This is a genomic window from Psychrobacter sp. T6-4 (assembly GCF_052258425.1).
Taxonomy (GTDB): domain Bacteria; phylum Pseudomonadota; class Gammaproteobacteria; order Pseudomonadales; family Moraxellaceae; genus Psychrobacter.
In genome coordinates, this window is the sequence record NZ_JBQQEZ010000003.1 from 1 (window position 1) to 57,671 (window position 57,671).

The 57,671-nt window shown below is 45.4% G+C and carries 45 protein-coding genes (1 of these 45 running past the window's edge); 22 read left to right on the forward strand and 23 right to left on the reverse strand.

Annotation, left to right across the window (positions count from 1 at the left end):
* Window positions 1-131: 131 nt before the first annotated feature.
* The 6 genes from ACTXGE_RS02825 to ACTXGE_RS02850 all read right to left on the reverse strand — a co-directional run bounded on the left by ACTXGE_RS02825 (window position 132) and on the right by ACTXGE_RS02850 (window position 8,457).
* Window positions 132-1,505: an NAD-dependent succinate-semialdehyde dehydrogenase gene (locus ACTXGE_RS02825; protein WP_443541933.1), complete on the reverse strand. Its 1,374-nt coding sequence runs from the start codon at window positions 1,503-1,505 to the stop codon at window positions 132-134.
* A gap of 258 nt (window positions 1,506-1,763) precedes the next feature.
* Window positions 1,764-2,903 carry an agmatine deiminase gene (gene aguA, locus ACTXGE_RS02830; RefSeq protein WP_443541931.1) on the reverse strand — a complete coding sequence of 380 codons (1,140 nt, stop codon included), beginning with the start codon at window positions 2,901-2,903 and terminating at the stop codon, window positions 1,764-1,766.
* Between the two features lie 58 nt (window positions 2,904-2,961).
* Window positions 2,962-3,831, reverse strand: coding sequence for an N-carbamoylputrescine amidase (gene aguB / locus ACTXGE_RS02835; RefSeq protein ID WP_443541929.1), 870 nt, complete (start codon window positions 3,829-3,831; stop codon window positions 2,962-2,964).
* A gap of 240 nt (window positions 3,832-4,071) precedes the next feature.
* Window positions 4,072-5,565, reverse strand: coding sequence for a Na+/H+ antiporter NhaC family protein (locus tag ACTXGE_RS02840; RefSeq protein WP_317198508.1), 1,494 nt, complete (start codon window positions 5,563-5,565; stop codon window positions 4,072-4,074).
* Window positions 5,566-5,729: 164 nt separating this feature from the next.
* On the reverse strand, window positions 5,730-7,112 hold the full coding sequence (locus ACTXGE_RS02845) for an NAD(P)/FAD-dependent oxidoreductase (protein WP_443541927.1): 1,383 nt from the start codon (window positions 7,110-7,112) through the stop codon (window positions 5,730-5,732).
* A gap of 1 nt (window position 7,113) precedes the next feature.
* Complete coding sequence (locus ACTXGE_RS02850) at window positions 7,114-8,457, reverse strand: glutamine synthetase family protein (protein ID WP_443541925.1); 1,344 nt, start codon at window positions 8,455-8,457, stop codon at window positions 7,114-7,116.
* Window positions 8,458-8,866: 409 nt separating this feature from the next.
* Between ACTXGE_RS02850 and ACTXGE_RS02855 the strand changes: the two genes are divergently transcribed.
* Both ACTXGE_RS02855 and ACTXGE_RS02860 read left to right on the forward strand, forming a co-directional pair.
* Complete coding sequence (locus ACTXGE_RS02855) at window positions 8,867-9,610, forward strand: gamma-glutamyl-gamma-aminobutyrate hydrolase family protein (protein ID WP_317198505.1); 744 nt, start codon at window positions 8,867-8,869, stop codon at window positions 9,608-9,610.
* The gene (locus tag ACTXGE_RS02860) at window positions 9,582-10,364 is read left to right on the forward strand and encodes a cupin domain-containing protein (protein ID WP_317198504.1); all 783 of its coding nucleotides are present in this window, start codon (window positions 9,582-9,584) and stop codon (window positions 10,362-10,364) included. Before ACTXGE_RS02855 ends, ACTXGE_RS02860 begins: the two co-directional genes overlap by 29 nt.
* Here the strand turns inward: ACTXGE_RS02860 and ACTXGE_RS02865 are convergent.
* The 3 genes from ACTXGE_RS02865 to ACTXGE_RS02875 all read right to left on the reverse strand — a co-directional run bounded on the left by ACTXGE_RS02865 (window position 10,358) and on the right by ACTXGE_RS02875 (window position 14,111).
* Entirely contained in the window at window positions 10,358-11,743 is a 1,386-nt protein-coding gene (locus tag ACTXGE_RS02865; RefSeq protein ID WP_443560266.1) for a glycosyltransferase, read from the reverse strand. The genes ACTXGE_RS02860 and ACTXGE_RS02865 overlap by 7 nt on opposite strands.
* 177 nt (window positions 11,744-11,920) lie before the next feature.
* Window positions 11,921-12,793 (reverse strand): TIGR03915 family putative DNA repair protein, encoded by an 873-nt coding sequence (locus ACTXGE_RS02870; RefSeq protein ID WP_443541921.1) that lies wholly within the window; start codon window positions 12,791-12,793, stop codon window positions 11,921-11,923.
* 49 nt (window positions 12,794-12,842) lie between these two features.
* A complete protein-coding gene (locus ACTXGE_RS02875) occupies window positions 12,843-14,111 on the reverse strand; it encodes a putative DNA modification/repair radical SAM protein (protein ID WP_443541919.1) in 1,269 nt (422 codons plus the stop codon).
* A 251-nt stretch (window positions 14,112-14,362) separates the two neighbouring features.
* On the opposite strand from ACTXGE_RS02875, the gene ACTXGE_RS02880 reads away from it, so the two are divergent.
* Complete coding sequence (locus ACTXGE_RS02880) at window positions 14,363-14,914, forward strand: hypothetical protein (RefSeq protein WP_317198501.1); 552 nt, start codon at window positions 14,363-14,365, stop codon at window positions 14,912-14,914.
* Window positions 14,915-15,099: 185 nt separating this feature from the next.
* Here the strand turns inward: ACTXGE_RS02880 and ACTXGE_RS02885 are convergent, their stop codons facing one another.
* The 5 genes from ACTXGE_RS02885 to ACTXGE_RS02905 form a co-directional block, all read right to left on the reverse strand.
* A complete protein-coding gene (locus ACTXGE_RS02885; RefSeq protein WP_317198500.1) occupies window positions 15,100-15,237 on the reverse strand; it encodes a hypothetical protein in 138 nt (45 codons plus the stop codon).
* 233 nt (window positions 15,238-15,470) lie between these two features.
* A complete protein-coding gene (gene greA, locus ACTXGE_RS02890; RefSeq protein WP_443541917.1) occupies window positions 15,471-15,947 on the reverse strand; it encodes a transcription elongation factor GreA in 477 nt (158 codons plus the stop codon).
* Window positions 15,948-16,243: 296 nt separating this feature from the next.
* Entirely contained in the window at window positions 16,244-19,498 is a 3,255-nt protein-coding gene (gene carB / locus ACTXGE_RS02895; RefSeq protein ID WP_443541915.1) for a carbamoyl-phosphate synthase large subunit, read from the reverse strand.
* Window positions 19,499-19,545: 47 nt separating this feature from the next.
* Entirely contained in the window at window positions 19,546-20,793 is a 1,248-nt protein-coding gene (carA, locus tag ACTXGE_RS02900; RefSeq protein WP_443541950.1) for a glutamine-hydrolyzing carbamoyl-phosphate synthase small subunit, read from the reverse strand.
* Between the two features lie 311 nt (window positions 20,794-21,104).
* Window positions 21,105-21,656: a phosphatase PAP2 family protein gene (locus tag ACTXGE_RS02905; RefSeq protein WP_443560268.1), complete on the reverse strand. Its 552-nt coding sequence runs from the start codon at window positions 21,654-21,656 to the stop codon at window positions 21,105-21,107.
* A 509-nt stretch (window positions 21,657-22,165) separates the two neighbouring features.
* Here ACTXGE_RS02905 and ACTXGE_RS02910 point away from each other — a divergent pair.
* Window positions 22,166-22,702: a gamma carbonic anhydrase family protein gene (locus ACTXGE_RS02910; RefSeq protein ID WP_435949222.1), complete on the forward strand. Its 537-nt coding sequence runs from the start codon at window positions 22,166-22,168 to the stop codon at window positions 22,700-22,702.
* Between the two features lie 51 nt (window positions 22,703-22,753).
* On the opposite strand, the gene ACTXGE_RS02915 is transcribed toward ACTXGE_RS02910, so the two are convergent.
* Entirely contained in the window at window positions 22,754-23,209 is a 456-nt protein-coding gene (locus ACTXGE_RS02915) for a hypothetical protein (RefSeq protein WP_443541911.1), read from the reverse strand.
* Between the two features lie 153 nt (window positions 23,210-23,362).
* On the opposite strand from ACTXGE_RS02915, the gene ACTXGE_RS02920 reads away from it, so the two are divergent.
* From ACTXGE_RS02920 to ACTXGE_RS02970, 11 genes are all read left to right on the forward strand, one after another.
* Window positions 23,363-24,061, forward strand: a complete 699-nt coding sequence (locus ACTXGE_RS02920) for an HAD family hydrolase (protein WP_443541910.1) — start codon at window positions 23,363-23,365, stop codon at window positions 24,059-24,061.
* Between the two features lie 207 nt (window positions 24,062-24,268).
* A protein-coding gene (gene prfB, locus ACTXGE_RS02925; protein WP_443541908.1) for a peptide chain release factor 2 occupies window positions 24,269-25,364 on the forward strand; the annotation gives its coding sequence in 2 pieces (ribosomal slippage) (window positions 24,269-24,340 and window positions 24,342-25,364; 1,095 coding nt in all).
* 43 nt (window positions 25,365-25,407) lie between these two features.
* A complete protein-coding gene (gene ppnP, locus ACTXGE_RS02930; protein ID WP_435949218.1) occupies window positions 25,408-25,692 on the forward strand; it encodes a pyrimidine/purine nucleoside phosphorylase in 285 nt (94 codons plus the stop codon).
* Between the two features lie 182 nt (window positions 25,693-25,874).
* On the forward strand, window positions 25,875-27,038 hold the full coding sequence (locus tag ACTXGE_RS02935) for a DNA topoisomerase IB (protein WP_443541905.1): 1,164 nt from the start codon (window positions 25,875-25,877) through the stop codon (window positions 27,036-27,038).
* Window positions 27,039-27,186: 148 nt separating this feature from the next.
* Entirely contained in the window at window positions 27,187-28,866 is a 1,680-nt protein-coding gene (locus ACTXGE_RS02940; RefSeq protein WP_443541903.1) for an AMP-binding protein, read from the forward strand.
* A gap of 58 nt (window positions 28,867-28,924) precedes the next feature.
* Window positions 28,925-29,710, forward strand: coding sequence for an SDR family NAD(P)-dependent oxidoreductase (locus ACTXGE_RS02945; RefSeq protein WP_443541902.1), 786 nt, complete (start codon window positions 28,925-28,927; stop codon window positions 29,708-29,710).
* A 126-nt stretch (window positions 29,711-29,836) separates the two neighbouring features.
* Window positions 29,837-30,442, forward strand: a complete 606-nt coding sequence (locus tag ACTXGE_RS02950; protein WP_443541900.1) for a L,D-transpeptidase family protein — start codon at window positions 29,837-29,839, stop codon at window positions 30,440-30,442.
* A gap of 324 nt (window positions 30,443-30,766) precedes the next feature.
* Window positions 30,767-33,364: an ATP-dependent chaperone ClpB gene (clpB, locus tag ACTXGE_RS02955; RefSeq protein WP_443541898.1), complete on the forward strand. Its 2,598-nt coding sequence runs from the start codon at window positions 30,767-30,769 to the stop codon at window positions 33,362-33,364.
* A gap of 151 nt (window positions 33,365-33,515) precedes the next feature.
* Complete coding sequence (locus tag ACTXGE_RS02960; protein WP_443541896.1) at window positions 33,516-34,730, forward strand: PQQ-dependent sugar dehydrogenase; 1,215 nt, start codon at window positions 33,516-33,518, stop codon at window positions 34,728-34,730.
* A gap of 195 nt (window positions 34,731-34,925) precedes the next feature.
* Window positions 34,926-36,575 carry a BCCT family transporter gene (locus ACTXGE_RS02965; protein ID WP_443541894.1) on the forward strand — a complete coding sequence of 550 codons (1,650 nt, stop codon included), beginning with the start codon at window positions 34,926-34,928 and terminating at the stop codon, window positions 36,573-36,575.
* A gap of 209 nt (window positions 36,576-36,784) precedes the next feature.
* A complete protein-coding gene (locus ACTXGE_RS02970; RefSeq protein ID WP_443541892.1) occupies window positions 36,785-38,437 on the forward strand; it encodes a BCCT family transporter in 1,653 nt (550 codons plus the stop codon).
* A 180-nt stretch (window positions 38,438-38,617) separates the two neighbouring features.
* Here the strand turns inward: ACTXGE_RS02970 and ACTXGE_RS02975 are convergent, their stop codons facing one another.
* From ACTXGE_RS02975 to dnaQ, 7 genes are all read right to left on the reverse strand, one after another.
* Window positions 38,618-38,998, reverse strand: coding sequence for a DUF3144 domain-containing protein (locus ACTXGE_RS02975; protein ID WP_317198483.1), 381 nt, complete (start codon window positions 38,996-38,998; stop codon window positions 38,618-38,620).
* Between the two features lie 39 nt (window positions 38,999-39,037).
* A complete protein-coding gene (gene metK / locus ACTXGE_RS02980; RefSeq protein WP_317198482.1) occupies window positions 39,038-40,204 on the reverse strand; it encodes a methionine adenosyltransferase in 1,167 nt (388 codons plus the stop codon).
* A 206-nt stretch (window positions 40,205-40,410) separates the two neighbouring features.
* Complete coding sequence (gene nth, locus ACTXGE_RS02985; protein WP_443541890.1) at window positions 40,411-41,106, reverse strand: endonuclease III; 696 nt, start codon at window positions 41,104-41,106, stop codon at window positions 40,411-40,413.
* Between the two features lie 66 nt (window positions 41,107-41,172).
* The gene (locus ACTXGE_RS02990; RefSeq protein WP_443541888.1) at window positions 41,173-42,000 is read right to left on the reverse strand and encodes an RnfABCDGE type electron transport complex subunit B; all 828 of its coding nucleotides are present in this window, start codon (window positions 41,998-42,000) and stop codon (window positions 41,173-41,175) included.
* 93 nt (window positions 42,001-42,093) lie between these two features.
* The gene (gene nudC / locus ACTXGE_RS02995; RefSeq protein ID WP_443541886.1) at window positions 42,094-43,038 is read right to left on the reverse strand and encodes an NAD(+) diphosphatase; all 945 of its coding nucleotides are present in this window, start codon (window positions 43,036-43,038) and stop codon (window positions 42,094-42,096) included.
* 135 nt (window positions 43,039-43,173) lie between these two features.
* Window positions 43,174-44,865: a hypothetical protein gene (locus ACTXGE_RS03000; RefSeq protein ID WP_443541884.1), complete on the reverse strand. Its 1,692-nt coding sequence runs from the start codon at window positions 44,863-44,865 to the stop codon at window positions 43,174-43,176.
* A 164-nt stretch (window positions 44,866-45,029) separates the two neighbouring features.
* The gene (gene dnaQ, locus ACTXGE_RS03005) at window positions 45,030-46,517 is read right to left on the reverse strand and encodes a DNA polymerase III subunit epsilon (RefSeq protein WP_443541883.1); all 1,488 of its coding nucleotides are present in this window, start codon (window positions 46,515-46,517) and stop codon (window positions 45,030-45,032) included.
* 264 nt (window positions 46,518-46,781) lie between these two features.
* Here dnaQ and ACTXGE_RS03010 point away from each other — a divergent pair, with 264 nt between their 5' ends.
* Both ACTXGE_RS03010 and ACTXGE_RS03015 read left to right on the forward strand, forming a co-directional pair.
* Window positions 46,782-47,333 carry a hypothetical protein gene (locus ACTXGE_RS03010; protein ID WP_443541882.1) on the forward strand — a complete coding sequence of 184 codons (552 nt, stop codon included), beginning with the start codon at window positions 46,782-46,784 and terminating at the stop codon, window positions 47,331-47,333.
* A gap of 59 nt (window positions 47,334-47,392) precedes the next feature.
* Window positions 47,393-47,692 carry a hypothetical protein gene (locus ACTXGE_RS03015; protein ID WP_317198475.1) on the forward strand — a complete coding sequence of 100 codons (300 nt, stop codon included), beginning with the start codon at window positions 47,393-47,395 and terminating at the stop codon, window positions 47,690-47,692.
* 113 nt (window positions 47,693-47,805) lie between these two features.
* Here the strand turns inward: ACTXGE_RS03015 and ACTXGE_RS03020 are convergent, their stop codons facing one another.
* Window positions 47,806-48,267, reverse strand: coding sequence for a YkvA family protein (locus tag ACTXGE_RS03020; protein ID WP_317198474.1), 462 nt, complete (start codon window positions 48,265-48,267; stop codon window positions 47,806-47,808).
* Between the two features lie 564 nt (window positions 48,268-48,831).
* On the opposite strand from ACTXGE_RS03020, the gene ACTXGE_RS03025 reads away from it, so the two are divergent.
* From ACTXGE_RS03025 to ACTXGE_RS03045, 5 genes are all read left to right on the forward strand, one after another.
* Window positions 48,832-50,034, forward strand: coding sequence for an LD-carboxypeptidase (locus ACTXGE_RS03025; RefSeq protein WP_443541880.1), 1,203 nt, complete (start codon window positions 48,832-48,834; stop codon window positions 50,032-50,034).
* A gap of 157 nt (window positions 50,035-50,191) precedes the next feature.
* The gene (locus tag ACTXGE_RS03030; RefSeq protein ID WP_443541879.1) at window positions 50,192-51,781 is read left to right on the forward strand and encodes a class I SAM-dependent DNA methyltransferase; all 1,590 of its coding nucleotides are present in this window, start codon (window positions 50,192-50,194) and stop codon (window positions 51,779-51,781) included.
* A complete protein-coding gene (locus ACTXGE_RS03035; RefSeq protein WP_443541877.1) occupies window positions 51,771-53,072 on the forward strand; it encodes a restriction endonuclease subunit S in 1,302 nt (433 codons plus the stop codon). The genes ACTXGE_RS03030 and ACTXGE_RS03035 overlap by 11 nt, the downstream gene beginning before the upstream one ends.
* Before the next feature lie 769 nt (window positions 53,073-53,841).
* Complete coding sequence (locus tag ACTXGE_RS03040) at window positions 53,842-54,396, forward strand: REP-associated tyrosine transposase (protein WP_443541876.1); 555 nt, start codon at window positions 53,842-53,844, stop codon at window positions 54,394-54,396.
* Between the two features lie 292 nt (window positions 54,397-54,688).
* On the forward strand, window positions 54,689-57,671 hold the 5' portion of the coding sequence (locus tag ACTXGE_RS03045) for a type I restriction endonuclease subunit R (RefSeq protein WP_443541874.1). It continues 215 nt past the right edge of the window; the window shows 2,983 of its 3,198 coding nt (coding positions 1-2,983); its start codon is at window positions 54,689-54,691; its stop codon lies off the right edge, out of view.

Below are 57,671 nucleotides of genomic sequence, written 5' to 3' on the forward strand. Positions count from 1 at the left end.
AGGACTAAGCCCTGTACAGTACAGAACTCAGTCCTTGTTATAAACTTAAACCGTCCAAGTTTCGGGGGGCAGTTCACGATAACGTTAGGCTTTTGTTTGTTTAAAGATTAGTTTTTTGAAGCAGCTAGAGATTAAGACTTATCACGAATAAGCTTATAGTTTAAGAATTCAGTGATACCTAATGTGCCAAGCTCACGACCAAATCCTGAGCGTTTAACACCGCCAAATGGCGTGTTGGCCTCAGATCCAGACGGAGCGTTAATAGTGACCATACCGACTTCTAACTTGTCAGCGATATCAGCGGCGAGATCGGCATCTTGCGTTTGAATAGAAGCGCCTAAACCAAAGGGTACGTCGTTAGCAATCTCGATAGCATGAGCGATATCGCGCGCTTTATAAACGACAGCAACCGGGCCAAATAGCTCTTCGCTATAGACGTTCATAGAGCTGTCGACATCAGCGAGGACGGCAGGCGCAAACCAAGCACCTGCTTTGTCATTACTCATGCCGCCTTCAACCAGTACCGTAGCCCCGCCTTCGATTGCACTATCGAGCTGCTTTTGTAGATTTTCAGCAGCGCTCTGTGAGGACATAGGACCGATAAAGGTATCTTCTTGCATAGGATCAGCGGCTGAAATACCGCGAACCGCATCAGTAAAGCCTTGTACAAATGGCTCATAGACGTCTTCTACTACGATTAGACGTTTAGCCGCGTTACAGGCTTGTCCTGTATTACCGAAGCGACCAACAATAGCGTTTTGCACCGCTTGAGCGATATCAGCATCTGCGGTCACGATAAAGGCATCAGAACCACCAAGCTCTAGCACGACTTTTTTAAGCGCGCCGCCAGCTATTTTGGCTACTGCTGCACCTGCGCGCTCAGAGCCTGTCAATGACACGCCTTGTACACGCTTGTCTTCAATAATAGTTGCCGCTTGATCGTTAGTGGCATACACATTATTATAAACGCCTTCTGGAAGACCGGCATCTTTTAGGATATCAACGATGACTTCTGCGGTATTGGGACACTGTGGCGCGTGCTTTAAGATAATGGTATTGCCAGCGACGACGTTTGGTGCGACAAAGCGAGCGACCTGATAGTGCGGATAGTTCCATGGCATGATACCGAGCAGTGCGCCAACGGGGAGTTTTTTGACTGAGGCTGAACCTTCATCCACATCGATGGTATTAGGCGCTAATAGCTCTTGGGCGTTGTCCGCATAGTAGCGATAGATCTGCGCAACTAGGCTAAGCTCACCTTTGGCTTGTGCGACAGGCTTGCCCATTTCAGTGGCAATGATACGTGCCAACTCATCTTGACGCTCGTCATAGAGGTCAGCTACTTTATTGAGTATATCTGTGCGCTCGCTAAGCGAGGTTTTTTGCCACTCTTGATAAGCACTGTCTGCTTGTTCAATAGCATTTTGGATATCTTGGTCGGTGGCAGTAGTGTAGGTATTTTCAACTTCGCCTGTAGCGGGATTGGTAACTTGATATTCGCTCATATATGTTCCTTGGGTTAAATTCCATTTTAGTTATTTTATAAAAATCATAATGATAACTAGAGGGTAAGCAAGAATTGCCTACGTACTCATGACGATAATATAGCATATGATACGGATGCCTATACGCAAATAATCGATTAAACAAAACCTATTGACAAAAATATGTTGATTAAATCAATGACTTACTTAGACGGATACGATTGGCTACTGTATTTCTTACGCCCATCTGTCTTGTATCACTTTTGATTATATAAAAGACTAGGACTGACCGGCTGGCTGCTGTTGAGTGATACAGTGGATATTGCCGCCGCCATAGACAATCTCACGAGTTTGCACGCCTATGATCTGATGATGAGGAAAGATATTCTCAAGCTGGGCAAGCGCTAGGCTATCGTTACTATCCTCGTATTGCGGTACGATTACCGCGTTATTACAGATTAAAAAGTTAGCATACGAGGCAATACATAAATCACCAGATTGGCGCGCTTTGGCATCATCAGACGGCGCGATGTTATAGTTTTTGGGCAAGGTGACCGCCTCCTTGGTACAGCACAGCTTATGCACCTTTAAACGTCTGCCCTTTGCATCTGTCATATGTGATAACTGCTGATAGGCTTTTTGTGTGGCGGCAAAGAATGGGTGAGTCGGGTCGTCGGTGAACAGACACACCACTTCGCCAGGACGGGCAAAGCAAGCGATATCATCGATATGTCCCGTGGTCTCATCAGGATCAATGCCGTCGTCTAGCCACAGCACTTTTTGCGCATTTAGATAAGTCTTAAGGGTGTCCTCAATTTGTGACTCATTTAAGTGCGGATTACGCCCAGGGCTCAGCAAGCACATGCGAGTCGTCAACACGGTACCTTCGCCATCAACATGAAACGCGCCGCCCTCCATCACAAAGTTGTCTGTGCGGTAGCGCTTGATATCTAAATAATCACATAGGCGCGCAGCAAGCTTATCGTCATTGTCCCAAGGCGCGTACAGACCATCAACGTTGCCGCCCCACGCATTAAATACCCAATCACAAGCGCGCAGCTCGCGGTTATGGTTAATCAAAAACGTCGGAACAATGTCACGCGCCCACGCATCATCACTTAGCATGGCGATGACTTCGATATTCTCAGGCAAGCTATCACGGCACTCTTGATAATCTATAGGATTGACGAGCACGGCAACCGCGCAAAATGGCTCAATTGCCAATGCTACTGCTCTATAAGCGGCTTTGGCAGGGACCGCATTATCACGCCAATTATCCGCCCGGTGCGGCCAGACCATCCAAACCTTGTCTATAGGCTCAAACTCAGCTGGCATGTAAAAGCCGTCTGCGACTGGAGTAGAATTCAAGATTAAACTTTTAGATAAGGGCTCTTGTCTTTGTTTATTGGATGTCGACATATAAACCACCTTTGTAAATAGGCTATTGGGTTAATAAGCTTTTGGAGGTAATCGCGGATTAGCCGTGAGTCAGTAAAGTGCCATACATGGAGGGACGGCGGTCGCGAAACACGCCCCATTGCTGACGATCACGGGCAAGCTTATCCAGATCAAAACTGGCACTTATGATCTCAGGTTTATCCGCTGACGCTTCTTTAATAATCTCGCCGCGCCCATCAGTAATAAACGAGCTACCGTAGAATGACATGATGCTATCAGTGCCTTTTTGCGTTATCGTCTCTGAACCGATACGGTTAGAGGCAATTACGGGCATGAGATTGGCGGCCGCATGACCTTGCATACAGCGCTGCCAGTGTCCCTTTGACTCTATACCAAGCGTGGGCTCATCGCCAATTGCTGTGGGGTAGAGTTGTAATTCGGCACCCATTAGCGCCATACTACGCGCGCATTCTGGAAACCATTGATCCCAGCAAATACCCACGCCTATCTTGGCATATTTAGTCTCCCACACCTTAAATCCTGTATCCCCTGGGGTAAAGTAGAACTTCTCAGCATAAGGAATGCCATCTGGGATATGGGTTTTACGATAAGTGCCAAGTACCTCTCCATCAGCATCAATGATGGTCACACTATTAAAAAAGGTATTGCCTGAGCGCTCATAAAAGCTAATGGGCAAGACTACTTTTAGCTCTTTCGCTAGTGTCTTAAAGTGCGTGATAGCGGCGTTATTCTCGACGGTGCTTGCCAGTTTAAAATAATCAAAGTCGTGAACTTGGCAAAAATAAGGCGTCTCAAACAACTCTTGCAGCAAAATGATGTTGGCACCCGCTTTTGCAGCCTTAGTGACCAAGTTGCTTGCTGTATCGATGTTCTTTTGCTTATCCCAACCACAAGCCATTTGGGTCGTTGCAACGGTAACCGTACGCATAAGAAGATTCCTTTTAGTGATAATAAATAGAATATAGGCCAAAACGATTCAGCGAAGTTGAAATAGCTTTTTATGGTGTGCTTTGCCTATACCGACTGCGAAAACATCATTCCAATCTTGCGCTACAACACGACGTGTCCGTTTTACTTAATTGGTAATCAATAATGGGCAATTACCGATTCGCAATTGCCCATTGTGTTGTAACAATACTGTATCGTTAATAGTTGCGCTTATTACCGCTTACGCCATCAAAAACCCCAAACCTAAGAAGGTCACAACGGACAGTCCAGCACCGAGCAGAGCATAGGGAAACTGCGTAAAGGCATGTTGCATCGGTGAGCACCCAGCGCCTTGAGCGGCAAGTAATGAGGAGTCACTAAAGAAACAAGCATGGCTACCAAAAGAGGATGCGGACAGTAAAGCACCAATCATAAGTGGTGTGCTTACGCCAAGCGCCAAAGAGATCGGGAATACAATCGGCATGGCAAGGACATATAGACCCCAGCTCGAAGAGGTTGCAAACGTCAAGAACGCCATAACCGCAAAGATAACCGCAGGGAAAATAATAATAGTCATATAAGGCGTGATCGCATCGATGACGTACGTGGTCATACCAAGCTCATCGTTAATCTCTTTTAAAAAGAAACCACCGATAACGGTTGATAGCGGATACAGCATGACTTTAAAGCCTTTAAATATCGCCTCAACTTGAGTCTCGAACGCTAAAATACCTTGTACCCAGTACACTACGACAGTCACAAAACAGGTTAATAAGGCACCGCGCAGCAAATCAATCTCAAAATAAATAGTAGAGACGATAAGCAAAATCATTGGAAAGGCAAAGTTTGCAATATTGGCTTTAAATGACAGTTTGCGTTTGGCTTTAACGTTAGAGACCAGCTGCTCCTCGACAAAAGCTTCAGGGACAGGGTTGCCCGATTTTGCTCGTGCTTCAGCTTTTTTCATCGGGCCCCAATCGCCCAAAATACCATAAGCGACCAAGAATACGATGAGTAGAGCAAACCAAGCATAGGCCATATACGGAATAGCAGTAATATAAAGACCAATACCTTCGCCGTCGCCTGCAACGCCGTTCTCTTCTAGTAGTCCTGCAAAGTATACTGCCCAAGTCGATATAGGGACGATAATACACATAGGAGCTGCGGTAGAGTCGACGATGTAAGCGAGCTTCTCACGGGAGACGTGATAGACATCGGTCAGTTTTTTGACAGAGGTCGATACTGCCAGACAGTTGAGATAATCATCGATAAAGACCACGACACCTAACGCAAAAGTAGCTAACAAGGATTGCCGGCGTGACTTGATAATTTTTTGTAGCCATTCACTAAAGCCATCCAAGCAGCCGCTGATCTCAAGCAACTGAATGAGGCCGCCCATCAAGCCACACACAAGGACAATCCAAATAATAGTCTCATTACCGAGTACCAAAGAGATATTGTCCGCAAAAGGGGAGACCAAGTCAAAGGGGTTGAGCATGACAAGACCCGCCACGCAGCCCGCTATCATTGACTCAAAAGGACGTCTTGAGACAATGGCGGTAACTAGGACAAGAAGGGTCGGTAATAAAGACAATGCGCCCCAAGACTGGTCCGCATCACGGCTAGTGGCTAGCCAGGCAAAAACAAGATAGATCGCAACAGCTGCGACTACGGTCAAAAACACTCGCTTATTATGATACTGCTGCTCAACTGCTTTGTTGAGTTTCATGTTCATAAATACACTCCCTGTAAACGCTCATTATTTTTATAGAGCAAAATCACTCTTATTTATGGTCGGCAAGTTGTCATCTATCCACTTGCCAAAAACCATCACAACACTCCTTTGTTGTGATGGGGTCATGCTAACAAGTAAAACAAATCGCTTGATTCATATAGCCACTACAAACCAGTGCGATCCTTTAGGGCATACCACCACGATCCCATGACAGAGTAAGGCACACGTAGCGCGCGCCCACCTGGGAAGGGTATCCATGGGATCTTGGTAAAAGTATCAAATTCATCAGTTTTGCCGTTGATAGCATCTGCTAAGATCTGACCAAATAGGTGCGAGCCGGTGACGCCATGACCGCTATAGCCATGAGCAAAATAGACACGCTCGTGTAATTTACCTAGCTGGGGCACGCGCGAAAATGACAAGGCAAAGTTACCGCTCCACGCGTAATCGACTTTAGCGTCACGTAGCTGCGGAAAAATTTTGTGCATATTAGGGACGATTTTGGCAGCGATATCCGCAGGATCTTGACCACCGTAAACAGAGCCGCCACCAAATAACATGCGTTTGTCGGCTGATAGACGATAATAGTCCAAGATATAACGCACATCCTCGACACAAACGTCAGAGGGAATCAGCGTATCAGCTAAATCACCGAGAGGTTCAGTAGCGATAATCTGGGTGGATACTGGCATAACGCGGTCGGTGAGCTTGGGGATGACTTTATTGAGATAGGCATTACCGCAGATAACCGCTTGCTGACAAGTCACTGTGCCAAACTCGGTAATGATTTTGATCGCATCATCACCATACTCAACGTCGACAACCAAAGTATTCTCGTAGATAGTGCCGCCTTTTTGCTCAACAGCTGCCGCTTCGCCTAACGCTAAGTTTAGCGGGTGAAAATGTCCGCCTGAGTGATCGATGATGCCGCCGACATAAGCGTCGGTATTGATATACTGCTCGATGCCTTGCTTGTCCAGCATCTCGCGATCATGCATACCGTGGCTCTCCCACAGCGTATGCGTATTTTGTAAGTCCTTTAATTGACTGGCATTAAAGGCGGCAAAGATGTTTTTTTCTTTAAGATCGCAGTCGATATTATAGTCATGAATAAAGCGGCGAATGATTTTGCCGCCGCGCGTGACCAATTTACCCACAAAATCTGCGTTCTCTTGACCATAAGACTTTTTAATCTTCTCAAGGCTAGCATTAAGCCCATTAACGATTTGACCGCCGTTACGACCAGAAGCACCCCAACCAATCTGCGCGCCTTCTAGTACCACGACTTCGTGATCGCTCTCAAGCAAATGCAGCGCTGCTGAGAGGCCACTATAGCCGCCGCCAACCACACAGATCTCAGCCTGAATGTCGTCTTTTAATGTGGGGCGATCAGGCTTTGGGTTACGACTAGCAGCATAGTAGCTGTCAGGGTACTTTCCTTTGTCAGAGTAGTGCGGAATATTGCGCGTATTGTTGCTCGCATGACTAGGCGGTTTACTCATCTGCGTGTTTTGCTCATTGGGCGGTGTAATAGGGCTATTTGACATCTTAGACATCCTGTAGATAAGTGAGGTATTCAAGATTGGTAACTTGCTGAGCAAAGCGCTTGGCTTCTTGCTTTTTGACTGCAGTGAGCAGCTCAATCATCTCGGTTGGGAATAGCGCATCGATCAGATCGCTCTCTTCAAACTTACGAATCGCTGAGAGCCAATCTAACGGTAGCAGTTTAAGCTCAGTCTCATCATAAGTAATATCATTGATGGGGTTTGGCGCTGCAAGCTTATTCTCAATGCCATAGAGCATGCCGGCAAGTACGGCGCTACAGACAAGATATGGATTGGCGTCAGCACCTGATACGCGGTGCTCAATACGGCGCGCGCGCGAGTCGCCGCCTGGTATACGGACTGCCGCCGTACGGTTCTCATAGCCCCATGACACATTGTTTGGTGCAAGTGTCCCTGGGGTAAATCTGCGATAAGAGTTCACATGCGGGGCGAACAGCAAGGTGCAATCAGACATCGTTGCAAGCAGACCTGCTACGGCGTGACGCAGCATGTCTGAGCCTTCATCACTACCATCATCAAAGACATTGTTACCGTCTTTGTCGAGCAAGCTACAATGCACATGAAAGCCATTACCAGATTGCAGACCAAAGGGCTTTGCCATAAAGGTGGCGGTCAGCTTACGGCGCGCGGCGACAGTTTTGACCACTTGTTTGAACAATACCGCATCATCAGCGGCCTTGAGCGGATCATCGACATGCAATAGATTTATCTCAAACTGACCGCAGCCGTTTTCAGCTAAGGCGGCATCGACTGGAATATCGAGCTTTTTGCACTGCTCGTAGATCTCATCCAAAAACTCATCGAATTGCAGTAGATCGTTAATACTTAAGATAGAGGTTTTGTTGAGCCTTAGACCGTTTTTTGGACGAATAGGCGGCTTAGGTGTCTCGCCCTCAACATAATCAACCAGATAAAACTCAAGCTCAGTTGCCATAACAGGCGTAAGGCCAAGCGCTTTAAAGCGTTTACTGATGTAATCGAGCACGTGTCTGGCATCACCATAATATGGCTCATTGTCTTCGGTATAGAGCCAAACAGGCAATAGTGATGAGGGCGCACTAGTATTTAATAGTGGAAAAGCGGCACGACCAGTAGGACGAGCAATAGCATCTATATCGCCATTAGACTGAGAGGACTCGATGACATCTGCGCCCCAAATATCGACACCCAAAATAGAGAGCGGCAAGCGGATACTACCGTTTTGCGCTTTGTCCATTTGATCAAAAGGAATACGCTTACCACGTAGTAAGCCGTTGATGTCGCCTGCTGCAATATAAACATATTGCGTAATGTCTGTAGAGTCGACCATTCCGTTGGTTGCCGTCATATCCGTTTTCCTGTTGAAGTAATAAAAACTGTGTTCTATGTATCATAAAACCAGAGTGATAAATCGTATCGATAATAAACGCTAATCTTATATTTCTTCTGCCAAATGAGTGACTTAGCTAATGACGGTTCGCATTTGCGAGTTATGCTATTGCTATCTTTAGTATGGCTAATGAATTACAATATATTACCGAAACTTATAGTTGTCAATTTTTATTTAAAAAGTATCGTAAATAGGCTTTAAAAGTCGTTTTTAATCATTAATACAAAGAAGTGTGATTTATAGTTTACATTTTGATAAGCTCCGTGTTAAATTTCAATAGAGCAAAAATGTATCGCGACTACAACTTCACCTACTACTATATTTTTATCTACTACTATATTTTTACCCACTACTTAGGAATCATTTTATGCAGCCATCTAAACCTATTATCGCCATCGTATCTTGTCACAAGATGATCGATGGACAACCGGGTCAGTCGGTATATCAAAAATATATCGATGCGGTACAGCACTATGGTGGCAATGCGATTTTATTGCCCAATACGGCAGCTGAAGATGATAATTTTGAGGCGCTGATGACTATGGTTGACGGGATTTTATTGACAGGAAGTTATAGCAATGTCGCTCCAGATAGATACGGCGCGACCCACATTGAAGAAAAACAAGATCTTGGCCGCGATGCGCTGAGCTTTAAACTGCTTGCTTATGCGGACAAAAATGACGTGCCCCTGTTTGCAGTATGCCGCGGGCATCAAGAGATGAACGTCTATTTTGAGGGAACGCTATACCCTGATTGGCGCGATGTTGAGGGGTTTTTTGAGCCGCATTTGGAGGACAGTACCCAGCCTCTAGAGGTACAATATCAGCCCGTACACGATGTCCTCATTCAACCTGAGGGCAGATTGGCAGCGTTTGGTGACACATGGCATGTGAACTCGCTACACAAGCAGGCTATTAATAAAGTGGGCGCGCGTCTATTCGTTGAGGCAGTCGCCCGTGATGGAATGATAGAGGCGATAAGCTTATTAGAACATCCATTCATGATTGGTGTACAATGGCATCCTGAGTTAAATTATGCGCAAGATCACTTGTCCAAGTTTTTATTCACGGAATTTATCGACCATGCCCGCAAAAAATCTACCAAGCAGTAAGCACCAAGACCATAAAACGACTTTTAATGATGATGAGGTTAGTAATAACCACACTATTGATAGTGATGACAATAGTGACGATGAGGCGTGCGCCAGTGCAAATAGTCTCAATCAAGACGTCGACATCGATAACGGCTTAGACAATGAAGCTGAAAATGACGGGTTAGATACTCACGCTACTCCGCAAAAAAGCGAGTTGCAAGAAGAGAATATCGGCAAAAAGGTCAATCAGCTGCGCCTAGCTAAGGGCTACTCGCAGCGTAAACTTGCTAGAATGGCGGGACTCACGAATACTTCTATTAGCTCCATCGAGCGCAATAAAGTCAGTCCAGCGGTCAATACCTTAAAAGCGATACTTGAGGTGTTAGGTTCTGATCTTACTACCTTCTTTAGTGATGAATGGCAAGAGCCAAAAGCTAGAGTGGTCGTCACGCCAAAGGATTTATTGGAGCTTAGTGAGCCTGGCTGCCGCGTATCACTTAAGCAAGTGTATAACCATAGTACCACTAAAAATTTAGGGTTTTTGATAGAGACTTATCAGCCGAACAGCTCGACTGAGGAGAAGATTGCGCACGAGGGAGAGGAGATAGGCACGGTAATTGAGGGCAAGATTTTGATACGAATCGATGAGACGACTTATCTGCTCAACAAAGGCGACAGCTACGTCATCGATACCAATCGCCCGCACACGTTCATGAATCCAAGCGATAGTATTGCACGTGTTATCAGCGCGCATACGCCGACGACTTATTGAGGAGTGCTACTTTTGTTAGTGCCCTCTTTATTAACCGTTTTTTCTTGAGAAGGGTTAGGGCTTGTGCTTGAATGATTTGAGCGACCTGTTTGCTTTTTGAGTATTATTTTAGAGTCGCCCATAGCTTTTGGCGGCTTTTTTAATAGCTCAACTTTGGTATTGCTCACCCTTTTGTGTGAAGACTCCACCATAGGATTGTCCGCTTTGAGCTGTTTTTTGACTCTTTTGGCGGCAGAGGCATTGAGCAGCAATTGTTCCTCAAGGAGCGCCTGATCATGTAGCGCGTTGTAGACGGCTAGGGTTTCGCTAATCATTTCACGCATGGTAAATTCGTTGGTCATCTCAGGCCGAGTTACGCTCTCAAGCTGATGCCTGACCGTTTTACAAAGGGCAACAGCATTGTATTTTTTGACCAGTCCCTGCGGGTATAAAGGTTGCAAAATCTCACTAAAAGCGGCCTGATCCCAGCCCACAACAGGCGTACCTAAATGAATAGCCTGTAGGGCATTGATACCGATAGATTCTGGCTGATTGGCTAGCGCCATGACAATATTGGCCGCTGACAACCATTCGCGCATATCATTGCGCTTACTACCCACATAAGTAATACGCTCAGCCAAACCTAATGCATTAGCGCGCTGACGAAAGTCCTCATGCGCCACATCGCTCTCTCGGTAATCCTCATCCATAATAATAGCGTGAATCAGCGGAAAGTCTTCTTGCAGATTCCCCAAGATATCAATGAGCCATTCTTGACCATACTCATTGCCGATAATCGTAGGAAATACCAGCCACTTTTTGTGTTCAAGCTCAGGATATTCTGCAAAGGTATGACGCAGCCAGTACACCGAAGGATTATGCCGATAAGGATAACGGCGCGTATCAACGCCGCGGTAGATACGCTTGATAACTTTGGGATCGGCCTCTTCTCGGCGCAGACCCCGTTTTAGATAATTGGTCACGCTGTCAGATACTGTGATGATAGTATCGACATCAAGCAGAGCTTGCGAGTATTTATTGATCGGATAAAAGCCGTACATCGTGGAGACCAGCTTTGGCATACGTTTTATTTTGGCTCTTTTAAGCGCTAAATGCAGTATCCAGGCAGGCGTTCTTGAATGAATATGAATAACGTCAGGGCTATGCTTTTCGACCAAACGCCGCAGGGTATTGACCTGTAATAGTGACAGCCAAGACTTTTTATTCATGTGCAGTTGATGGTAGATATTGCCATCACGCTCCAAACGCTTGACGAGGTCATTATCTTTGTCAGCGCTGGCGACGATGATAGAGGTATGACCGTTTTTGACCAGCGCACGCCCAAGATGAAAGATACCGCGTTCGGATTCATCGTGTTTTAAGGAGGAGAGCAGGCGCATAACGATCATAATAAAAGGCGACAACCATAAAATATAATAAGCTGAGAATATAGTAAGCTGATATTGTCAGTCATAAACACAAAAAACTCAACCTTATAACTAGATTGAGTTCTATAAATAAAGTTGAGTTTTTTTGTTGATACTTTTTAATGAAGCATTTTTGCTAGCATCTTTCTTTTACCTTTTCTTTTGAAGGTAGTCAGCATCAGGCAAAATTTGCTTTTCGCTCAAATATTTCCAGTAGCGCTGCGGCATGTGTTGCCTATGCAGGCGAGTGTTTTTGCGCTCTTTGATATTGACGTTAGTAAAATACCCTTGCCAAAAGCGCTGATAGCGCTGCTCATCCTCGCTATGAACACTGGCAGGATTACGCAGTACCGCGTCATCGAGATCGGTAATAGTCTGTAAGTCAGCAGGACGCGTCTGTGTGCTCAAGCTTTTATCAAAATAGATGCCATAGCCGCGTGCCAAATCATAGATTGCCCAGTGCTGATCTTGATAGCGCTGACGAAAATGCTCACCAATAATAGGCAGCACGTTAAAGTCAGGCTCAATGCGCGCAAAATAAATATCGTCAGTGGTATGCTCAAAACGTACAAAAGCCTCCATACGATGTTTTTCGCGGTGCACAGACTTAACGGTCTGTACCAACTCCAAAACGTCTAGATGACCTAAATCTTCCAAAACATTGCGCCGAGGAAAATCAATCGCGTATTTGACGATATGAAATAGCGTCGTACCAATATGATCTTTTTCAGATAAAAATCCCCACAAGAGCTTGCGCATACCAGAGCGGCCAAGCAGGGCATTGAGTTTTTTGAGGACGCGCTGCGCCTGCTCATCACTAGTTGTCAGGGTCGTGGCCGTGCTAATGAGTGAGGGCACATAGCGATCCTCGGCGACAAGCTGCAATAGCTCATGGTTTTGCAGTTTGTGTTCATAGACGTAATAGACCGCACTGAGCCAACCCTCAAAGGTCGGCTCATATATCAAGATAGTCGGCGTCACCTGACCCATTGCAAAGTTATCTTTTAAGACAAGCTGCGACATAAATCATCCTATAGCTATTTGATGGTTTTGAGCAAGACTTACGAGCATATTAAAACAGTGCCAGCTGACCACTACGCTGGTCTTTGTATTTGGTTTGCGTTTGTGCAAGTACATACTGGCGAAAGTTGTCACGCGTGAGATGCGATAGATGCTCGTTTTTACCCGTCGTGGCAATGAAGTACTTGGCACGATTGACCGCGGCTCCCATCTTTTTTAGGTGCTCTAAGGTCAACTGATTGAATTTGCGTGCTTTAACGATTTTTCTCGCTGTTCTAGTACCAATACCTGGGATACGTACGATCATGTCATAGCTTGCGGTTTGAATATTAACCGGAAAATGCTCGCGATGACGTATCGCCCAAGCCAGCTTTGGATCGCAGTCTAAGTCCAAAAATGGGGATTCAGGCTCGACGATTTCGTGCGCACCAAAACCATAAAAACGCATGAGCCAATCAGCCTGATACAGACGGTTTTCGCGTACCATAGGGACAGGCGTGCCAATCGCTGGCAGGCGAGTGTCAGAGAGCATCGGTACGTAGCCTGAGTAGTAAACACGCTTGAGATCATACTCTTTATAAAAATGGCTAGACAACTGAATCACTTGCAGATCCGTCTCATTACTCGCACCTACAATCATTTGGCTGGTTTGACCCGCTGGTACAAATTTCGGTGCTTTTTTATGCTTTTTTTGGCTCTCGCGGATGGTGATGATTTCAGTCTTTACCGTTTCCATCGGTGCTTTTAATTCGTCATGCGACTTCTCAGGAGCAAGCAGTGCCAAACCTGATTTGGTCGGTATTTCAATATTAACACTGAGACGATCCGCGTACAGACCTGCTTCTAATAAAAGCTCTTTTGAGGCCCCAGGAATGGTCTTTAGATGAATATATCCATTAAAGCGCTCACGAGTACGCAGTATCTTGGCGACCTCAACCAAGCGCTCCATCGTATAGTCACCACTCTTAAAAATACCTGAGCTCAAAAATAGCCCCTCGATATAGTTACGACGATAAAACTGCATGGTGAGATCAACCACTTCTTCAACGCTAAAAGCCGCGCGCGGGGTGTCATTGCTTTTGCGAGAAGTACAGTATGCACAATCATAAATACAATGATTGGTGAGTAAGATTTTGAGGAGGCTGACGCAGCGACCGTCTTCAGTATAGCTGTGACAGATACCTGTCGCTGAAGCATCACCCAAACCGCCGCCTTGATTTTTGCGCGTGCCAGCAGATGATGAGCAAGACACATCATATTTGGCCGCATCGGCTAAGATGTTGAGTTTGCCTTGAAGTCTTTCGTAATTGATGGTTGCCATAGAGGAGATTACCAATTCGTTAGTAGGGTGCTATTTTACCAAAATGCTCTGTAAGTCACTGTAATCATGAGAGAATTTTCCAAACAATACGACAAGTAGTGTCGTATTATGAATATGTAAGGTGGTAAATAGTGGCTTTACATATATTTTAGAAGCTAAGCTTTGTAGCTTTATCCATAAGCCATTTTTCCAGTAGCCATTCTAACCTTGAGTCTATAAACTCATCAGAATAATATTTTAAAGAAAATCCTATGCTAAATAAGTTTAAAAAAAAATCAGCATCTCAAAAGTTTGATACGTTTCTAAATGTCTCGTTGATATCCTTCATCATTGTACTCAATTTTTTGGAATGGCAAGGTAGAGGTTTTCCGCAGGAGTCGGAACTGCAATACACTGAGGGTATCATCACTGATACAGGGTTTAGTATAGCCTTACAATCTATCGAAGACCCCAATCAGATAACGCTTTATGGCTGTAGCTATAATGTGCTTGGTAGTATTACCTCTGGATCGTGTATAGACCCTAAATATCTTGAACCAAGGCTCGGTAAAGATGCAAAAATTGGATGGTACTATCAGCCCGATTTTTTAGGCGCATCCAATAAATTACCACAATTAGTTGTTTTAGAAGTTGAGGGAGCAGAGGAGGATCTGCAAATAACCTACGAAGATACTAAAAGCCTAATTTTCGATCAAAACATGATAGGAGTGCTCACTACGTCAATCTTAGGTTTTGGTTTTATCTTTTTTATGACAAAACTTAATAATATAATTAATAGACCAATTCTATATAAAGAAAAATGATATTTTCTAAATCTCAGATATTTTTGTCACTGCATCAAGCAGTTATATCCTAAGCTTAAAGCAGCGTTTTACCATATCCATGAGCAAAACGCTATCATAAAAAAAGGTCTGGTGGACTAAATGCTTAGCCCACCAGACCTTTTATCAACTTTAATATTTTTTTATTTTTAACCTCAGTTTTATTTTTATTGAACCTTGGCGCGTATGACCATAGTATTGCCAACTTGCTGGATAGTTTGGTAACTATCACCGCCAGTGGTAGCAAGCGTTGGTAATAGTTTGTTTAGTGACAATAGCTGTACGCCATTCGGCAGTGACACCATTGCCTTGATATCATTGACTGGCTGCGTGGTAGTATTGGTATAAATAGTGTGGTAAGAGTCCTTTATATAAAGTAACTAATCAGCTATTTAATTAAAATTGAACTGATTATTTACTAAATTTAAGGAATTAAAACAGTAGCATTGTGTAATTTGAATAAAAAAATACCCCAAATGATCAAGTAAACTCACCTTAATCAGTTGAGGTAGGTTAGCGAAGCTAAGGCTGAGCTAAATTAGCTATAGATCACTTTCATGATCTCATACTCGACCACGCCTTTTGGCGTTTCGATACGGGCTTCGTCACCCTCAGACTTGCCAATAAGACCACGAGCGATAGGGGAGTTGACCGAGATTTTACCTGCTTTAAAGTCCGCTTCATCGTCGCCTACGATCTGGTAGCGTTTTTCTTCTTCGGTGTTCATGTTTTCAATGACGACTGTGACACCGAATACCACGCGGCCTTCTTGTTTGAGGGTTGAGATATCGATCACTTGCGCGCCGCCAAGCTTGGCTTCGATATCACGAATACGCGCTTCACAAAAGCCTTGTTGCTCACGTGCAGCATGGTATTCAGCGTTTTCTTTGAGGTCACCATGTTCGCGCGCCTCGGCGATAGAGGCAGTAATACGCGGACGATCGACCGTTTTTAACTGCTTTAATTCGGCTTCTAAAGCTGCGTGTCCTTCTAGAGTCATAGGGTAGCGTTGCATGATTTTTCCTTTAACCAATAACATCACACCACCTCCTACTCCTAGCGGATAGTGAGATGGTGCTAGTGGGGGTTGAATCTAATAATAAGAGAGGGCTTAGCGCTACGATAGCCAGTAATGCTACATGAGCGAAACAGACGTACTAAAAAGCATAGTCGCAGTCTTGCCACTATGCTTTTTTAAAAGTATGGGTATAAGCCAACAAAATTGTCGTTACGCCTAATCTACTGAATTTATCAAATTAAGTCAATAGAGTAAATATATACCGCCTGACAAGTCAAGCTCGACACGTTGAGTTAAGCTATAGGTTTGGCCTGTGCATGCAAGTCTTGTAGCTTATAAACATCGAAAGGCAAATCAATAGCGTAAGACTTACAAACTGCGTCAGCTGCGCCTAGAGTCGTCACATAAAACACTTTACCTTGCAAAGCGCTGCGGCGAATAGAGAATGAATCCTCTTGTGCCTGCTTGCCTTCAGTGGTATTGATAATAAGGTCGATTTTGCCATTTTTCAAGGCATCGACAATGTGCGGGCGACCCTCAGTGACCTTGTTGATTTGCTGACAGTCAATACCAGCATCAGCGAGTACCTGTTGCGTGCCAGTGGTCGCTACGATATCAAAGCCATAATCAACCAGCTGGCGGGCGATAGGGGCAATCTGCGCTTTATCGCTATCACGTACCGAGATAAAGACCGTTTTGCTCTCGCCGTCAGTGGGCAAACCAGGCAGGCGCTCATTACTACCAATAACCGCTTTATAAAAGGCCTCGCCAAAGGTTTTACCAACGCCCATGACCTCACCCGTTGATTTCATCTCAGGGCTCAAGATTGGATCAACACCTGGGAACTTGGCGAAGGGGAATACGGACTCTTTAACCGCAAAAAACGACGGTACAATCTCCGTCATAAAGCCTTGATCTTTGAGCGACGTGCCTGCCATACAGCGCGCGGCAACCTGTGCAAGGGAGGTACCGATACATTTAGAGACAAAGGGTACCGTACGCGCCGCGCGAGGATTAACCTCTAAGATATAAACGGTCTCGCCTTTGACCGCGAACTGAACGTTCATCAAGCCAACCACACCAAGCTCTTTTGCCATAGCGATAGTCTGCTCGCGCATGACATCACATAGCTCATCTGATAGTGAGTAAGGTGGCAATGAACAGGCTGAGTCGCCAGAGTGCACGCCTGCTTGTTCAATATGCTGCATGATGCCGCCGATGACCACATCAGTGCCATCACTGACACAATCGACATCAACTTCAATAGCGTCGTCTAAGAAGCGATCTAGCAGTACCGGCGCTTCATTAGAGGCTTGAACGGCGGTGCGCAGGTAATGTCTAAGTTCATCTTCGTTATAGACAATCTCCATCGCGCGGCCGCCGAGTACGTATGAGGGGCGTACGACTAATGGATAGCCGACGTCTTTGGCTTTTACTAAACCGTCCTCTAAGCTCGTCGCAAGCGCGTTTGAGGGCTGAATGAGGTTTAACTGATGAATCATGTGCTGGAAGCGTTCACGATCTTCTGCGCGATCAATAGCATCCGGACTTGTACCGATGATGTTGACGCCTGCTGATTCCAAAGCGCGGGCAAGTTTCAATGGGGTTTGACCACCGAACTGAACGATGACGCCATCAGGTTGCTCTATACGGACGATCTCAAGCACGTCTTCTAACGTAATCGGCTCAAAGTAGAGGCGATCTGAGGTATCATAATCGGTCGAAACCGTCTCAGGGTTACAGTTAACCATGATGGTTTCATAGCCATCTTCACGCATGGCAAGAGCGGCGTGTACGCAGCAATAATCAAACTCAATGCCTTGACCGATACGATTGGGACCGCCGCCGATAACCATGATTTTTTTCTTGTCAGTCGGATTGGCCTCACATTCGCTATCGTAGCTTGAGTACATATAAGCGGTGCTCGTCGCAAACTCTGCTGCTGCCGTATCTACGCGCTTATAAACAGGATAGATGTTTAAATCCCAACGCTTTTTGCGCAGCTGTTTTTGTGAGACGCCAAGTAATTTCGCCAAACGTAAATCCGACAAGCCTTTACGCTTAAACTGACGAAGGTTGGTCTCATTTAAGCCGCCAAAGCCTAGCGCGCGTACTCGAGTTTCAGTCTCGATGATATCTTCAATCTGCACGAGGAACCACGGGTCAATATTGGTCAGCTTAAACACTTCATCAACGCTCATGCCGATACGAAAGGCGTCGCCAATATAAAAGATGCGCTCAGGCGTTGGAATAGTCAGGCGATTGGTAATCTCGCTACGAGCTTTGCTGGTGCTAACTTTAGCTAAGTCAATTTGCTCATCAAAACCATCTGCACCCGTCTCTAAGCCGCGCAGTGCTTTTTGCATAGATTCTTGAAAGTTACGGCCAATCGCCATCACTTCACCGACCGACTTCATCTGTGTCGATAAGATATTATCTGCTTGCGGGAATTTTTCAAAGTTAAAGCGTGGAATCTTGGTGACGACATAATCCAGCGTTGGCTCAAAGCTCGCTGGCGTTGCGCCGCCAGTGATATCGTTTTGCAGCTCATCCAAGGTATAACCGACGGCTAATTTGGCGGCGATACGCGCAATCGGAAAGCCTGTTGCCTTTGAGGCGAGCGCTGATGAACGCGACACGCGCGGGTTCATCTCAATGACGACCATACGGCCTGTCTTAGGATTGATACCGAACTGTACGTTTGAGCCGCCCGTCTCAACGCCGATCTCACGCAGTACCGCAAGGGAGGCGTTACGCATGATTTGATATTCTTTATCTGTCAAAGTCTGCGCTGGGGCGACAGTGATAGAGTCGCCGGTGTGCACGCCCATCGGATCAAAGTTCTCAATGGTACAGACGATGATACAGTTGTCATTTTTGTCACGAACGACTTCAGTTTCGTACTCTTTCCAGCCAATCAAGGACTCATCGATCAAGAGCTGATGAGTTGGCGATAAATCAAAACCGCGCTCGCAAATCTCGATAAATTCATCGCGGTTATATGCGATACCACCACCTGAGCCGCCCATAGTAAACGAGGGGCGTATGATACACGGATAGCCCATTTTTTCTTGGGTGGCAAAGGCTTCTTCCATGGTATTGGCAGTCTCAGCGCGCGGACATTCCAGACCGATACGTTTCATCGCTTGGTCAAAAAGCTCACGATCCTCTGCCATCTCGATGGCGTCTTTGGTCGCACCAATCAGCTCACAGTTGTATTTTTTGAGTACGCCATGCTTGTCCAAATCTAGCGCACAGTTGAGTGCGGTCTGTCCGCCCATCGTCGGCAAGATGGCATCGGGGCGCTCGACATCGATGATTTGCTCAACCGTTTGCCAAGTAATCGGCTCGATATAAGTGGCATCCGCCATATCGGGATCAGTCATGATGGTGGCTGGGTTTGAGTTGACCAAAATAACTCGGTAGCCTTCTTCACGAAGAGCTTTACACGCCTGCGCGCCTGAATAGTCAAACTCGCACGCTTGGCCGATGACGATGGGGCCTGCGCCAATGATAAGAATGCTTTTTATGTCGGTACGTTTTGGCATTTAGATGTGTCCTTCAATAATAGGTTTGGCAAGGTTGGCAATTTTACTCAAATCGTTGTCTTAACTTTTTTATTCTTATCCATCATCTGCGCAAACTTAGCAAATAATTCAGCGGCGTCATGCGGGCCAGGACTCGCTTCTGGATGACCTTGGAAGCTAAATACGGGTTTATTGGTCAGCTCAATACCTTGGTTAGTTCCGTCAAACAATGAGCGATGGGTGACTTTGACGTTATCGGGTAAGCTGGTTTCATCAACCGCAAAGCCATGGTTTTGACTAGTAATCATCACCAAACCGGTGTCCAAATCTTGTACCGGATGATTGGCACCATGATGACCGAACTTCATCTTCATCGTATCCGCGCCGCTGGCAAGCCCAACGAGCTGATGGCCTAAGCAGATACCAAAGGTGGGAATATCCGTCTCTTCGATGATATGACGCACGCTATCGATAGCATAATCACAGGCTGCTGGATCACCAGGACCGTTCGATAAGAAGATGCCGTCTGGGTTCATCGCCAGTACGTCGTCAATTGGCGTTTGCGCAGGGACGACGGTCACGCGTGCGCCGATATCGACCAGCATACGTAGGATATTGGTCTTGGTGCCGAAGTCATAAGCGACGACATTGTATTTGTGCTCGATATGGGTACCAAGCTGCTTATAGAACCCGCCCGTACCGCTATCATGGCTACCAGGTGCATCGCGGTTGAGCAGGGTGTCTGACAATTCCCACGTACCCGTCGTCCACTCAAAGCCATCTGGATGAGTCGCTTCTTTTGCCAGATCCATACCCTTAAGACCGGCAAAGTCTTTTGCCAGTTGGATGGCCTGCTGTACATCATCGTCACTGATGGTCTCGCCATTTGAGGCGGTCATGATGCAGCCGTTTTGAGCACCTTGCTCACGCAAAAGACGAGTCAATCGACGGGTGTCAATCTCAGCTATAGCCACGGTATCGTGACGCTTGAGGTAGTCGCTTAGTGATTCGGTGTTACGAAAGTTTGAGGTGACCATTGTCGCATCACGGATAATGAGACCCTCAGCCCATATCTGCTGTTTAAAGTCGATATTGCCCGCTTCACTGTCCTCATCGTTGGTACCTGTATTGCCGATATGCGGGTAGGTGAGGGTGACCAATTGACGCGCGTAGCTTGGGTCTGTGAGGATCTCTTGATAGCCTGTCATCGCTGTATTAAAGACGACTTCACCGACGCGGTGACCTTGGCTGCCTATACTGATACCGCGAAATACTGTACCGTCTGCTAGTGCCAAAATTGCTTGTGTCTGGGTCAATGATTTCAAGGATTGCCTCCGCTATTAGTGATAAGTGCCATCGAGTTTTGTTTATATAAAGGGCTGCTTGCGTAGACCTTTAGTAGCATCATTTAAATTAGTTAATGATTACTTGATAAAAGGGCTGGGAGCAAAAATTTCCCACAAAAAAGCGAGAAGACATCATAGATGGAATTTACAACACTCACAGATTAGTGAAGAGGTAACTCGCATCATGTCCACTCGCTTAGGCATAGATTTTGCGCATTATACTAGAGTTTTATGATTAGAGCTAGCATTGTACGTGTGAATAAATGCTATGAGCATAGCTCTTATTCAAACTGATAATGCAGACTCAAACCGTAGTAATCAGGCGCAAGGCTGGTGGCAATATGCAACTTATCATCATAGCTTTTGGTGAGATACATACTACTAGCAATACCTAATAGGGCACCTGCAAAGACGTCGCCTGCGTCATGCTCATCGGACTCTATTCTGCTGTAGCTGACAAACCCTGCGCCAATGTAGGCGGGAATACTATACTCAAATCCGTAACGTTTATGGATGAAGCTGGCCCCTTGAAAGGCGACTGAAGCATGACTCGAAGGAAAAGAGTTATCGCCCTCACCATTGGGGCGCTCTTTATCAACGACGGCTTTTAGCGCATAAGTCGTCGCTACAGTGGTGCCAAAGGATCGATAAAACTGTCCGCGACCTTTTTTGTCATCAAAATAATAGGTGCTACCATAGGCGATTGCTGGAATAGCTACCGCAACGACGCTACCTGCTTTTTCTAGGTTTGAGTTACTGTCCGCGTAACTGACATTCATTATTAGTGAGCTGCTAGCTAATAGTAATAAAGACAGGGGTATGTGGCTATTCATAGCAAGGTTTCCAAAGATGCTTTTGTTTATGACTGTCAAAGTGGTATTATTCGCATCACTAATTAGTGTTTAGGGCGCCCCCATTTTAGGGTAATTAACTCTTATAACCTATGAAATTTTTATCAAATTTCAATCGTCCGTTTTTGATAGCTAATTTTCAAGATTTTACTTATTAAGTACTAGGGCGTGTTGAACATTCAACCATGGCACTGCTGATGGCTACTAGTTTATCAAAGATGTGTTCCAGAGACGGCGTAAGTTAAAGATAATGTCTAGACCTTAGCTTGACTTGCAACACACTGCTTATATAGAGCTGGGGGGCAATTTTAGCATCAGCCTGAAAGGACAGGACTCTTTTTTGCCGCTCCTTTGATAAAAATAGACGCTTAGAATAACTAAACTTACTATTTTTATCTTTGAATCGCCCAAAAAATAGTCTCTGTCAGTGCGTATTTGTGAATTATCAAACACGCCCTACAATGCTTTTTTATAATTAACAAGGATACGTTATGATTTATCAATATTTAGAAAAAAAGCCTGAATTTGCTAGCCCTTTTAATGGCTGGGTCGCTGATACGGCGCGCGTTATAGGCGATGTATATTTAGGTCATCAAGCTAGCGTCTGGTTTGGCGCGGTTATTCGCGGCGATAATGAGCGCATTCATATTGGCGACTATAGTAATGTACAAGAAAATAGCGTGATTCATACTGACGCAGGCATCGAGGTCAAAATCGGCAATCACGTGACCATCGGACATTTGGCTATGTTGCATGGCTGTGAGATTGATGATAATAGCTTGATCGGTATCGGTGCGGTGATATTAAACAATGCCAAAATCGGCAAAAACTGTATCATCGGTGCCAAGGCATTGGTGACAGAGGGCAAAGTGATTCCAGATAATTCTCTTGTAATGGGCGCACCTGCCAAAGTCGTCAAAACCTTGAGCGATGAGCAAGCCGCTATGCTAAAGCTCTCTGCTATGCATTATGCAGATCGCTGTCAAAAGTTTAAGACCGGTCTGGTTGAGATTGAGCAGCCAGAGTAAAGCTCTGTCAGACTAGAGGCTTTTTTTGCAAAATTATATATACAAATGGCTCTATACCACTAGCATCATAACCAGCCAAATAATAGCAAAGATAACAATGCCAAAGACCATACCGCGAAAGACATCGTGGCGTACTGAGTAATCATTACTATAAGGCTTGCTATGAGCGCTATCACTTAAATTCAAGGCGCTAACGCTATCAGCGCCTGAGCTTTTGCCAACGACAAAACCGATAATGATACCCAGCAAACACAGCGCAGGCGTAAATAACCAAAATATATCACCGCTACCTATGCCTAGCACTGAGCGAATAACAACGATAGCTAAGTCGATAACTAAACCGCCAAATCCATAAAGCGCGCCATTTAATAGCGCATATACGAGGCGCTCGCTAAAGGATTGATACTCCTCGCCCATTCGGCGACGCCTAATCTCTTTGATTGAACGTGCAGGACGCCGAGGCTTGGCAAACACACTCGGTTTTGGCTTTTGCTTAATAGGTTTCATAACGTTTTTTGTCATTTGGCTTGTATTGAGTGGTTGTACTTTATAGTTGTACAGACATGATGGTAAGCTAGCATGATTTTACGTACTTAGTCGTCTATTTACTCAACTTTTGCGTGTATTATTTACCAATTTTGTTATTTCTGAGATTTCAATATGAGCACATCATCTGCAAACGATTTACGTACGTTAGCACTGTTCGATCTTGACCATACCTTACTTGATGTCGACAGTGATTATTTATGGGGCGAATATATCGTCAAACACAACCTTGTAGACGAAGCCGAATATCGCACTGCTAATCAAAAATTCTATAACGATTATATTGAAGGCACGCTTGATGCCACTGAGTATAACGAATTTGTCGCACAGTTTTTGAGCACTCTGCCGATGGACAGACTTTGTGAGCTGCGCGAAGACTATATCAAGTCAGAGATTGAGCCGCATATCAGACCAAAAGCGATGGAGGTATTGTGTCATCATATTGAACAAGGTCATGACGTGGTGATTATCTCAGCGACCAATGACTTTGTGGTCTCTGCCATCGCTAAGCGTTTTGGGATAGAGGACGCCAATGTATTATCAACGCCTCTTGAGATCGTCGATGAGCGTTATACGGGCAAGCTTAATGACAAGCCCAATTTCAAAGAAGGTAAAATTTATCATCTGGATAAATGGATCGATAAAAAACAGTTGAACGGCATTAAATTTGAGAAAACGTATGCTTATTCAGACTCCAAAAACGATATCCCGCTACTTGAATGGGCGGATGTGGCAGTTTGCGTGTCGCCTGACAAGGCTTTGCATGCGCATGCATTAGCACATCGCTGGGCGGTTGAGGATTGGTCGATTTAGCTTATAATTACTCAGTGATGTCATTGTAATGAGTAGTCGACAACATCAATCTTAATAAAAATTATTTTTGACGTAGGCTGGGTTTTAACCCTGAGAAGCGTCAAAAAATTACACTGTAATTTTAGCTTTGCAAGGGAAATTCTTTAAATAGAATTTTCGTGAACCATTTTAAAACACATAAATAATTGTTAGACAACAGGAAAATCAATGGAAATCAATCCCTACCAAGAACAAATCAAAGACTTATCGATACGCGGACAGGATCTCCGGAGGTATCTTTGACTTTGATGGTAAGCAAGAGCGCCTCGAGGAAGTCAATTTAGAAATGGAGAGTCCTGATCTATGGAATGACACTGAGCGCGCCACCAAAATCAGCAAAGAAAAAAGCCAGCTCGATGGCGTTATTGAGGTGGTAGTATCGCTTGAGACTACGCTAGAGGATGCGGCGGCCATGCTTGAGCTGGCGGTAGAAGCTGAGGATGAATCTCTACTTAAAGATGTACAAAGCGAGCTTGATCAAGCTGAAAAACGTGTCGCTGATTTGGAATTTCGCCGTATGTTTAGCGGTGAGATGGATCCCAATAATTGCTACTTAGATATCCAATCAGGCAGCGGCGGCACTGAAGCACAAGATTGGGCAGAGATGCTATTGCGTATGTATACGCGCTGGGCAGAGGCGCACGGTTTTAAGGTGGATGTCATCGAGGTGTCCTCTGGTAGCGTCGCGGGTATTAAGTCGGCGACTATCGAGATCAAAGGCGATTATGCCTTTGGCTGGCTACGCACTGAGATTGGCGTGCATCGCTTGGTACGCAAATCGCCGTTTGACAGTAATAACGGTCGTCATACCTCGTTTGCCGCCGTCTTTGTGTCGCCTGAGATTGACGATGATATCGAGATCGATATCAATCCAGCGGACTTGCGCATTGATACCTACCGCTCATCGGGCGCAGGCGGTCAGCACGTCAACACCACGGATTCTGCGGTACGTATCACTCACGAGCCAAGCGGCGTGGTGGTGACCTGTCAAAACGAGCGTAGTCAGCACGGTAACAAGGCGACCGCAATGAAAATGCTACGCGCCAAGCTTTATGAGCTTGAGATGCAAAAACGTATGGAGTCACAACAAGCGGTCGAGGATAATAAGTCTGATGTCGGTTGGGGTAGTCAAATTCGCTCGTATGTGCTTGATGATTCGCGTATCAAAGACTTGCGTACGGGCATTGAGACCTTTAATACGGGTGCGGTACTCGACGGCGATCTCGATCAATTTATCGAAGCGAGTCTTAAGGCAGGATTGTAAAAACACTTTCGATATTTAAATAAATCCAAATTTAAGGAAAATTATGCCAAGCGTTAATAGTTATTTTGATGACAAAGTCACGTCCATCGCCTTTCAAACGGCTACGCTTCCCGCTACTGTCGGCGTTATGGAAATTGGTGAGTACGAGTTTGGCACCAGCGAATTTGAAACCATGAGCGTAGTCAGTGGTGCGTTGACAGTCAAATTGCCTAAGAGCGATGAGTGGCAAACTTTCAAGGCTGGCGAGTCATTCACAGTAAAGGCCAATCAAAAATTCAATGTCAAAGTAGATGTAGAAACGGCTTATTTATGTACTTATGGTAAGTAGTGGTTTTTAGATACGGACTAGAACACTACTACTATAAGAACGCCAAGTGTAATGCTTGGCGTTTTTTATGCACAATACTTTTTTTACACAGTATTACACTTTGTGTGCGTCAAACACACAGCGCCGTATTAGATATTTACCTATGATTAAGCTCATAAACTTTACTTTTAAGGGTATAGCACATGATAACAGCGACTGAGCAAGTCATAGACGATCTGCGTCACGATTATGAGCGCTTAGCTCGCCGCGCAAAGCTGCGTTATGTCAGTGATGATGAGCCAGGATTTACGCGAGTACGCTGGGGTCGCGGCTTTACTTATCGAGATGAGGCGGGCAAGACGGTCAAAGACAAAGCCTTGCGCCGACGTTTTGAAGAGCTGGTTATTCCGCCGATGTGGACTGAGGTCTGGATATGCCAAGATGACAAAGGACATCTGCAATCGACAGGACGCGATCTCAAGGCGCGCAAACAGTACTTGTATCATCCCGCATGGAACAACGTGCGCGATGAGGCTAAGTTCGATGCGATGATAGGGTTTGGCGAGGCGCTACCTCTTCTGCGAGCACAAGTTGAGATAGATTTGGAAGCCGAGTCATTATCGCGTACCAATGTACTCGCAGCTGTAGTCAAACTGCTTGAGACCACCTTGATCCGTGTCGGCAATAGCCGTTATGCCAAGCTCAATAAAAGCTATGGTTTAAGTACTCTGCGTAGCAAACATCTAAGCGAAACGGATGAGGGACTCGCTTTTGATTTTGTCGGTAAAAGCGCTAAAGAGCATCATATCGAGCTGCAAGACGAGCGCTTGATAGAGATTGTACAAGCCTGCTCTGAGTTGCCAGGGTATCAGATATTTAAGTATTTAGATGAAAACGGCGATAAACAAGAGGTTGATAGCGGCGATATCAATGACTATTTGCGTGAGCATTTATGCGCTGAAAGTAACAATAACAATAGCGATGACAGATGTACTGACAAGCGTTATAGCGCTAAGGACTTTCGTACGTGGATGGCAAGTGTGCTGGCGGCAAGCTTTTTATATGATGTATTGCAAAGTAAAGAGGGCGATGAGATCTTAGCAAGTGCACCTGATAGTAAAGCGCGTCAAGACTTAGTCACGCAGATGGTAAAAGACGTGGCTGATGAGCTGGGCAATACGCCGTCTGTTTGCCGCGCATCCTACATTCATCCGCGCGTTATCGAGCAGTTTTTGGCAGGGCAGTTTTATGAGCCGTATAAGCAGGCGCGCCAAGGTCGTAGCAAAAACTTCCAAAGCCAAGACGAGAAAGCTTTACTTAACTTTTTAAAAGCGTCTAACCCTGATGACTTGTCTTCAGCAGCATAAAAATGAGACAGTATGTATTGAAATAAATATGCAAATGCGTTATTAATAGACAAACGTTAATGGTAATAGGTCGCTACCGTGAGAGATTCGGTATAGACTTTGATAACGACTTTATTTTTAGTTCATTATTTTGCTAAAGGATTAGCTTATGACCGCTGCCAATCATACTCAACCAATCAGCTACACTGATTATTATAACAACTTCACTATGGATGCCTTACTAGAAGAGATCTTTGGCACTCATGTCGAGGATCGTCTCAATGCCTATACCGCGTGCTGCGGTCGTCATGTACGTGATGGACGCGGGGGGCATACCGCACTGGTGCACGAAGATAACGCAGGCAAGATTACCCGCATGAGCTTTGGCGAGCTTGATGATGCTAGCAATACTATCGCTCAGCTCCTTAAGTCTTACGGCGTACAGGCAGGCGATAGGGTAGCGACTATGCTGCCGCGTACGCCTGAGCTACTCGTTATCGTACTGGCCACTTGGCGTTTGGGCGCGATATATCAGCCGTTATTCACCGCTTTTGGTTATGACTCTATCAAATACCGTATGGACAAAGCTGCGACCAAAGTCGTCTTTACCGACAACGATAATCGCAGCAAGTTTGAGGATTTAGCGAAGCGAACTAAGATGGTATTGGTCGAGCGTGCAACTGACGAGCAGACTTGGAATGATGACAATTATTACGAAAAATTTGCCGAAATGGCGTCTGAGTCAGAACCTATCGCTGCCGCCGAACTAGATACAGATGCGCCATTTCTACAGATGTTTACCTCAGGTACTGTTGGCAAATCAAAAGGTGTGAGCGTGCCTTTATCGGCGCTTCCTGCGTTTTATCTCTATATGCGTTATGCCATTGACCTACGCGAGGACGATCACTACTGGAATATGGCTGATCCTGGCTGGGCATATGGCTTGTATTATGCGATTACAGGGCCGCTACTAATGGGCGTAACCACTTACTTTAATGAAGCAGGCTTTGATGCGACCAACACTCGCGACTTTATGCTACGCCACAAGATTACCAACCTTGCCTCCTCACCAACCGCGTATCGTATGATGAAATCAAGCGGCGTGTTTGAAACCTCTAGCGATTCTGCTAACGAGTTATCCTTACGCTGCGCTAACTCGGCAGGCGAGACCCTAAATACCGAAGTGGTGAGCTGGATTGAGAGTCATTTAGGCTGCAAAGTCTGTGATCAGTACGGGCAGACAGAGACAGGCATGACGTGCTGCGAGCATCATGCTCTCGATCATGATTGCCCAGTAGGTTCTATGGGCATGGCATTGCCGGGGCATACACTAGTAGTCTTAGATGACGATATGCAAGTGCTGCCTGATGGTGACCAAGGTCAATTGGCCGTGGTAGTCAGTCAGTCGCCCGCGTTTTATTTCCCAGGTTATAGTTGGAATGAAAAGCAGGCGTTCTTTGAGGATTACTACCTGACAGGGGATGTGGTCGAGCGTCATAGCGATGGGACGTATTGGTTCTCAGGGCGCGACGATGACATTATCACCACCGCAGGTTATCGCGTCGGTCCGACCGATGTCGAAAATATGGTTATGGAGCATGACGCTGTTGCCGAATCGGCAGCGGTCGGTGTCCCTGATGAGATACGCGGTCACAATATCAAGTCGTTCGTGGTACTCAAAGATGGCATAACAGGTAGTGATGAGATTGCTCAGCAAATAAAAGACTTGGTACGCGCGCGCCTATCGACTCATGCTTATCCACGCGAGATTGAGTTCGTTAGCGCATTGCCAAAAACGCCAAGCGGTAAGATACAGCGGTTTTTGCTGCGTAGCTTGTCGGCAGAGTAGTCTGTCAGCCGAATAAATATCACCTATTCAAAATTTAAAATATAAATAAGGAAATAATATGCAAGTTAAAGATAATAGCTTTTTGGTCACAGGCGGCGCTTCAGGACTTGGCGAGTCAGTGGTTCGAGCGCTTGTGGCTCAAGGTGGCAATGTCGTCATCGCTGATCTCAATGAGTCAGCAGGACAAGACTTGGTCAGTGAATTAGGAGACAAAGCTCGCTTTGCCCGTTGTGACGTGACGAGCGGCAATGAGGTACAAGCGGCTGTTGATTTAGCAGAACAAGCATTTGGTGGCTTACAAGGCTCTATCAATTGTGCAGGTATCGCCGTGGTACAAAAGCTGCTCGATCGTGATAATAATCCAGCTGATCTTGAGCAGTTCACTCGCGGCGTCACTATTAACCAAGTTGGCTCGTTCAATGTCGCACGTTTAGTGGCTTCTAGTATCGCTAAGCGCACAGCGGCCAACGCTAGTCCTGACAACGAAAAAAACACAGATAACGGCATCATTATCAACACCGCCTCTATCGCAGCCTTTGACGGTCAAGTCGGGCAGGCAAGTTACGCCTCATCAAAGGCAGGTGTGGTTGGTATGATGTTGCCGCTGGCACGTGAGCTGACTCGTCACGGTATTCGGGTGATGACCATTGCGCCGGGCGTATTTGCGACGCCGATGATGAATACGATCCCTGAAAAGGCGCGCGAACAATTAGAGGCCGCCGTACCGTATCCCAAGCGTTTAGGCGACCCAAATGAATTTGCCAAATTGGTCACTCATATCATCGACAACGCTTATCTTAATGGCGAAGTAATACGTTTAGATGGCGCTATTCGTATGGTGTAAATCGTTTGGAGGCAAATTTTTAAAGAGACACTACTCTTTCTTCACTTAACCTTCATCGTTTTTACATACAGAAATCTTATTTTGTTTGCTATATTTATCATTATTCTTAGATAAAGTAGATTCTTTGTGTCACTCTCTACCAATACCATCAGCCAGCCAAGCAAGAGCAAGCATCCCAAGATCAGGGTGCTTGCTCTTTTTGCTATCGGTCTAGTCGCTGCGGGTATCATCGGTCTGGTTCGTTATGACAAAACCCCTTTTCGCACTCAAGGCTCGTATGCCAGTACAATTGCTATTCCAAGTAACGTAGCGATTGATAAAGTCTTCGTCGATAAGTCCGAGCGCACTATGCAACTGCTGGACGGTGATAGAGTCATCAAATCCTATCATATCGCCTTAGGAGAAAATCCCGTCGGACATAAGCAGCAAGAGGGCGATGAGCGCACGCCAGTCGGTACTTATACGCTCGACTACAAAAACGAGAACTCCATCGCCTATCGCTCTATTCATATCAGCTATCCAAATAGTGCGGACAAGGCACGCGCTGAAGCTCTTGGCGTCAGTGCAGGCGGTGACATCATGATTCATGGGCAAATGAATGGGCTAGGCGATTTGGCTTGGTACAATCAGCAGCGTAACTGGACGGACGGCTGTATTGCAGTCACTAATGATGAAATGGACGAAATCATGGATCTCATCACCCTTGGCACAACGATCGAGATTGTAGAATAGATATTTTTAGCCTAACTGAGTTATCGATAAAAAAACGTCTGTTTAAAACTTATCTCTTCTTTCAATATCTTGCTTGAAAATTTGCGCGGTATACCTATTAATAATATAAGCTTGATATCATTGTTTTTGGTAGGGTTTTAATCAAAGCTATATATCATCTGCTTTGGCCCTCACACTATAAAGTCATTATTTATTATTGACAAGGGCTAATTGGGAGTTGAAATCATCTCCTTTGTCCCTTATATAGATAGCAACCCAAGGTTAGCGGCGTCATTACATACTTATAAAAGTCGCGGCTAGCCATTTATTATTAGAGGATACTTTATGAGATTCGAAAAATTTACGCAAAAGTTGCAAACCGCTATACAAGAAGCGCAGAGCCTCGCTCTAGGTCATGACCATACCGGCATAGATCCCGTGCATCTACTGGCTGTCTTATTACAAGATGAGTCGAATTTGTCCATATGTCAGCAGGCAGGTGCGTCCATTCCTGCGCTCAAAAACGGCGTCGCCAAAGCGTTAGATAGCCAAGCGACCATTAGCGATCCCACAGGGGACGTTAACCTAAACCCAAACTCGGTCAAAATCTTGAACTTGGCAGATCGTCAAGCGCAAAAAGAGGGTGATGATTTTATCGCGACCGAATGGGTGCTTTTGGCATTAGCGGAGCAAGGCGAAACCAAAAAAATATTCGAGAGTGCAGGCGTTACGGCTAGCAAAATGAAAGACGTCATTGAGCAATTGCGCGGTGATGATACGGTTGATAGTCAAAACGCCGAAGATCAGCGTGATGCGCTTAACAAGTACACGATTAATTTAACGCAGCAAGCTGAGGCCGGTAAGCTTGATCCCGTGATTGGCCGTGATGAAGAGATTCGTCGTACCATTCAGGTGCTCTCACGCCGCACCAAAAATAACCCGGTACTTATCGGTGAGCCAGGCGTCGGTAAAACCGCGATCGTTGAGGGTCTAGCGCAAAAAATCATCAATGGTGATGTGCCAGAAGGACTACGCCGTAAAGAAGTGTTGTCACTTGATTTAGGCGCGCTAATCGCAGGCGCTAAATTTCGCGGTGAATTCGAAGAGCGTCTCAAAGCGGTGCTCAGTGATCTAGCTAAGCAAGAGGGCAACGTTATCTTATTTATCGATGAGCTGCATACGATGGTCGGTGCGGGTAAGTCTGAGGGTGCAATGGACGCCGGTAACATGCTAAAACCTGCGCTGGCTCGCGGTGAGCTACACTGCGTTGGTGCAACTACATTGGATGAATACCGCAAATACATCGAAAAAGATGCCGCGCTTGAGCGTCGATTCCAAAAGGTACTCGTCGATGAGCCAACCGTCGAGGACACTATCGCCATCTTGCGCGGTCTCAAAGAGCGTTATGAGCTGCATCATGGTGTCGATATTCAAGATAGCGCCATTATCGCTGCGGCGCGTATGAGTCATCGCTATATCACAGATCGCAAACTGCCTGACAAAGCGATTGATTTAATCGATGAGGCCGCCAGTCGTCTACGTATGGAGATGGATAGCAAACCTGAAGCGCTAGGTAAGCTCGATAGCCGCTTGATACAGCTTAAAATGCAGCGTGAAGTACTCAAAAACGAAGAAGATGCAGGCGCGCAAGCAGAACGCAAAATGCTCGATATGCAAATCGACGAGCTTGAAAAAGAATACGCTGATCTTAATGAAGTGTGGCAAGCTGAAAAGGCACTGGTCAAAGGCAGTCAACAGCTCAAAGATGAGCTAGATAAAGCCCGTATCGCTTATGATAAAGCCAGCCGCGAAGGCGATTACGAGACCATGAGTAAGCTGCAATATGAGACCATCCCGCAGCTTGAGCGCCGTATCAACGAGTCGGATTTGGCTGAACAAAAAGAGCAAGCCGGTGAGCCTGCAGGTGCTAAACTACTACGTAATAAAGTCACCGATAACGAAATCGCTGAAGTCGTTGCCGCAGCTACAGGTATCCCTGTGAGCAAAATGATGCAAGGCGAGCGCGACAAAATGATCGCTATGGAAGATAAACTCCATGAGCGCGTTATCGGTCAAGACGAAGCCGTCGAAGCGGTGGCTAATGCGGTACGCCGTAGCCGCGCAGGTCTATCTGACCCCAACCGTCCTTCTGGCTCGTTTTTATTCTTAGGGCCCACAGGTGTTGGTAAAACAGAGCTGACCAAGTCGCTTGCCAACTTCTTATTTGACTCTCAGGACGCTATCGTGCGTATCGATATGAGTGAGTATATGGAGAAGCATAGCGTTAGCCGTTTGGTGGGCGCGCCTCCAGGATATGTCGGTTATGAAGAAGGCGGTACACTGACCGAAGCGGTACGCCGTAAGCCCTATAGCGTCATCTTGTTTGATGAGGTCGAAAAAGCGCATCCTGATGTGTTCAATATCTTGCTACAAGTGTTAGATGATGGGCGTTTGACCGATTCGCAAGGCCGCGTTGTAGACTTTAAAAATACCGTTATTATCATGACCAGTAACTTAGGTTCACATAAGATTCAAGAGATGGTTGGTGAGAGTTACGAGGATATCAAATCTGAGGTTATGGAGTCAGTCGGGCAGCATTTTCGTCCAGAGTTTGTCAACCGTATTGATGAGATCGTGGTCTTCCATCCGCTCGGTATGTCGCAGATGGCGGGTATCGCTGAGATTCAGATTGATAGATTACGTCAGCGCTTGCATGAGCGTGAGCTCGATATCGAGTTGTCACATGATGCGATGAACAAGCTTGTCGCAGTTGGTTATGATCCAGTCTATGGTGCGCGTCCACTGAAACGTGCCATTCAGCAAGAGATCGAAAATCCACTATCGATGAAGCTCTTAGCTGGTGATTTTGTCGCAGGAGATATCATCAAAGTTGAAGTCGATGCTAATGACAAGCTGACCTTTGGTAAATTGCGAGTCAGTTAATCGTACCGATAGTATTATCCCAAACCCCTTATCTGCGAGCGCAGTTAAGGGGTTTTTTATAGAAAAACATAATCTGTACGCCAATTGTGCTCTTGCTTGCTATATTAGAAATATAGTCAATTTTACCTAAAAATAAATAGGGATAAATATTATGACCATTTATAGCAAATATAATAGCGCACCACTAGCCATAGCCGCATTACTAATAAGTACAGCCGCTTGCTCTGAACCGACAACAGCCAATATGGAGCAAAGTAGCTCAGCGAGCATGTCGCAAGCCAATGATACTGAAAAACCTGAATTTACGACTAAAGCTGTCGCCACCTTTAATGAGCCATGGGCGATGACTGCACTACCAAAAACAGGAAATGACGCGCTTGAGTTACTAGTCACGCAAAAGTCAGGTGAATTGCTTGTAGTCGATACGCAGACGGGAGCCAAAACCCAAGTCGCAGGTGTGCCAGAGGTGGCTTATGGCGGACAAGGCGGCTTAGGAGATGTGACTTTAGCGCCAGATTTTAGGATGACTAATGCCATTTATATCAGTCATGCCGAAGCGGGTAGTGGTGCTGATAGTAATAAATATGGGGCAAGGGTTATCAAAGCGACGCTTAGCGGTTTAGATACCGATAAGCCAAGTCTACAAAACATCAGCACTATCTGGCAGCAAAACAAAAAAATCGATGGGCAAGGACATTATAGTCATCGCTTGTTGTTCTCACCTGATGGACGCTACCTTTATATCAGCTCAGGCGATCGCCAAGAAAAACAGCCTGCGCAAGATATGAGCTTGAATCTTGGCAAAATTATCCGCTTGCATCCTGACGGGACTATCCCTAGTGACAATCCTTATGCCAACAACAACGACATCAGCGCCCAGTTTTGGAGTACGGGTCATCGAAATGTACTCGGTATGGCGTTCGATGAGTCGGGCCGACTATGGAGTAACGAGATGGGACCTCGCGGCGGTGATGAGTATAATTTGATCGTCAAGGGCAATAACTATGGCTGGCCTGTGGTCTCAAACGGTCGTAATTATTCTGGTACAGACATACCCGATCATGATACTCGTCCTGAATTTGAGCCGCCTAAAGTCTCTTGGACGCCTGTTATTTCACCATCATCTCTAAGTATCTACACCTCAGGCAGTCAAAACGACTTTCCAGCCTGGCAGGGCAAGGCTTTGATGAGTGGATTATCCTCCAAAGCGCTTATTGTTGTTGATATGGACGCGGCAGGCAGTGCCAGTGAGCGCTATCGCTATGATATGGGCGCAAGAATTCGTAATGTGACAACCGTAGAGGGTCAGGTATGGCTGCTTGAGGATGGCGATGATGGCAGATTGCTACAGCTATTGCCCCAATAACAATACTATCGCTCAATCACACTGCTACTGTTTTAATAGAGTAGTAGTTTTATTAATAGTGAAACAATGTTTTTAGTTGATGATATTGAGGTTTGTTTCTATTCAATAAGGACTTGTAAGTACTTGGTTTATATTTGATAGTTGTGCGTTATCTTGTTAAGGTAAAACTCCTAAAAAATTAAGGTTACTTAGCGAATGGATCATGTAAAAGTTGAAAGGCTTGGCCCTTTTCCTAGGGTAAACAAGCCCGTCTTCATCACATCGAGTATTCTCATTGTTGGTTTTATTATTTTTGGCGCATTTTTCACTGAAACTGCTGGTGCGCTTTTTAGTTATCTGCAAAGCTTTATTACGACTAACTTTGGCTGGTTCTTCATTCTACTTATGAATGTGGCTTTAGTCTTTTGTATTTATCTTATAGCAAGTCGCTACGGCGATATACGTTTGGGTCAGCAAACCGAGCGACCGCAGTACAGTCTGGGGTCTTGGATCGGCATGCTATTCTCAGCGGGTATCGGTATCGGTCTGGTTTATTGGGGTACTGCTGAGCCGTTATACCATTATATGGCGCCGCCAATGGCTGAACCTGAGACTATGGAGGCGGCCAAACAGGCGATGAATATCTCGTTCTTGCATTGGGGACTTCATGCTTGGGCAATCTACACCATTGTCGCGCTATCATTGGCTTACTTCCACTTTAGACGTGGATTGCCACTCTCTATTCGCTCAACGCTATACCCAATATTAGGTCAAAGAATCTACGGGCGCTGGGGCCATACTGTTGATATCTTAGCAGTATTTGGTACGATGTTTGGCGTTGTGACCTCTTTAGGTTTAGGGGTCATGCAGATCAACTCAGGACTTGAAAACCTATTTGGTCTTCCTAATAGTCTTGGTGTGCAATTTGCGATCATTGCCTTTATTACTCTGCTTGCTTGTGGTTCTTTGATGCTTGGACTTGATAAAGGTATCAAGCGCTTGAGTGATATCAACATGGGTTTGACAGGTTTGCTATTAGCATTCATGGTCATTTTAGGCCCAACACTATTTATCTTTGATAGCTTCTTTGAAAATATCGGTAATTACCTAGCGGCAGTGGTTCCACTTAGTTTTTGGGGCGAGTCGTATAGCGGTACTGATTGGCAGAGCGGTTGGACGATATTTTATTGGGCATGGTGGGTAAGCTGGGCACCATTCGTTGGTGTATTTATAGCGCGTATCTCTCGCGGTCGTACTATTCGTGAGTTCACTTTGGGTGTGCTACTGATACCGATGACTATTTTGTTCTTTTGGTTCACAGCTTTTGGTGGCGTAGCTATCCATATGGAGCTACTTGCTGCCCTTAATCCTGCTCTAGTAAGCCCTGGACTAATAGAGGCCGTACAAGCAGATACAGGTAGCGCAATCTTTAAGTTGGTTGAGTATTATCCGTTAACGAAACCACTTACTCTACTGATTGTCATTATGATTGTTTTGTGGTTTGTAACCTCGTCTGACTCTGCAAGCTTTGTCATTGACATGCTCACCGCAGGCGGCGATACCAATCCACCAAAGATTCAGCGTCTGTTTTGGGCAACGATGGAAGGCTTTATTGCCGCAATTTTGCTCGCTGCAGGTGGGCTTGGTGCATTGCAAGCGGCGGCTATTGTAGCAGGACTACCCTTTGCTATCGTCATCTTTGTCATGATGTATGCCTTGTGGCGTGGTCTTGGCCGTGATCGCTTGATTCTTTATCGTGCGCAGCAGCGTTTCATTACTGATGAGTCTATTGATCATAATACAGCTAATGAGTTCACTGATGAGCATCTACTAAAAGGGCCACCAAAGATCGTTAAAGGTGACTAAGTATTCATCATAGCGTTTAGACCCTAATTTATAGGTAAATTAGGGTCTATTTTTTGTCAAATATTTAAGTTTGCTTTGGTCATTTGATAAAACAAACTTGAATGTTTCACTAGTATTTTTAATAAAGCTAACACTGTTAGGTTAGCGTTAAATTTGATAATTGGCTCATACCTTGGTATGGTGACGCAATTTTAACTTTTGGAACCCCTATGGATCATGTAAAAGTTGGCCGATTAGGGCCTTTTCCGCGGGTAAATAAACCTGTATTTTTGACTTCTGCGATTTTGATTATTGTCTTCATTATCTTTGGTGCATTATTCAATGAGCAAGCAGAAATTGTTTTTAACGAAGCCAAAGCTTTTGTATCAATACGCTTTGGTTGGTTCTTTATTGTCGTGGTCAATCTGGCGCTCTTGATGAGTGTGTATCTTATCTTTAGCCGCTACGGTGATATTCGGCTGGGCCATCAAACCGAGAGACCTGAATACAACCTGATATCCTGGATCGGTATGCTGTTCTCAGCAGGTATCGGTATTGGGCTATTGTATTGGGGTACCGCTGAGCCGCTATACCATTATATGGCGCCGCCACTTGGTGATCCTGAGACCATTGAAGCTGCCAAGCTTGCGATGAATATCTCATTCTTGCATTATGGTTTTCATGTCTGGGCCATTTATGGCATTGTCGCTTTAGCACTGGCTTATTTTCATTACCGCGTTGGCTTGCCCTTAGCCATTCGCTCAACGCTTTATCCGCTAATCGGCAAAAAGATTTATGGCCCTATGGGTCATACGGTCGATACCCTAGCGGTATTTGGTACGATGTTCGGTGTGGTAACGACGCTAGGGCTTGGGGTATTACAGATCAATTCAGGTCTTGATACCTTGTTTGGTATCCCAAATAATATTACTACGCAGATTGTGTTGATTGCTGTGATTACTGTATTTGCAGGGATGTCACTGTTCTTGGGACTAGATAAGGGTATCAAGCGCTTAAGTGATATCAATATATTCTTGACGATCGTGCTACTGAGTTTTGTGATTATCTTGGGCCCGACGCAGTTTATCCTTAATAGCTTCGTCGAGAATATCGGTAATTATCTACATCAAGCCATACCATTAGGGTTATGGACAGAATCGTATGAAGGTGAAGAGAATTGGCAGCAGTATTGGACTATTTTTTACTGGGCTTGGTGGATTAGCTGGTCACCATTCGTTGGTGTATTCGTTGCACGTATCTCTCGTGGTCGTACGATTCGTGAGTTTATCTTAGGCGTGTTATTGATACCAGTTACCATACTATTTATCTGGTTTACCGCTTTTGGCGGTGCTGCGGTCAATATGGAGCTTATGGCGGCAGCTGATCCTGCTATTATGAGTCCAGGTTTGGTTGATGCTGTACGCGCAGACAGTGGTAGTGCGATCTTTGCATTAATGGAATTTTATCCCCTGACTGAAGCGGTATCCTTCTTGATTATCGTGATGATCGTACTCTGGTTTGTTACCTCATCAGATTCTGCCAGCTTTGTCATTGACATGCTGACCTCAGGTGGTGATACCAATCCGCCAAAGATTCAGCGACTGTTTTGGGCAGGTACAGAAGGTGTTATCGCTGCAGTACTATTGGCAGCAGGCGGGCTAGGAGCCTTGCAGGCGGCATCCATTGTCTCAGGGTTTCCTTTTGCCATTGTTATTTTGATTATGATGTACTCGCTTTTGCGCGGTCTAAGCCGTGATCGCTTGATACTTTATCGTAATCAGCAGTGGTTTATCACCGAAGAATCCGCTGAGCATAATTCAGCCAATGAGTTCCGCGATGAAGAGCTACTAGACGGACCGCCTCCGATCGATAAAGACGTTTAAATATAAATTATAGCTTTTATTGATTAATGCCTAGCTTTTATAAGCTGGGCATTTTTTTGTATGGTTAGTAAGAAATTTTCACTAGCAGTGAGTTATGAGTAATCAAGCCATTTACGACAGACAAAAAAACAGCCTATTATGAGAATAGGCTGTTTTTGATGGTGCTTGTGATTTTTGACGTTATTTAGCAGACTTATCATCTTGGTTAAGCTGTACGTAGTTATCAAAGTTCTGAGCGTAATCCGTTAAGTTATCGCTGAGCATTTGGCGATACTGTTTGACATAGAACTCAACAATATCGTCTTTTTCTTTGGCAAAATCTTCACCCTTAACGAAGCCAATAGAGGCGACTGAAGCGCTATAACGGGCAGCGGCGTATAGTAGTGATGCGCCTACTTGACCCGAATGTGCGTCTGGACCTAGCTGGCTGTTAGCCACGCCAATGATAGCGTCAGCACGCTGATAAAACGCCTGCATCTCAGGAGTAATCTCGACAGTGTTGTCTGTATTTAAACCATCTTGCTGAATAGGGTCATGATTTTGAACATTATCTTGTGACATAAGGGACTCCTAATAAGGGTAGTATGAGCATTATAAAATTTACAAACCGGCATCTGCTTTTAAAATATCGGCTTTGTCTGTTTTTTCCCAAGTAAAGGCGGTCTCAGAGCCTGGGCGACCAAAGTGTCCAAAAGTCGCCGTTTGCTGGTACATAGGTTGGAGCAAGTTAAGCATACGCGTAATACCGTAAGGGCGCAGATCAAAATGCGTGCGAATCAAGCGAATAATCTCATCGTTACTGATCTTGCTCGTTCCAAAGGTATTGACCGAGATAGACGTCGGCTCAGCGACACCGATAGCGTAACTCACTTGTACTTCACAGCGCTCAGCTAGACCTGCAGCGACGATGTTTTTGGCGACATAACGTACCGCATAAGCAGCGCTGCGATCGACTTTTGAGGGATCTTTTCCACTAAAAGCACCGCCGCCGTGACGCGCCATACCGCCATAAGTATCGACGATAATCTTGCGACCTGTGAGCCCCGCGTCTCCAACAGGGCCGCCGATAACGAACTTGCCCGTTGGGTTAATATGATAGCGGGTTCCTGCGTGTAGTAGCTCAGCGGGCAGTACCTGCTTGATAATATTCTCCATGATAGCTTCTTGCAAATCGCTTTGCGAGATACTAGGATCATGCTGGGTGGAGAGGACGACCGCATCGATAGCCACAGGGCGACTGCCATCGTATTTGAGAGTAACTTGCGCTTTGGCATCAGGGCGCAGCCATGGCAGATCGCCTGCGCGGCGCAGCTCAGACTGGCGCTGCATAAGACGATGGGCGTATTCGATGGGAGCTGGCATCAAGACGTCAGTCTCGTTACTGGCATAGCCGAACATAAGCCCTTGATCACCTGCGCCTTGCTCTTCAGGATCAGTGCGGTCAACGCCTTGAGCAATCTCAGGAGACTGTTTGCCGATCATATTGATCACCGCGCAAGTCTCGCCATCGAATCCTAAGTCTGAGTGATGATAGCCGATACCATTGACCGTATCACGAACGAGACGCTCGATATCGATATTGGCGGTCGTAGTAATCTCGCCCGCTAAAACAACCGCACCTGTTTTGACAAGAGTCTCGCAGGCGACGCGCGCTTGTAAGTCTTCACGCAGAATAGCATCAAGAATGGCATCTGATATTTGGTCAGCCATCTTGTCAGGATGACCTTCGCTCACGGATTCTGAAGTAAATAAACTGTATTCACGCATAATAGGGTCGCTTAATGGTAAGGACTGGAGTCTACAAACTCAGTCATTAGTAAAGGTATATCAAAATATAGGATAAAAATGACGCAAAAAATTAGCACATTTTACCGTGTATCGCGCCAAAACTCTAGCGGTGGATAGGACTATGACGTAACGTGATGTTGACGATACACTTTGCAGGTATCAAACGGACTTTAGTTAGACATAAGCTATAATTCTAAAAACGCCAGTTTATCTTTAAACATACACTCTACAAAGACAGGACACGCACCGCATTTAGGTGTACGCGCTTGACAGGTATAGCGCCCATGCAAGATAAGATAGTGATGCGCGTCCATCATCATATCCTCAGGTATACGCTCGACCAGCTTTTGCTCAACGATCAGCACATTTTTGCCCGTGGCAAGCCCTGTACGATTGCCTACGCGAAAGATATGAGTGTCGACCGCCATGGTAGGCTGACCAAAACCGGTGTTAAGAACAACGTTCGCCGTCTTACGCCCGACGCCTGCTAATGACTCAAGATCTTTACGGTTATCAGGCACTTGGCTATCAAATTTATCAATCAAATCACGGCAGGTCTTGATAATGTTTTTGGCTTTGGCATTATATAGACCGATGTTTTTAATATAAGGCTTTAGTCCTTCTTCGCCTAATTCCAAAATCGCTTTAGGGGTGTTGGCTACAGGATATAGCTGATCGGTGGCAATATTAACGCTGATATCTGTCGCTTGTGCTGAGAGAATAACTGCGATGAGCAGCTCAAAATTACTCTCAAAGCGCAGTTCGGTGACAGGGTCTTCAATCGTTGCCGCTAGCTTTTCAAAAAAAGGTCGCACATCACGATTGGGCATACGCCGTGATGGCGGCGTGTCAGCGGTTTTGTGTTTGACTGTTTTGCTCATATCAAGGGTCTTTATTTAATTTTTGGATACATTCAATTTATGCACTTAACAGCTAAAGTAGAGCATTCAAAGCTGCGCGAGCTCACTTTGTAGCGCTTCTAGCTCAGCTTGTTTTGAGGCATTAGGGCGCGCGCTAAGCTGTTTTTCAAGCTTTTTGATTTTGCTACGTAACTTGGCGGCGGCAATGGTGTTTTTTGCTTGCTGCTCACTGATATCTAGGGTCTGCGTGGCGGCGTTATTGAGCTTGGCCTCCATCATGCTGACAACAGGCTTTTGGTTACGACTACCCATGAGCTGGCGAGTCACGCGATTTAGATGCGTGTGATAACGATGGCGCAAATCGTCTTGCTCTTGCATGCGCTGTGACGCTGATAGCTGCCTGTCCACTACAACCAAATCAATGCAGTCAACAGGACATGGCGCGATACATAACTCGCAGCCTGTGCATAGATCAGTAAATATCGTATGCATATGCTTACCGGTACCAACGATAGCGTCGACAGGGCAGGCGGGAATGCATTTGGTACAGCCGATACAGTCATCCTCACGAATGATTGCGCGTACTTCAGTGGGTCGCTCTGAGCGCACATCGATTGGCCACTGCGATGGCGCAGCCGTTAGCGATTGTTGCTCATCGATAGAGGTCAGTATTTGTCTAATTGCATCTGTGACTGGCTGACCGCCTGGTACGCATTTATTAAAGGGTTCATTGCCTGTAACGATGGCAGTAGCATAAGGCAGGCAGCCATCAGGATGCTCGCATAGGCCGCACTGAGTCTGCGGCAGGCAGGCATCAATACGGGCAATAGTCTCTTGAACCTCTATAGGCTGCTCGTCTAAAGCTAAGGTATCAAACAAAATAGGGAGATGATCGAGACGGGTAATGGTTGACATCGAATAATAACCTTGCTGACTTTGGATCTAAAGATAGCATGAGCGTTGATAGCTAAATGCAGATTGTCAAACGTAAAAATATATAAATAGCGGCTACAGACTAACGCCTTCTTCGTGCGCAATTTGAGCAATAAGATTGTAAGCAATACTGCCTTTTGCAGGTATTTTTGGCAAGTTTGAGAGATCAAAGAAATCTGCATGAGAGAGTTCATCTTCTTGGAGCACAATATCACCGCCTACATAAGAGGCACGAAAGCCAAGCATCAAATTAGAAGGATAAGGCCAAGGCTGACTACTGACATAGGCAATATCTTTAAGAGTAATGCCAACCTCCTCGCCAACTTCACGCACGACCGCATGCTCCAAGCTTTCGCCTACTTCGACGAATCCTGCAATCAAGCCATATTGCAAAGGCAGCTTGAGGGTACCGTAGCGATGATGATGCGCCAATAGTATCTGCGTCTCACCTGTACTAGGGTTAGGGCGAGTGATAGCTGTGATAACACAAGGCTGTACGCGAGGATACTGACGCAAATTGCAGATGGGACATACCATAGAGCGATCGTTTTGCGCGGCTAATATAACGGGAGCGGCGCAGCGACTACAGAATTGGGTATCTGCTTGCCAGCGCAATAACTGCATGGCTTGACTGAGCTGATCGCAAAGGGCGGCTGGCAACTCGGTTATCAGCTGACGATAAGCCACAAACGCAGTTGTGTCGGTTAAGGGCAGCTTAATATTATGAGCAAGTGCGTAGTCATAACTAATCGCTATCGTCTCAGCTGCATTCTCATAGGCTACCATGTAAGACGTTGTGCTATCAGAGACATCATCAGATCTAACTGCGCTATAGTGCTTAGGGAGCCTGTGATGAGGCGCCACACTCTCAAAGAGTTGCACGCGACCAAGCTGATACTTTGGCGCCTCGCTGCTATTAGCATCCTCTAAATGTGGCAGCGCTACGGACAAAGGACGCATACCATCAGGCGTTTGTTGGCAAAGGATAGTATCGTCGTTGAGTATAAAAGCGCAGGTCATCGCACACTATCCAAAATTAAAGTTATAGTATTATTGCAACAGAGCAGCACTATGGAGCATAGCAGCACTATGGAGCCTAGCATCACTATGAAGCCTAGCAGCCAGTCGCCTTTAACGAGTCAGTTTAAAAGAGCATCACGCAGCAAACAATTGACTCAAACTATACTGACCCACATCAAGAGCTTGCTTATTTTGTGGTCTGTTATGCTCAAATCCATCGAGATGATAGTCTACGGCCATAATCACATCAGCGATATGGGCAAGCGTTTGATCCTCTATCGCTACTCCCTGCGCTATACGCTCCTCTAAATAAATGACCAATTGATTGAGCATACTAGCAGAGGCGGGCAACTGCAAAAAACGGACCGCACCGGCGACTTGTTTTAAAGACGTCGGCAGGGTCTCAATAAGGGACAGCTCGCGCGCGTTGTCTGCTAAGTAATCTGTAATCGATTGCTCAGCACTAGCGATACTACGGCGACTCTCTTGAACCAGAGTATTGTAAGCAGAGTTGAGCTGATGCAAAGAGATACGAGGATTATTCAAAGGCAGATACACCGCTCCAGGCGTGTGCATCTCAGCCATCGCTATCATAGCGTTCTCAGCCTGCACTAGCGCTAATAATAGATGATCGAAATCCTTGGGCTCAGGGTTTTGCCAGTTTGCAGTAGCTGCTGCGGCCTCATCTAAACTATCCGCTGCATCCGATAAACCAAGCAAACGTAGCGCTGAGCTCAAAGCGCGCAGATCATCGGTAATTTGCGTGGTCGTTATCTGATGCGATGGACGAGTGGCTGCTAGGTTGGCACGCGCATAATCATCGACTTGTTTTTTGATAGCATTGATTTGATCTTGGATAATACTATTGAGGCTATCAACCAGCGCGCGATTAGGACCGAATAAGAACTTGCGCATTTGCTCAAGTTGCGGCTCTTGGAGTCGGTTGCGCGCGTATTGTTTGCGCAGCGCTTCTACTTTAGCGTTATCGCGCTTACAGGCAAAACTGACCAAATCAGCAAACCGCTTATCCATCGCCGGCAAGTAGCCATAAAACTGCTGCTCTAGATAAATAAGCGTATGTTTTTGATCCAAACTCAAAGGCATAATAGCCGCAAGATCAGTGACCGCGGCCGAGGCGGCTTGCCAAAATAAGCTATCGGTATGAGCGGCGATCAAATCGCATGCATCACTCATAGCGTTAAGCTTTTGCTCATCTTCTGGCGTCAATTGACCTGCTTGATGTAATAAAGCCACACCAAGACCGCTACGATAAGCATAGGTCAAAAGCTCGCTGTCGAGATTTAGAGTATCTAATACCTGAAAGTTTTGTTCAGGATTGGCGATAGTGACGCTACTATTACCAAAGGCACTAAAGTAGTCAGACGCTATGGGATCAGCGCCGCTGTGGGCGCGCAACTTGTTGATAATAGGTAATAATAACGTAGGCTCTACCGTCTCTGTTAATAGTACAAATTCAACATAACGATCAAGCGTCATGATGGCCTCTGATAAGTCCATAATGAGTGCAGTATCGTTTTGCTCAGTGTTATCATGGATCCGCTGCAATCCTTGCGCGATAGCAGCGCTAAGGACTTGTCCACCTGCCAAAGAGATCAGCTCAAAGACGCAAGACAATTGCTCAAGCGCTTCCACGGAGTCTAGCAATAACGGCGCTTGATCATGATGATCGTTAAACTCAGTTAAATGCCTCTCAACCTGAGTCAATGTGGCAATAATCTCATCATATAACAGATGCAGAGATGGCAGATTAAAATTGGTCACACTTAAGCTTGGGGCGAGTAGTTTTATTTGCTCAGACTGGCTCATAATTGTTATTCCGTGTAGTGCCGATAGCAAGAGAGGGTAGACAAGGCTGCCATAAATGAGTTCTACAATAATGCAAATCAAGCTTTGTGTCTATGAGCATCCGCTCAGCAGCTTATCATTACATCTGTCTGTGATACGTGCAAGCTGTTATCTTTTTGGGGCGTTTATTGCGATATCTGAGCTTTTATTTCAGGATGTTTATCTGCCAAAGAGGCAAACCAGTGCTGATTGGCATCCTCATCTAAGCTTGATGCTAATAGCAAGGATGCCAATTCAGAAAAATTCGCATGCGCCGCTTGTCCGCCATCTGTCTGGATGTCCTCTTCAATAGCGAGCGTAACCTGACCCCCGGTCATCGCTAGATAGACTTCCGCTAGGATTTCAGAATCTAGCAGTGCCCCGTGAAAGGTACGGTCTTGCTTACCGACATTTAAGCGACGTACGAGTGCATCTAGAGTGTTTTTTTGTCCAGGGTATTGCTGCTTTGCCATCAATAGAGAGTCAGTCACTTGTACGCGCTCGGCGAAGTCTGACAAGCCTACTTTGGCAAACTCCATATTCAAAAAGTTCATATCGAATGAGGCGTTGTGAGCGATAATCTCAGCACCATCCATAAAGTCATAAAGATCTTTTGCGACTTGATCAAAGGTGGGTTTGTCGGTCAAAAACGCCTCTGAGATACCATGGATACGGATAACCTCTTCATCCATGCCGCGCTGCGGATTGATATAGACGTGAAGTTTTTCACCCGTAAACTTGCGCGCCACCATCTCAACAATACCGACCTCAATAATACGGTCGCCACCCAATGCCTCAAGCCCTGTGGTCTCTGTATCCATGATGAGCTGGCGATCAGTCTCATGACGATGGATGGGCTTTGGAAGCAAAGGACGAAAGTGTGGATTGGCGCGGCTGGTATCGCCATCAAACTTGGGAGCTGCGCTGTCAGTTGTAGGCATATCGCCGGTTTGATTATCAGGGTTTGTCATCTTAGTACTCGTAGTAGCAGTAGTATTTGGCTGAGTATTAGGCAAGTCTGGCTCTTGTTCATTCAGCTCATCCATCATATTAAAACCTAAAGGATCTAAATTGATCCAGTCGTCATCAGGCATTATTTGCGCTTTTTTTTTATCTATATCAGGTGCTAATGACTGGCGAGGCGGCTCATGACTAGAGGTGACACCGAGGTTTGCCAGCTCATCCGCTTTCTCATTACCCGCGTGACCGGCATGACCCTTGACCCAGTGCCAAGCGACCTTACGGTTCTGACAATTCTCATCTAGCAATTGCCACAGATCTTGGTTGGCAACAGGTTTTTTGCTTGCCGTTTTCCAGCCCCGCTTTTTCCAGCCCTCAATCCACTCTGTTATGCCTTTTTGAACATAACTAGAGTCAGTCCAAATCTCAATCTTTTGCGCCTTTGGACTATGCTCAAGCGCCTTGATCGCGCCCATAAGCTCCATACGATTATTGGTCGTCGCATCAGCGCCGCCATATAAATCCTGCGTACGTCCATCGCTAAATATAAGGTGTGCGCCCCAACCACCAGCGCCAGGATTACCTTTACAAGCGCCGTCAGTGTAGGCAACTGTAGTATCTAGTTTGGCGTCTAAAGGGTTAGGGGCGACTGATAAAGATGGATTGTCTGACATAAAAACTCAATGAATTAAGATAAAAATAGAGGATTGCGTAGGGTCTTAGACGCAGATAAAAAACCAGTATCGAGCGTATTTTAGCAAATAATAGCTGTGAGATTTATGCCTTTGATTATAGCAAATACGTCGTCGATAGGGGCGACTGTCAGCAATAAACTCCTAAAACCACATATCACAACAAAACCAGATTTATTTTTTTGCTAAAATTATCGCAAACGCGCATTGCATCGCTTCTACCTCATTATTTAGGAAAACCCTAGCATGTCATTACTTCAAACCGTTAGACGTCACCGATTAGCAGCATGTAAAGTTGTCTTGGTTGTGAGTAGTGCCTTAGTGTTTATAGGTTGTAGCAACGACACCACGGCAGATGGCGTAGTAGCTACCGCGTCACCTAACTTGTCTGTATTTGACGGCTGCTATACGGTCAGCCATGATGAGCCTGCTCAAATAAAGGTGAGCGAGATTGATGGGATGCGCGTGATGCAAATGAAAGAGCCTGCCAGTAGCGGGCGAGTTTGGGATGATCCTGAGCCTTTAGAGGTGCTCGATAACAGTGAAATACCGACCTATTTTTCTATTGACCCTGACAATGTCGATGCCCTCATCGCGCGTCCTGATAGAGTGCTGGTACTCGCCCATGTCAAGCCTGTCTATGCTAATATCGACCCGCTACTTGACAGCGAATATCTATCCTACATCTACCGCGGCGCTAATACCATCTACCGCGTCGAGTGCGATGATATCAATACCGATATTTTGGCTAATCCGCATGCCGATATCGTCATTGATAATGTGAACGAAAGCATTTGATATCGCTTGATAGAATAGGTAAATCTTGTCAATCAAAAACGATTAATTGAGTTAAAAATATGAATTTTTTGGGTTATGTGGTGTTGGGCGGCCTATCTTATGCAGCAGGCTGGGCGGTTCGACTTTATTTGCTTGACAAAAACCCTGAGCAGCCTTATCACCTAAAACATCCAGCGATTTTGGGTTATCTGGCTGGCTTCTTTATTGTTATGCTAATTGTGTCGTGGATGCTGGGGCGCTATATCCTTGGGCATGTCGCTCTTGATCTGCCTTTTATTATAGTCAACAGTCTCGTTGCCACCTTTGTCTACTCATTTGGTCTTAATCCAGAAAAAGCCAATTATGACGTTCCAGACTAGGACAAGTTTGAGACGATTAGCGCGATTAAGCGAGTAAATAAAAACACGGTTAATGAGTCTCTCATTGAGCGTGTTTTTGCTACAAGTACTACCTGATAGCTATGGTGAGCGAGTTATTTTGACTCTTTAGCGGATTTCTTTTTGTCCTTGTCTTTATTCTGCGCCTTTTCATCCGTAGTCTCTGATGGTTTGTCACCATCTTTGGCTGCTGTCTGCTCATCTTTCCAAGTTTTGTACTTTAGCAGATCCTTTTCCATCAGCTTGAGACAAAACTTGAGTACCAGTGCATCATCGATCTGACCGATAAACGGTATAAAGTCTGGAATGATATCGATAGGGTTTAGGACATAGAGTAGGCCAACCACTGCTGCTGATATGGTCTTGTAGGGAATATCGCGATAATTGCCTTGATAGTAGTCTTTTACTAGGCTTAGCAAAAGGAGCAAATCCTTGGCGTAACGCTCAAGGCCGCGACCGTTCTCAAGTTGATCATTTAATTTATCTTCTTTACCTAAGATAAGCTTCATATTGTCGATGAGATTTTTATTGTCTTTGTCTTTTTCTTTGTCAGCCATTTTTATATCCTTAATTTTGGTCGTTAGTTATTGTATGTCAGGCGCTCCTTACTATAGCAAGAGTCGTGAGTGCATCCAAATAAGACTATGAGTGACTGTGTATCGTTTTGTTGTGATAAATTAAATGTGGCAACTGATTCTACCGCTTTGAGCTGCGTTATAATGCGAGGTCAAAAATAAAGACTGAGTACGCGTTACGCTTTTGTAAAAGACGTTCTTAGTATCTATTTAGATAACTAAGGCGTGTTGAACATTCAACCATGGCACTGCTGATCGCTGCTAGTTTATCAAAGCTGTGTTCCAGACATGGCGCAAGTTAAAGATAATGTCTAGACCTTAGCTAGACTTGCAACACACTGCTTATATAGAGCTGGGGGGCAATTTTAGCATCAGCCTGAAAGGACAGGACTCTTTTTTGCCGCTCCTTTGATAAAAATAGACGCTTAGAATGACTAAACTTACTATTTTTATCTTTGAATCGACTAAAAAATAGTCTCTGTCAGTGCGTATTTGTGAATTATCAAACACGCCCTAGCATCAGTCAAATTATTAAAAGGTATATCAATGGTTACTATCTTATCAAGACTAAACCGTCGCCAGTTTTTACAGCGTTTAGGCGCAGGTGCAAGCATTGGTATGCTGGCAAAGCCAAGTGTAGCAAGCACACTAGCGCTTGATGGTTTTGATAGTAGTCCGCTAACCAAGGATGATTTGCCAAGGACAGTTGCCCGTGACCCTGTGTCATCAGCATTCGCGCCGCCTACTTGTATTACGCCTACTATCGAGACGCGGCTATTTGCCAGCTCCAACGTCGGCGGTAGTGATGAGCGCAATGCATTGGGACTCCAGCGTTTGGCTTGCGCTGGGTTTAGAGTGGATAATCCTAGTATCGTTAGCCGCCAGTATTTGCGTTTTGCTGGTACGGACTCGCAGCGCGCCGGCGACTTACAGAACATCGCTACAGGGGCGATAGCCGCGCCCAAATTGCTCCTTGGCGTGCGCGGTGGCTACGGGGCCATGCGCATGCTGCCTATGATCGACTGGGCGACATTAGGACGTATCATGACAGAGCGCGGTACGATACTAGCAGGCTTTAGCGATGTGACCGCCATTCAGTGCGCACTACTGGCACAAGGCGCTATGAGCTCGCTTGCCGCGCCTATGCTCTATAGCGAGTTTGGCAAAATAACGCCAGATCAAGTCAGCTGCCGTCAGTTCGCCCAAGCGCTTAGCGATCCAAATCTGAGCATAGAGATCAATAGTGCGGCGCTCACTGGCGACAATCTGCCTGCTATTTTGGCAACCAAGGATAGTCAGGCGATGACAGGTACGATATGGGGCGGCAATCTGAGTGTGGTGTCATCGCTAGCAGGTAGCGCGTATCTGCCGCGTATCGATGGCGGTATTGTGTTCTTAGAGGACGTCGGCGAGCAGCCTTATCGCATTGAGCGTATGCTCTATGATTTGTACCTAGCAGGTGTATTTCAGGATCAGCAGGCGATTGTCTTTGGCTCACTTACAGGGACTGGCGAGGATAGCTACGATAAGCGCTATGACGTCGCCACAGTAGTGCGTCAGCTGCACAAGCTCACAGGTCTGCCTATCTATAGTGGTATGACCTTTGGACATATCGCGCAAAAACATAGCTTTCCATTGGGAGCGAATTGTACTATTCGCCCAAATACAGTTGGCGGCTATCAACTTAGGTTCTCAGATTATCCCACTATTGAGGCTGATGCTATCAGCGCTGAGGGGTTGTGGGCTTAGTAGGTCTACAGCCAAACCCCAAAAATAAGTTGGTAGATAAACTTGCTTAAAAGTACAATCTCGCTAAAATTGTTAGCACATAATAAATTCCTTTCTTGCATGGCTAATCACGCGCTTGTTGCGTGATTAAGTATCAAAACACAGAGAACTAAAAAACATGGCTAAAACACCAGTAAGCAAAAAAGATAAAACAGACAAGGGTAATTTTGAAGAAGCGCTTTGGGATGCTGCCAACAAATTGCGCGGTAGCGTCGAATCCTCAGAGTATAAGCATATCGTCTTAAGCCTAATATTTCTCAAGTTCATCAGTGATACTTTCGAGCAGCAGCGCCAAACCCTCATTGATACAGGCTTTGAGAAGCATATCGACATGGTGCAAGCCTATACCAAAGACAACGTGTTTTATTTGCCAGAGGAGAGCCGTTGGCAGTTCATCCAGCAAAACGCCAAGCAAGAAGACATCGCCCTCAAGATCGACACGGCGCTTAGCACGATAGAGAAGACCAATCCCTCGCTCAAAGGCGCATTGCCTGACAACTACTTTTCGCGTTTGGGTCTAACCGCCAGTAAGCTTGCCGCGCTGATCGATGTAGTCAATAACATCGATACCATCGGGAATCCTGAAGAGGACACCGTCGGTCGCGTCTATGAGTATTTCTTAGGTAAGTTTGCCGCCACTGAAGGCAAAGGTGGCGGTGAGTTCTATACGCCCAAATCTGTGGTCAATCTGATTGCAGAAATGCTAGAGCCGTATCAAGGCAAAATCTACGATCCGTGCTGCGGCTCGGGCGGTATGTTCGTGCAGTCCATCAAGTTCATCGAGAGTCATCACGGCAATACCAAAGACGTCTCTATCTATGGGCAAGAATATACTAGCACGACATACAAACTGGCGAAGATGAACCTTGCCATTCGCGGTATCGCTAGCAACTTGGGTGATGTGGCGGCCGATACTTTCTTTAAAGATCAGCACGAAGACCTAAAAGCCGACTTCATCATGGCCAATCCGCCCTTTAACCAAAAGGACTGGCGCGCCGCTGATGAGCTGGTCGATGATCCACGCTGGGCAGGTTATCCAACGCCGCCGACGGGCAATGCCAACTATGCGTGGATATTGCACATGATATCTAAATTGTCTGAGCACGGTACAGCAGGTTTCGTACTGGCCAATGGTTCGATGTCGACGACCACTAGCGGTGAGGGCGAGATACGCGAGCAGATTATCGAGAACGATCTCATCGATTGTATGATTGCGCTACCCGGTCAGCTGTTTTATACCACGCAGATTCCGGTGTGCTTATGGTTTATCAGTAAAGACAAAGCCGCCACCTCCGCTGATAGCAAAGCACGTGGGCTGCGTAATCGTAGCGGTGAGACACTATTCATCGATGCGCGTGCTATCGGTAGTATGATTGATCGCACTCATAAAGAATTCAGCAACGATGATATCGAGACCATTGCTAATACTTATCACGCGTGGCGCGGTGAGGTAGAAGCAGGTGGTTATGACGCCTATAGCGATGAGGCAGGCTATTGTAAATCGGCAAGCCTAGCAGATATCAAAGCCAATGACTATGTATTGACTCCGGGGCGTTATGTGGGCGCGGCAGCGATTGAGGATGATGGCATCCCGTTTGAGACAAAAATGCTAGAGCTAAGTCAAACGCTGTATGCACAAATGCAAGAGTCACAAAAACTAGATGCAACCATTCGTCAGAATTTGGAGGGTTTGGGTTATGGCGAGTGATTGGTGTGAGCTAACTTTAGAAGAATCGATGGATGCTATTATTGATTATCGAGGAAAAACTCCTAAAAAAACTGATTCAGGAATCCCTCTTATTACTGCAAAAATAATTAAGAGAGGAAGGATTGAAACAGTTAATGAGTTTATATCTGAGGATGATTACGATACTTGGATGAGGCGAGGCATTCCTAATGAAGGTGATGTAGTGATGACTACAGAAGCTCCTTTGGGTGAAATTGCTCAATTAGATGGACGAAAGATCGCATTAGCCCAAAGAGTAATTACTCTACGTGGTAAAAAAGATATCTTAGATAATACTTTCTTAAAGTATTTAATGATTTCTGAATATGTACAACATCAACTTGATGGTAGGGGCACTGGTACTACAGTCAAAGGAATAAAGCAGTCTGAACTGCGTAAAGTAGTGCTCAAATTTCCTTCATTCAAAGAACAAAAAGCCATTGCTCATATCCTCGGTTCTTTAGACGACAAAATCGAACTTAACCGCCAAATGAACGAAACGCTAGAAGCGATGGCGCAGGCACTGTTTAAAAGCTGGTTTGTTGATTTTGATCCTGTTATTGATAATGCGCTCGCGGCTGGTAATGCTATCCCTGATGAGTTTATCGAACGTGCCGAGCAGCGAAAAGCGATTGAGAAAAAAGACCATTCAGATATTCAAGGTTTATTCCCTGATGAGTTTGAGTTTACTGAGGAAATGGGTTGGATTCCGAAGGGGTGGGTGGTTGAGAGTTTTGGTGACGTTTCGATATGTTTTGATAGATTAAGAGTTCCTTTATCCAAAAAACAAAGAGAAGATAAAAAGCCTGGCGTTATTCCTTATCATGGCGCTACATCAGTCATGGATTATATCAATGAATGGATTTTTGATGATATTTACTTACTTATTGGTGAGGATGGTTCTGTAATAAAAGAAGATGGCAGCCCTTTTGTGCAATACATTTGGGGTAAAACATGGGTTAATAACCATGCCCATGTTTTGCAAGGAAAAAATGGAGTTGGCACAGAACATTTAATGTTATTTATGCAATCTCAAAACCTAACAGCTTATATAACTGGTGCTGTTCAGTTAAAAATTAATCAAGGTAATATGAACAGAATTCCTTTTTTAAACTCAGGTAGCAAAATTAATGAAAGATTTACAGCTATTATAAACCCATTTTATGAAAAGCTAAGAAGTACAGCCGAAGAAAATGAAACCCTCTCCAAACTCCGCGATACCCTTCTACCTAAGTTAATGTCAGGTGAGTTGCGTATTTCTGATACGTTGTAGGGTGCTTTTTAAGCACCATTGGCGAGATTATGAACCACAAACGGTGCTTGGAAAGCACCCTACGTGTGATTCAATTTTAATATGGTTTGGTAAGGTGTCGTTCCACGCACTATTGGCGAAGTTTTGAATGATGAACGTTGCTTGGAAAGCACCCTACGTGTGATTCGAGTTAAAGATGATTTTGTAGAGTGTCGTTCCACGCACCATTGGCAAAATTATGAACCACAAACGGTGCTTGGAAAGCACCCTACGTGTGATTCGAGTTAAAGATGATTTTGTAGAGTGTCGTTCCACGCACCATTGGCGAAATTATGAACCACAAACGGTGCTTGGAAAGCACCCTACGCGTAATTCAGGTTTAAGATGGTTCTGTAGGGTGTCGTTTCACGCACCACTAAAGTCTAACAAATAAACGGTGCTTAAAAAGCACCTTACGTGTGATTCAGGTTTAATATGGTTTGGTAAGGTGTCGTTCCACGCACCATTGGCAGGATTTACAAACACAAATGGTGCTTGGAAAGCACCCTACGTGTGATTCAATTTTAATATGGTTTGGTAAGGTGTCGTTCCACGCACTATTGGCGAAGTTTTGAATGATGAACGGTGCTTGGAAAGCACCCTACGTGTGATTCAGGTTTAAGATGGTTCTGTAGGGTGTCGTTTCACGCACCACTAAAGTCTAATAAATAAACGGTGCTTAAAAAGCACCTTACGCAAGATTTGAGTTTATGAATGTTTTAAATGTAAATTCTAAATAGGTTATAAAATAGTGCCACAATATATACGCTCATACACTAAAGGCGCGACCTACTTTTTTACATTGGTTGCGTATGAAAGACGGCCAATATTTTGTAAAGATGACTTTTTGAAAGCCTTTAAAGCAAGTATAAAAACAGTTCAGCAGCAATATCCTTTTGAAATTTTGGCATGGGTACAGTTGCCTGATCATTTACATTGTATTTGGCAGATGACAGACGAGGATACTAACTATAGTCAATGCTGGTCACGTATAAAGCGCCTTACAACAAGGGCTTGCCCGCAATATCATCTGGCATCAGATGACTTAAGTACTTCAAAGGTTAATAGAAACGAGAAGGGATTGTGGCAGCGCCGCTTTTATGAACATCAAATTCATAGCGAAGAGGATTTTATAAATCATATGAATTATTTGCACTACAATCCTGTCAAACATGGACTGGTTAAAAGGGTAAGTGATTGGCAATATTCTAGCTTTCACCGTTATGTAAAAGAGGGTTACTATCCAGTGGATTGGGGAAAAGAGGTCATCGAACTTCCAACAAAATTTGCTAATAATTTAGAATAAGATGTTTTTTGTAGGATAATATCCAATGTACCATTGGCGATATTTCGAATTATAAACAGTATTCTGTAGGGTGATTCAGGTTTAAGATGTTCTTGTAGGGTGCGTTCCACGCACCATCGACAATATTTTCGAATTATAAACGGTGCTTAGAAAGCACCCTACACCTGACACGAGTTTAAGGTAGGTTTCAAATTATAAACAGTGCTTGGAAATCACCCTACGCATGATTCAGGTTTAAGATGTTTTGGTAGGGTGTCGTTTCACGCACCAAAATATTAAAAAGGATATCCTATTGAAATTCACCGAAGACCGACTTGAACAAGCCATTATCGAGCTACTAGCAGCCGAGGGCTATCCGCACAGCGTAGGCGCGGCACTTAGTCTTGAGACTGGCCGTAATCCTGATGACGTGCTCATCAAGTCCGATCTTCGTGCGTTTCTCGCCACTCGTTATCAAGCCGACTCAATCACTGACTATGAGATTGACGCCATCATCCATAAGCTCGACTACCTGCCTGCATCCGATCTGTACGACACCAATAAAGCCGTTATGAAATGGATTGCTGATGGATTTTTACTCAAGCGCGAAGACCATACCCAAAAAGACTTATACATCCAGCTGATCGATTATGAGGCACTCGATAACAACCGCTATCGCATCGTCAGCCAAATGGCGATACAAGGCTTTGAGACCCGTATTCCCGACGCCATTCTCTATATCAACGGCTTACCACTGTTGGTGTTTGAATTTAAGAGCAGCATTCGTGAAGACGCCACTTTGTCTAATGCTTACACTCAGCTAACCAAAAGCTATCAGCGCGATATCCCAGAGCTGTTTAAATATAACGCGCTATGCGTGATTAGCGATGGGGTCAACTCAAAGATGGGCTCTTTCTTTGCACCTTACGAGTTTTACTACTCTTGGCGTAAAGTCACAGGCGTTGAGAAGTTAGAGAAAGACGGTATCGACTCACTACTGACCATGATCAGCGGCTTATTTGATAAGGCGCGCCTGCTTGATGTCATTCGCAACTTTATCTATGTACCTGACACCTCTATCAAGGACGACAAAATCGTTTGTCGTTATCCGCAGTATTATGCGACCACCAAACTGTTTGATAATATTAAGCGCCATATGAAAGTGCTAGATGCAAACGGCAAGGTTGATGAGAGCGATGCTGTACGCGATGGCAAGGGCGGGACGTACTTTGGCGCGACGGGCTGTGGTAAGAGCTACACTATGCTATTTCTCACGCGTTTGCTGATGAAAGACGCGGCGCTGGGTAGCCCAACTATTATTTTAATCACGGACCGTACTGACTTAGATGATCAGTTATCCAAAACCTTTACCAATGCCAAAACCTATATCGGCGATGAGAACATCACCAGTGTCGAGAGTCGTGCTGAGCTACAAGAGAAGCTAAAAGATCGCAAGAGTGGTGGCGTGTTCCTCACCACTATTCATAAGTTCACCGAAGACCTAGCCCTACTCACAGAGCGAACCAACGTCATCTGTATCTCAGATGAAGCGCACCGTAGTCAAATCAATCTCCAGCAAAAAATCACCGTGAGTGAGGATGGCGTAAAGAAGTCTTACGGCTTTGCCAAATACTTACATGACTCATTGCCCAATGCCACTTACGTTGGCTTCACAGGCACACCGATTGACGCCACCTTAGATGTCTTTGGCCCAGTCATCGACAGCTACACCATGGTCGAGTCGGTATTTGATGAGATCACCGTGCGTATCGTCTATGAAGGTCGCGCCGCCAAAGTGCTACTTGATAGCAAACAGCTTGATGAAGTCGAAAAATACTATACCCATAGCGTAGAGTCGGGCGCAAATGAGTATCAGGTCGACAAGAGCAAAAAAGCCATGGCGAGTATGTCGACCATCTTGGGTGATCCTGACCGCATCAGAGCTATCGCCGAGGACTTTGTGCAGCATTATGAAGCGCGAGTAAGCGAGGGCACCACCCAAAAGGGCAAGGCGATGTTCGTCTGTAGTAGCCGAGTGGCCGCCTATCAGCTCTATAAAGACATCATAGCGCTGCGTCCTGAATGGGATGAGGTGCGAGCATGCGAGGAAGGCTCAATCTTATCAGATAGCGAGAAGAAAAAGGTCAAACCCATGGAGCGAGTCAAGATGATTATGACCCGCAGTCCAGATGATCCCAAAAAGCTGTGGGATAATCTGGGTAATAAAGACTATCGCAAAGAGCTGGATCGTCAGTTTAAAAACGGCAAATCGAACTTTAAAATCGCCATCGTCGTCGATATGTGGCTCACAGGCTTTGACGTGCCCTTTCTCGATACCATCTACATTGATAAACCGCTGCAAAAGCACAGCCTGATTCAGACCATCTCACGGGTCAACCGTAAGTTTGAAGGCAAAGAGAGCGGCTTAGTCGTTGATTATATCGGCATCAAAAAGCAGATGAATCTGGCGCTCTCGCATTACACTGGCGGTCAGGTACAAAACCTCGAGGACATCCAAAAGTCAGTGGTGGTGGTCAAAGATCACTTGAGCTTGCTTGATACCGTCTATCATAAATTTGACTCTTATTCTTACTTCAACGGCACGCCACTAGAGCAGCTCAACTGCTTAAACGCAGCAGCTGACTTTGCCCTGCAATCTAAAAAGCTAGAAAAACGCTTTATGGATTTAGCCCGTCGCCTAAAGTCTGCCTATGACATTTGCGTGGGTAGTGAGGCGCTCACAAAGGCGCACAAGGACAAGATTCATTACTACCTAGCTATACGTACCATCATCTTCAAAATCACCACTGGCGGCGCACCCGATACCGAACAGATGAATCAAAAGGTGCGTGATCTGGTAAAAGACGCGCTGATGAGTGATGGGGTAGAAGAGATCTTTAAGCTGGGTGATGATGGTTCAGATGGCGCGATTGACATCTTCGATGAAGATTATCTAGCCAAGCTTGAGGCGATCAAGCAGCCTAATACCAAGCTTGAGCTACTACAACAGCTACTGGCAAAAGCTATTGGTGAGCTGAAAAAAACCAACAAGGTAAAGGGCGTTGATTTTAGTAAACAGATGAATGCTTTGATCGAAAAATATAACGATCGTGATGAGCAAGATGTGCTACAACCAAAGGTGATTAGCGACTTCTCCGATGAGATTATAAAAATGTATAACGAGCTGCGCGCAGAGATGGCGTCCTTTGGCGAGATGGGTATCAACTTTGAAGAAAAAGCCTTTTATGACATTCTGCTATCACTGGCGCATAAGTATGACTTTACCTATCCAGAAG

What these genes read in the sequence shown, in the direction of transcription:
- ACTXGE_RS02990 (WP_443541888.1), bottom strand. Translation starts at nt 42,000, where the DNA reads ATGTCAACCATTACCCGTCTCGATCATCTCCCTATTTTGTTTGATACC.
- ACTXGE_RS02920 (WP_443541910.1), top strand. Translation starts at nt 23,363, where the DNA reads ATGAGCACATCATCTGCAAACGATTTACGTACGTTAGCACTGTTCGAT.
- ACTXGE_RS02875 (WP_443541919.1), bottom strand. Translation starts at nt 14,111, where the DNA reads ATGGCAACCATCAATTACGAAAGACTTCAAGGCAAACTCAACATCTTA.
- ACTXGE_RS02860 (WP_317198504.1), top strand. Translation starts at nt 9,582, where the DNA reads ATGCCCGCAAAAAATCTACCAAGCAGTAAGCACCAAGACCATAAAACG.
- ACTXGE_RS02825 (WP_443541933.1), bottom strand. Translation starts at nt 1,505, where the DNA reads ATGAGCGAATATCAAGTTACCAATCCCGCTACAGGCGAAGTTGAAAAT.
- ACTXGE_RS02885 (WP_317198500.1), bottom strand. Translation starts at nt 15,237, where the DNA reads ATGGTGTCACTGCCGAATGGCGTACAGCTATTGTCACTAAACAAACTA.
- aguA (WP_443541931.1), bottom strand. Translation starts at nt 2,903, where the DNA reads ATGTCGACATCCAATAAACAAAGACAAGAGCCCTTATCTAAAAGTTTA.
- ACTXGE_RS02840 (WP_317198508.1), bottom strand. Translation starts at nt 5,565, where the DNA reads ATGAACATGAAACTCAACAAAGCAGTTGAGCAGCAGTATCATAATAAG.
- metK (WP_317198482.1), bottom strand. Translation starts at nt 40,204, where the DNA reads ATGCGTGAATACAGTTTATTTACTTCAGAATCCGTGAGCGAAGGTCAT.
- ACTXGE_RS02965 (WP_443541894.1), top strand. Translation starts at nt 34,926, where the DNA reads ATGGATCATGTAAAAGTTGAAAGGCTTGGCCCTTTTCCTAGGGTAAAC.
- carB (WP_443541915.1), bottom strand. Translation starts at nt 19,498, where the DNA reads ATGCCAAAACGTACCGACATAAAAAGCATTCTTATCATTGGCGCAGGC.
- ACTXGE_RS02915 (WP_443541911.1), bottom strand. Translation starts at nt 23,209, where the DNA reads ATGAAACCTATTAAGCAAAAGCCAAAACCGAGTGTGTTTGCCAAGCCT.
- ACTXGE_RS03020 (WP_317198474.1), bottom strand. Translation starts at nt 48,267, where the DNA reads ATGGCTGACAAAGAAAAAGACAAAGACAATAAAAATCTCATCGACAAT.
- ACTXGE_RS03035 (WP_443541877.1), top strand. Translation starts at nt 51,771, where the DNA reads ATGGCGAGTGATTGGTGTGAGCTAACTTTAGAAGAATCGATGGATGCT.
- ACTXGE_RS02910 (WP_435949222.1), top strand. Translation starts at nt 22,166, where the DNA reads ATGATTTATCAATATTTAGAAAAAAAGCCTGAATTTGCTAGCCCTTTT.
- ACTXGE_RS02870 (WP_443541921.1), bottom strand. Translation starts at nt 12,793, where the DNA reads ATGTCGCAGCTTGTCTTAAAAGATAACTTTGCAATGGGTCAGGTGACG.
- ACTXGE_RS03010 (WP_443541882.1), top strand. Translation starts at nt 46,782, where the DNA reads ATGTCATTACTTCAAACCGTTAGACGTCACCGATTAGCAGCATGTAAA.
- ACTXGE_RS02855 (WP_317198505.1), top strand. Translation starts at nt 8,867, where the DNA reads ATGCAGCCATCTAAACCTATTATCGCCATCGTATCTTGTCACAAGATG.
- aguB (WP_443541929.1), bottom strand. Translation starts at nt 3,831, where the DNA reads ATGCGTACGGTTACCGTTGCAACGACCCAAATGGCTTGTGGTTGGGAT.
- ACTXGE_RS02970 (WP_443541892.1), top strand. Translation starts at nt 36,785, where the DNA reads ATGGATCATGTAAAAGTTGGCCGATTAGGGCCTTTTCCGCGGGTAAAT.
- ACTXGE_RS03015 (WP_317198475.1), top strand. Translation starts at nt 47,393, where the DNA reads ATGAATTTTTTGGGTTATGTGGTGTTGGGCGGCCTATCTTATGCAGCA.
- ACTXGE_RS03025 (WP_443541880.1), top strand. Translation starts at nt 48,832, where the DNA reads ATGGTTACTATCTTATCAAGACTAAACCGTCGCCAGTTTTTACAGCGT.
- ACTXGE_RS02880 (WP_317198501.1), top strand. Translation starts at nt 14,363, where the DNA reads ATGCTAAATAAGTTTAAAAAAAAATCAGCATCTCAAAAGTTTGATACG.
- ACTXGE_RS02905 (WP_443560268.1), bottom strand. Translation starts at nt 21,656, where the DNA reads ATGAATAGCCACATACCCCTGTCTTTATTACTATTAGCTAGCAGCTCA.
- ppnP (WP_435949218.1), top strand. Translation starts at nt 25,408, where the DNA reads ATGCCAAGCGTTAATAGTTATTTTGATGACAAAGTCACGTCCATCGCC.
- dnaQ (WP_443541883.1), bottom strand. Translation starts at nt 46,517, where the DNA reads ATGTCAGACAATCCATCTTTATCAGTCGCCCCTAACCCTTTAGACGCC.
- ACTXGE_RS03000 (WP_443541884.1), bottom strand. Translation starts at nt 44,865, where the DNA reads ATGAGCCAGTCTGAGCAAATAAAACTACTCGCCCCAAGCTTAAGTGTG.
- ACTXGE_RS02865 (WP_443560266.1), bottom strand. Translation starts at nt 11,743, where the DNA reads ATGCGCCTGCTCTCCTCCTTAAAACACGATGAATCCGAACGCGGTATC.
- ACTXGE_RS02850 (WP_443541925.1), bottom strand. Translation starts at nt 8,457, where the DNA reads ATGACGGCAACCAACGGAATGGTCGACTCTACAGACATTACGCAATAT.
- nth (WP_443541890.1), bottom strand. Translation starts at nt 41,106, where the DNA reads ATGAGCAAAACAGTCAAACACAAAACCGCTGACACGCCGCCATCACGG.
- ACTXGE_RS02845 (WP_443541927.1), bottom strand. Translation starts at nt 7,112, where the DNA reads ATGTCAAATAGCCCTATTACACCGCCCAATGAGCAAAACACGCAGATG.
- ACTXGE_RS02940 (WP_443541903.1), top strand. Translation starts at nt 27,187, where the DNA reads ATGACCGCTGCCAATCATACTCAACCAATCAGCTACACTGATTATTAT.
- ACTXGE_RS03030 (WP_443541879.1), top strand. Translation starts at nt 50,192, where the DNA reads ATGGCTAAAACACCAGTAAGCAAAAAAGATAAAACAGACAAGGGTAAT.
- ACTXGE_RS02945 (WP_443541902.1), top strand. Translation starts at nt 28,925, where the DNA reads ATGCAAGTTAAAGATAATAGCTTTTTGGTCACAGGCGGCGCTTCAGGA.
- ACTXGE_RS02975 (WP_317198483.1), bottom strand. Translation starts at nt 38,998, where the DNA reads ATGTCACAAGATAATGTTCAAAATCATGACCCTATTCAGCAAGATGGT.
- ACTXGE_RS02935 (WP_443541905.1), top strand. Translation starts at nt 25,875, where the DNA reads ATGATAACAGCGACTGAGCAAGTCATAGACGATCTGCGTCACGATTAT.
- nudC (WP_443541886.1), bottom strand. Translation starts at nt 43,038, where the DNA reads ATGACCTGCGCTTTTATACTCAACGACGATACTATCCTTTGCCAACAA.
- ACTXGE_RS02960 (WP_443541896.1), top strand. Translation starts at nt 33,516, where the DNA reads ATGACCATTTATAGCAAATATAATAGCGCACCACTAGCCATAGCCGCA.
- clpB (WP_443541898.1), top strand. Translation starts at nt 30,767, where the DNA reads ATGAGATTCGAAAAATTTACGCAAAAGTTGCAAACCGCTATACAAGAA.
- greA (WP_443541917.1), bottom strand. Translation starts at nt 15,947, where the DNA reads ATGCAACGCTACCCTATGACTCTAGAAGGACACGCAGCTTTAGAAGCC.